General features: G+C 69.8%; 56 protein-coding genes and 1 pseudogene (1 of these 57 cut by a window edge). 18 read left to right on the top strand and 39 right to left on the bottom strand.

The window, feature by feature from the left end:
* The 4 genes from AB0E69_RS05315 to AB0E69_RS05300 all read right to left on the bottom strand — a co-directional run.
* Positions 1 to 233, bottom strand: partial view of a VIT1/CCC1 transporter family protein gene (locus AB0E69_RS05315; protein WP_360139841.1) — the 5' end (the start) only. 487 nt of this gene lie to the left of the window's left edge; 233 of the gene's 720 nt are visible here — the first part of the coding sequence; its start codon is at positions 231 to 233; its stop codon lies beyond the left edge, outside the window.
* Positions 234 to 326: 93 nt separating this feature from the next.
* Positions 327 to 2102: an aldehyde dehydrogenase family protein gene (locus AB0E69_RS05310; protein ID WP_360139838.1), complete on the bottom strand. Its 1776-nt coding sequence runs from the start codon at positions 2100 to 2102 to the stop codon at positions 327 to 329.
* Positions 2099 to 4576, bottom strand: a complete 2478-nt coding sequence (acnA, locus tag AB0E69_RS05305) for an aconitate hydratase AcnA (protein ID WP_360139835.1) — start codon at positions 4574 to 4576, stop codon at positions 2099 to 2101. Before acnA ends, AB0E69_RS05310 begins: the two co-directional genes overlap by 4 nt.
* Entirely contained in the window at positions 4573 to 5622 is a 1050-nt protein-coding gene (locus AB0E69_RS05300) for an isocitrate/isopropylmalate dehydrogenase family protein (protein ID WP_360139832.1), read from the bottom strand. Before AB0E69_RS05300 ends, acnA begins: the two co-directional genes overlap by 4 nt.
* 103 nt (positions 5623 to 5725) lie before the next feature.
* On the opposite strand from AB0E69_RS05300, the gene AB0E69_RS05295 reads away from it, so the two are divergent.
* Together AB0E69_RS05295 and AB0E69_RS05290 are read left to right on the top strand one after the other, a co-directional pair.
* The gene (locus AB0E69_RS05295; RefSeq protein ID WP_360139829.1) at positions 5726 to 6421 is read left to right on the top strand and encodes a GntR family transcriptional regulator; all 696 of its coding nucleotides are present in this window, start codon (positions 5726 to 5728) and stop codon (positions 6419 to 6421) included.
* The gene (locus AB0E69_RS05290; RefSeq protein ID WP_360139826.1) at positions 6418 to 7407 is read left to right on the top strand and encodes a GDSL-type esterase/lipase family protein; all 990 of its coding nucleotides are present in this window, start codon (positions 6418 to 6420) and stop codon (positions 7405 to 7407) included. Before AB0E69_RS05295 ends, AB0E69_RS05290 begins: the two co-directional genes overlap by 4 nt.
* Here AB0E69_RS05290 and AB0E69_RS05285 read toward each other — a convergent pair.
* On the bottom strand, positions 7391 to 10378 hold the full coding sequence (locus AB0E69_RS05285; RefSeq protein WP_360140417.1) for a glycine--tRNA ligase: 2988 nt from the start codon (positions 10376 to 10378) through the stop codon (positions 7391 to 7393). The two genes, AB0E69_RS05290 and AB0E69_RS05285, sit on opposite strands and share 17 nt — an antisense overlap.
* 265 nt (positions 10379 to 10643) lie before the next feature.
* Here AB0E69_RS05285 and AB0E69_RS05280 point away from each other — a divergent pair, with 265 nt between their 5' ends.
* Both AB0E69_RS05280 and AB0E69_RS05275 read left to right on the top strand, forming a co-directional pair.
* Positions 10644 to 11624, top strand: a complete 981-nt coding sequence (locus AB0E69_RS05280; RefSeq protein WP_360139823.1) for a methyltransferase — start codon at positions 10644 to 10646, stop codon at positions 11622 to 11624.
* 15 nt (positions 11625 to 11639) lie between these two features.
* A complete protein-coding gene (locus AB0E69_RS05275) occupies positions 11640 to 12896 on the top strand; it encodes an RNA polymerase sigma factor (protein WP_360139820.1) in 1257 nt (418 codons plus the stop codon).
* Between the two features lie 14 nt (positions 12897 to 12910).
* On the opposite strand, the gene AB0E69_RS05270 is transcribed toward AB0E69_RS05275, so the two are convergent.
* The gene (locus AB0E69_RS05270) at positions 12911 to 13312 is read right to left on the bottom strand and encodes a DUF3618 domain-containing protein (protein WP_360139818.1); all 402 of its coding nucleotides are present in this window, start codon (positions 13310 to 13312) and stop codon (positions 12911 to 12913) included.
* Entirely contained in the window at positions 13309 to 13752 is a 444-nt protein-coding gene (locus AB0E69_RS05265; protein WP_360139815.1) for a phage holin family protein, read from the bottom strand. The genes AB0E69_RS05270 and AB0E69_RS05265 overlap by 4 nt, the downstream gene beginning before the upstream one ends.
* A 182-nt stretch (positions 13753 to 13934) precedes the next feature.
* On the opposite strand from AB0E69_RS05265, the gene AB0E69_RS05260 reads away from it, so the two are divergent.
* Positions 13935 to 14729: an alpha/beta hydrolase gene (locus AB0E69_RS05260; protein WP_360139812.1), complete on the top strand. Its 795-nt coding sequence runs from the start codon at positions 13935 to 13937 to the stop codon at positions 14727 to 14729.
* Between the two features lie 51 nt (positions 14730 to 14780).
* On the opposite strand, the gene AB0E69_RS05255 is transcribed toward AB0E69_RS05260, so the two are convergent.
* From AB0E69_RS05255 to AB0E69_RS05235, 5 genes are all read right to left on the bottom strand, one after another.
* Positions 14781 to 15395, bottom strand: coding sequence for a superoxide dismutase (locus AB0E69_RS05255; RefSeq protein ID WP_360139809.1), 615 nt, complete (start codon positions 15393 to 15395; stop codon positions 14781 to 14783).
* Positions 15396 to 15608: 213 nt separating this feature from the next.
* The gene (locus tag AB0E69_RS05250; protein WP_360139806.1) at positions 15609 to 16424 is read right to left on the bottom strand and encodes an alpha/beta hydrolase; all 816 of its coding nucleotides are present in this window, start codon (positions 16422 to 16424) and stop codon (positions 15609 to 15611) included.
* A 37-nt stretch (positions 16425 to 16461) separates the two neighbouring features.
* Positions 16462 to 16839, bottom strand: coding sequence for a YciI family protein (locus tag AB0E69_RS05245; protein WP_360139803.1), 378 nt, complete (start codon positions 16837 to 16839; stop codon positions 16462 to 16464).
* Positions 16840 to 16917: 78 nt separating this feature from the next.
* Positions 16918 to 18450 (bottom strand): LCP family protein, encoded by a 1533-nt coding sequence (locus tag AB0E69_RS05240; RefSeq protein ID WP_360139800.1) that lies wholly within the window; start codon positions 18448 to 18450, stop codon positions 16918 to 16920.
* An 81-nt stretch (positions 18451 to 18531) separates the two neighbouring features.
* Complete coding sequence (locus AB0E69_RS05235) at positions 18532 to 19206, bottom strand: SDR family oxidoreductase (protein ID WP_360139797.1); 675 nt, start codon at positions 19204 to 19206, stop codon at positions 18532 to 18534.
* A gap of 56 nt (positions 19207 to 19262) precedes the next feature.
* Here AB0E69_RS05235 and AB0E69_RS05230 point away from each other — a divergent pair, with 56 nt between their 5' ends.
* Complete coding sequence (locus tag AB0E69_RS05230; RefSeq protein ID WP_360139794.1) at positions 19263 to 20210, top strand: NAD-dependent epimerase/dehydratase family protein; 948 nt, start codon at positions 19263 to 19265, stop codon at positions 20208 to 20210.
* Here the strand turns inward: AB0E69_RS05230 and AB0E69_RS05225 are convergent.
* Complete coding sequence (locus AB0E69_RS05225) at positions 20193 to 21068, bottom strand: hypothetical protein (RefSeq protein ID WP_360139791.1); 876 nt, start codon at positions 21066 to 21068, stop codon at positions 20193 to 20195. The genes AB0E69_RS05230 and AB0E69_RS05225 overlap by 18 nt on opposite strands.
* 27 nt (positions 21069 to 21095) lie before the next feature.
* Entirely contained in the window at positions 21096 to 22010 is a 915-nt protein-coding gene (locus AB0E69_RS05220; RefSeq protein WP_360139788.1) for a GntR family transcriptional regulator, read from the bottom strand.
* 75 nt (positions 22011 to 22085) lie between these two features.
* On the opposite strand from AB0E69_RS05220, the gene AB0E69_RS05215 reads away from it, so the two are divergent.
* Together AB0E69_RS05215 and AB0E69_RS05210 are read left to right on the top strand one after the other, a co-directional pair.
* The gene (locus tag AB0E69_RS05215) at positions 22086 to 22676 is read left to right on the top strand and encodes an HhH-GPD-type base excision DNA repair protein (protein ID WP_360139785.1); all 591 of its coding nucleotides are present in this window, start codon (positions 22086 to 22088) and stop codon (positions 22674 to 22676) included.
* 150 nt (positions 22677 to 22826) lie between these two features.
* Positions 22827 to 23417, top strand: coding sequence for a TIGR03086 family metal-binding protein (locus tag AB0E69_RS05210; protein WP_360139782.1), 591 nt, complete (start codon positions 22827 to 22829; stop codon positions 23415 to 23417).
* Here the strand turns inward: AB0E69_RS05210 and AB0E69_RS05205 are convergent.
* From AB0E69_RS05205 to AB0E69_RS05175, 7 genes are all read right to left on the bottom strand, one after another.
* Positions 23367 to 24596 carry an FAD-dependent monooxygenase gene (locus AB0E69_RS05205; RefSeq protein WP_360139779.1) on the bottom strand — a complete coding sequence of 410 codons (1230 nt, stop codon included), beginning with the start codon at positions 24594 to 24596 and terminating at the stop codon, positions 23367 to 23369. The two genes, AB0E69_RS05210 and AB0E69_RS05205, sit on opposite strands and share 51 nt — an antisense overlap.
* A gap of 90 nt (positions 24597 to 24686) precedes the next feature.
* Positions 24687 to 26702, bottom strand: coding sequence for an NADPH-dependent 2,4-dienoyl-CoA reductase (locus AB0E69_RS05200; protein ID WP_360139776.1), 2016 nt, complete (start codon positions 26700 to 26702; stop codon positions 24687 to 24689).
* Positions 26699 to 27241, bottom strand: a complete 543-nt coding sequence (locus AB0E69_RS05195) for a PadR family transcriptional regulator (protein WP_360139773.1) — start codon at positions 27239 to 27241, stop codon at positions 26699 to 26701. Before AB0E69_RS05195 ends, AB0E69_RS05200 begins: the two co-directional genes overlap by 4 nt.
* 313 nt (positions 27242 to 27554) lie before the next feature.
* Positions 27555 to 28145: a YdeI/OmpD-associated family protein gene (locus tag AB0E69_RS05190; RefSeq protein WP_360139770.1), complete on the bottom strand. Its 591-nt coding sequence runs from the start codon at positions 28143 to 28145 to the stop codon at positions 27555 to 27557.
* Positions 28146 to 28156: 11 nt separating this feature from the next.
* Complete coding sequence (locus tag AB0E69_RS05185) at positions 28157 to 28642, bottom strand: methylated-DNA--[protein]-cysteine S-methyltransferase (protein WP_360139767.1); 486 nt, start codon at positions 28640 to 28642, stop codon at positions 28157 to 28159.
* Positions 28639 to 29187 carry a GNAT family N-acetyltransferase gene (locus AB0E69_RS05180; RefSeq protein WP_360139764.1) on the bottom strand — a complete coding sequence of 183 codons (549 nt, stop codon included), beginning with the start codon at positions 29185 to 29187 and terminating at the stop codon, positions 28639 to 28641. The genes AB0E69_RS05185 and AB0E69_RS05180 overlap by 4 nt, the downstream gene beginning before the upstream one ends.
* Positions 29188 to 29189: 2 nt before the next feature.
* A complete protein-coding gene (locus AB0E69_RS05175; protein WP_360139761.1) occupies positions 29190 to 30686 on the bottom strand; it encodes an AlkA N-terminal domain-containing protein in 1497 nt (498 codons plus the stop codon).
* A 120-nt stretch (positions 30687 to 30806) separates the two neighbouring features.
* Between AB0E69_RS05175 and AB0E69_RS05170 the strand changes: the two genes are divergently transcribed.
* The 4 genes from AB0E69_RS05170 (at position 30807) to AB0E69_RS05155 (ending at position 36176) form a co-directional block, all read left to right on the top strand.
* Positions 30807 to 31547, top strand: a complete 741-nt coding sequence (locus AB0E69_RS05170) for an SDR family oxidoreductase (RefSeq protein ID WP_360139758.1) — start codon at positions 30807 to 30809, stop codon at positions 31545 to 31547.
* Positions 31548 to 31577: 30 nt separating this feature from the next.
* Positions 31578 to 32354 carry an LLM class flavin-dependent oxidoreductase gene (locus AB0E69_RS05165; protein WP_360139755.1) on the top strand — a complete coding sequence of 259 codons (777 nt, stop codon included), beginning with the start codon at positions 31578 to 31580 and terminating at the stop codon, positions 32352 to 32354.
* Positions 32355 to 32429: 75 nt separating this feature from the next.
* Positions 32430 to 33431: a LacI family DNA-binding transcriptional regulator gene (locus tag AB0E69_RS05160; RefSeq protein ID WP_360139752.1), complete on the top strand. Its 1002-nt coding sequence runs from the start codon at positions 32430 to 32432 to the stop codon at positions 33429 to 33431.
* A 30-nt stretch (positions 33432 to 33461) separates the two neighbouring features.
* Complete coding sequence (locus tag AB0E69_RS05155; RefSeq protein ID WP_360139749.1) at positions 33462 to 36176, top strand: glycogen debranching protein; 2715 nt, start codon at positions 33462 to 33464, stop codon at positions 36174 to 36176.
* Between the two features lie 429 nt (positions 36177 to 36605).
* Here AB0E69_RS05155 and AB0E69_RS05150 read toward each other — a convergent pair whose 3' ends face one another.
* The 10 genes from AB0E69_RS05150 to AB0E69_RS05105 all read right to left on the bottom strand — a co-directional run bounded on the left by AB0E69_RS05150 (position 36606) and on the right by AB0E69_RS05105 (position 44779).
* The gene (locus AB0E69_RS05150; RefSeq protein WP_360139746.1) at positions 36606 to 37373 is read right to left on the bottom strand and encodes a hypothetical protein; all 768 of its coding nucleotides are present in this window, start codon (positions 37371 to 37373) and stop codon (positions 36606 to 36608) included.
* Positions 37370 to 38269 carry an ABC transporter ATP-binding protein gene (locus tag AB0E69_RS05145; RefSeq protein WP_360139743.1) on the bottom strand — a complete coding sequence of 300 codons (900 nt, stop codon included), beginning with the start codon at positions 38267 to 38269 and terminating at the stop codon, positions 37370 to 37372. The genes AB0E69_RS05150 and AB0E69_RS05145 overlap by 4 nt, the downstream gene beginning before the upstream one ends.
* Complete coding sequence (locus AB0E69_RS05140; RefSeq protein ID WP_360139740.1) at positions 38269 to 38628, bottom strand: GntR family transcriptional regulator; 360 nt, start codon at positions 38626 to 38628, stop codon at positions 38269 to 38271. The genes AB0E69_RS05145 and AB0E69_RS05140 overlap by 1 nt, the downstream gene beginning before the upstream one ends.
* A gap of 58 nt (positions 38629 to 38686) precedes the next feature.
* Positions 38687 to 39376: a GPP34 family phosphoprotein gene (locus tag AB0E69_RS05135; protein WP_360139737.1), complete on the bottom strand. Its 690-nt coding sequence runs from the start codon at positions 39374 to 39376 to the stop codon at positions 38687 to 38689.
* Complete coding sequence (locus tag AB0E69_RS05130) at positions 39369 to 39578, bottom strand: hypothetical protein (protein WP_360139734.1); 210 nt, start codon at positions 39576 to 39578, stop codon at positions 39369 to 39371. Before AB0E69_RS05130 ends, AB0E69_RS05135 begins: the two co-directional genes overlap by 8 nt.
* A gap of 12 nt (positions 39579 to 39590) precedes the next feature.
* Complete coding sequence (locus AB0E69_RS05125; RefSeq protein WP_360139731.1) at positions 39591 to 40496, bottom strand: SPFH domain-containing protein; 906 nt, start codon at positions 40494 to 40496, stop codon at positions 39591 to 39593.
* A 611-nt stretch (positions 40497 to 41107) separates the two neighbouring features.
* Positions 41108 to 41806, bottom strand: a complete 699-nt coding sequence (locus AB0E69_RS05120; RefSeq protein WP_360139728.1) for an aminotransferase class IV — start codon at positions 41804 to 41806, stop codon at positions 41108 to 41110.
* Positions 41803 to 43176, bottom strand: a complete 1374-nt coding sequence (pabB, locus tag AB0E69_RS05115; RefSeq protein ID WP_360139725.1) for an aminodeoxychorismate synthase component I — start codon at positions 43174 to 43176, stop codon at positions 41803 to 41805. The genes AB0E69_RS05120 and pabB overlap by 4 nt, the downstream gene beginning before the upstream one ends.
* 43 nt (positions 43177 to 43219) lie before the next feature.
* The gene (locus AB0E69_RS05110) at positions 43220 to 43999 is read right to left on the bottom strand and encodes a methyltransferase domain-containing protein (RefSeq protein ID WP_360139722.1); all 780 of its coding nucleotides are present in this window, start codon (positions 43997 to 43999) and stop codon (positions 43220 to 43222) included.
* 75 nt (positions 44000 to 44074) lie between these two features.
* The gene (locus tag AB0E69_RS05105; protein ID WP_360139719.1) at positions 44075 to 44779 is read right to left on the bottom strand and encodes a metal-dependent transcriptional regulator; all 705 of its coding nucleotides are present in this window, start codon (positions 44777 to 44779) and stop codon (positions 44075 to 44077) included.
* 83 nt (positions 44780 to 44862) lie between these two features.
* Between AB0E69_RS05105 and AB0E69_RS05100 the strand changes: the two are divergent.
* The 5 genes and pseudogenes from AB0E69_RS05100 to AB0E69_RS05080 form a co-directional block, all read left to right on the top strand.
* Positions 44863 to 45117, top strand: a pseudogene (locus AB0E69_RS05100) (deoxyribodipyrimidine photo-lyase); the annotation flags it as partial.
* Positions 45118 to 45250: 133 nt separating this feature from the next.
* Positions 45251 to 45613, top strand: a complete 363-nt coding sequence (locus AB0E69_RS05095; protein ID WP_360140414.1) for an FAD-binding domain-containing protein — start codon at positions 45251 to 45253, stop codon at positions 45611 to 45613.
* Positions 45614 to 45684: 71 nt separating this feature from the next.
* Positions 45685 to 46080 (top strand): GntR family transcriptional regulator, encoded by a 396-nt coding sequence (locus AB0E69_RS05090; RefSeq protein ID WP_360139716.1) that lies wholly within the window; start codon positions 45685 to 45687, stop codon positions 46078 to 46080.
* Positions 46077 to 46955, top strand: coding sequence for an ABC transporter ATP-binding protein (locus AB0E69_RS05085; protein ID WP_360139713.1), 879 nt, complete (start codon positions 46077 to 46079; stop codon positions 46953 to 46955). Before AB0E69_RS05090 ends, AB0E69_RS05085 begins: the two co-directional genes overlap by 4 nt.
* Positions 46952 to 48010, top strand: a complete 1059-nt coding sequence (locus AB0E69_RS05080; RefSeq protein WP_360139710.1) for an ABC transporter permease — start codon at positions 46952 to 46954, stop codon at positions 48008 to 48010. The genes AB0E69_RS05085 and AB0E69_RS05080 overlap by 4 nt, the downstream gene beginning before the upstream one ends.
* Here AB0E69_RS05080 and AB0E69_RS05075 read toward each other — a convergent pair.
* The 3 genes from AB0E69_RS05075 to AB0E69_RS05065 all read right to left on the bottom strand — a co-directional run bounded on the left by AB0E69_RS05075 (position 47976) and on the right by AB0E69_RS05065 (position 50474).
* Positions 47976 to 49319: an APC family permease gene (locus AB0E69_RS05075; RefSeq protein WP_360139707.1), complete on the bottom strand. Its 1344-nt coding sequence runs from the start codon at positions 49317 to 49319 to the stop codon at positions 47976 to 47978. The genes AB0E69_RS05080 and AB0E69_RS05075 overlap by 35 nt on opposite strands.
* A 1-nt stretch (position 49320) precedes the next feature.
* Entirely contained in the window at positions 49321 to 49842 is a 522-nt protein-coding gene (locus tag AB0E69_RS05070) for a hypothetical protein (protein ID WP_360139704.1), read from the bottom strand.
* Positions 49843 to 49916: 74 nt separating this feature from the next.
* Entirely contained in the window at positions 49917 to 50474 is a 558-nt protein-coding gene (locus tag AB0E69_RS05065) for a hypothetical protein (RefSeq protein WP_360139701.1), read from the bottom strand.
* An 83-nt stretch (positions 50475 to 50557) separates the two neighbouring features.
* Between AB0E69_RS05065 and AB0E69_RS05060 the strand changes: the two genes are divergently transcribed.
* Positions 50558 to 50812, top strand: a complete 255-nt coding sequence (locus AB0E69_RS05060; protein ID WP_360139698.1) for a hypothetical protein — start codon at positions 50558 to 50560, stop codon at positions 50810 to 50812.
* On the opposite strand, the gene AB0E69_RS05055 is transcribed toward AB0E69_RS05060, so the two are convergent.
* The 5 genes from AB0E69_RS05055 to AB0E69_RS05035 form a co-directional block, all read right to left on the bottom strand.
* Complete coding sequence (locus tag AB0E69_RS05055) at positions 50809 to 51645, bottom strand: class II fructose-bisphosphate aldolase (protein ID WP_360139695.1); 837 nt, start codon at positions 51643 to 51645, stop codon at positions 50809 to 50811. The two genes, AB0E69_RS05060 and AB0E69_RS05055, sit on opposite strands and share 4 nt — an antisense overlap.
* A gap of 12 nt (positions 51646 to 51657) precedes the next feature.
* Positions 51658 to 52572 carry a hexose kinase gene (locus AB0E69_RS05050; protein ID WP_360139692.1) on the bottom strand — a complete coding sequence of 305 codons (915 nt, stop codon included), beginning with the start codon at positions 52570 to 52572 and terminating at the stop codon, positions 51658 to 51660.
* Complete coding sequence (gene nagA, locus AB0E69_RS05045; protein ID WP_360139689.1) at positions 52560 to 53690, bottom strand: N-acetylglucosamine-6-phosphate deacetylase; 1131 nt, start codon at positions 53688 to 53690, stop codon at positions 52560 to 52562. The genes AB0E69_RS05050 and nagA overlap by 13 nt, the downstream gene beginning before the upstream one ends.
* The gene (locus AB0E69_RS05040) at positions 53687 to 54658 is read right to left on the bottom strand and encodes an ROK family protein (protein WP_360139686.1); all 972 of its coding nucleotides are present in this window, start codon (positions 54656 to 54658) and stop codon (positions 53687 to 53689) included. Before AB0E69_RS05040 ends, nagA begins: the two co-directional genes overlap by 4 nt.
* 167 nt (positions 54659 to 54825) lie before the next feature.
* Complete coding sequence (locus AB0E69_RS05035; RefSeq protein ID WP_360139683.1) at positions 54826 to 55452, bottom strand: TetR family transcriptional regulator; 627 nt, start codon at positions 55450 to 55452, stop codon at positions 54826 to 54828.
* Between the last annotated feature and the right edge of the window lie 166 nt (positions 55453 to 55618).

Genomic DNA, 55618 nt, shown 5'->3' with positions numbered 1-55618 from the left:
ACCGAGGTGAACTCACCCGAGGCCATCGAGCAGGCCCCGGCGACCAGGCCGGCCAGCCCGGTCATGATCACGACCTTGCCGGTCGCACCGCCACCGACCACACCGGCGACGAGCGCGAAGTTCGACACCAGGCCGTCCATCACCCCGAAGGTCGCCGGCCGCAGCCAGCCACCGGTGACATCGCGGTGCGAGTGGTGGAGCTCGGCCGGTGTTTCCGCAACGTCCGCGGTCATCTGCATCCGTCCTTCCGACTGAGGTGAGCCTTGCCGCACTGAGGTTTGCGTAACCTCAGTTAATCTGCATCACCTGTTACATCAGTATATTCGTTACTTTCCAGGTGCCGCAACGGCGCCCCGGTCCGCGGCCGAGAGATGCGCCACGGTGACACCGGTGGCGGTCATCGTCCGGGTCACCGCGTGGCCGCCGTACACCCAGTAGATGGTCAGCTCGCCGTCGCCGCGGTTGATGAACTGGTGCGGTACGCCGGCCGGCACCCAGGTCGCGTCGCCGGCCTCCAGGTCGACCCGCTCGTCGCCGATCACCGCGGTCGCCTGGCCGGAGAAGATCAGCACCGACTCCTCGACGTTGTGCGAGTGCACCGGGATCTCCGTACCAGGTGCGAAGACCGTCGTCCCGGTGGTGATCCGGCTCGCGTCGGTGTTCCAGGCGCCGACGTACGGAACCGTCCGGACGCCGCTGCCCCGGTCGAACACCTCGACCTCGCCGGGCCGGATCACCAACCGCGGCGCCGGGTCGTCGGACCAGACGGTCTTCACGTTCATGAACTCGCGCATCCCGTGCGCGGCCAGTTCGCGCCCGTACCCGGACCGCTTGATCCCGCCGAACGGCAACCGCGGGTCCGAGGCAACCATCGCGTTCACGAACACCGCCCCGGCATCGAGCCGGCGGACCAACTCGGACGCCCGGTCCGAAGCCGTCCACAACGACGCCCCGAGCCCGAACTCGGTCTGGTTGGCGAGCCGGATCGCCTCGTCGGCGTCCCGGGCCCGAGTCACCGCCGTGACCGGCCCGAACGTCTCCTCGTCGAACGCCGCCATCCCCGGCAGCACGTGGTCGAGAATCGTCGGCTGGTAGTAGAACCCGTCCCGATCCGCCGCCGCGCCACCGCACACGAGTGTGGCGCCGGCTTCGACGGTACGGCGTACCTGGTCGTCCAACGTGTCGCGCAGACCGGCCCGCGCCAACGGACCAACGGTCGTGCCGTCCTCGGCAGGATCGCCGACGACCAGCCGGCCGACCGCCTTGGTGAAGAGTTCGACGAACCGGTCGGCGACGGAGTCCTCGACGATGAAGCGCTTCGCGTTGACGCAGCTCTGTCCGGTGTTGAGGAAGCGCGCCGTTGCCGCTGTTGTCGCGGCGGTCTCCAGGTCGGCGTCGGCGAGCACGATGAACGGGTCCGAGCCGCCGAGCTCGAGCACCTGCTTCTTCAGCGCTCGACCAGCTTGCTCCGCGATGATGCGCCCGACCTGGGTCGAGCCGGTGAAGGTCACCGCCGCGATCCGGTCGTCCGCGATCAGCCCGGCGACCTGTTCGGTCTCGACCAGGACGACGCCGACCAGCCCGTCCGGCACGCCAGCGTCGCGCAGTACCGACTCGATCGCGAGCGCACAGCGCGGGACCGAGTTGGCGGGCTTCAGGATCGCGCCGTTGCCCGCCGCGAGGGCCGAGGCGAGGAAGCGGAAGAACTGCCAGAACGGGTAGTTCCACGGCATCACCGCGAGCACAACGCCGAGCGGGTCGACCTCGACCCGGCCTTGAGCGGTGATCGTCTCCGCGGCCAGGAACCCGGGCGCGTTCGTCGCGTAGTACTCGCAGTTGACCGCGCACTTCTCGATCTCGGCGACGGACTCGGCGAGCGGCTTGCCCATCTCGCTGGTGATCAGCGCGGCGAGCTCGGCCTTGCGGCCCCGCAGCGTGCCGGCGAGGGCGGTGAGCAGGTCGGTACGCCGACCAGTGCTGGACCAACGCCAGTTGCTCTGGGCAACCACTGCGGCGGCGAGCAGCCGGTCGACCCGGTCGTCGTCGTACGGGTCGAAGGTGGCGAGGTGTTCGCCGGTGGCGGGGTTGATCGACGCGATCACTTCGGTGGCCCTTCGCTGAGGTGGTGCAGCAGGTACGGCAGCACGCCGCCGTGCTGGTAGTAGTCGTGCTCCCGAGGCGTGTCGAGCCGGATCCGCAGCCGATAGCTCTTGCCGGCCGAGGACGCGGTAGCGAAGCCGTCGTCGCCGAGCCGAATGTCGATCGGCGCCTCGCCGGTCAGGTCGCCGCCCTCGCCGGGCAGGAACTCGAGCGGCAGGATGCCGAGACCGACCAGGTTCGACCGGTGGATACGCTCGAAGGACTGCGCCAGGACCGCGCGTACGTCGAGCAACGCCGGCCCCTTCGCCGCCCAGTCCCGCGACGACCCGGTGCCGTACTCCTTGCCCGCGACAACGACCAGCGGTACACCGGCCGCCCGATACGCGTCGGCCGCCGCGTAGATCGAGGTCAGCACCCCATCCGGGCCTCGCGTCACTCCCCCTTCGGCACCGTGCGCCAACTGGTTGCGTAGGCGGACGTTGGCGAAGGTCCCGCGCATCATCACCAGGTGGTTGCCGCGCCGCGACGCGTAGGTGTTGAGCTGGCCGCGCGGCACTCCCTGGTTGATCAGGTACCGCCCGGCGACGCTCTCCGGCGGGATCGCACCGGCAGGCGAAACGTGGTCGGTGGTGACCGAGTCCCCGAGCCGCACCAGCGCCCGCGCCCCGATCAGATCACCGGGACGCGCCGGCTGACCGAAGTACGGCGGTGGCTGCAGGTACGTCGACTCGTCCCAGGCGTAGGTCTCGCCGTCCGGTGCATCCAGGTCCTGCCACCGCGCGTCGCCGGCGAACAGGTCGTCGTACGTGTGGTCGAAGAGCTCGGGCGTGAGCGTCGAACCGATCACCGCCTCGATGTCGCCGGGCTGTGGCCAGAGATCGGCGAGGTAGACGGGCCGGCCGTCGGAGCCGGTGCCGAGCGGCTCGGTGAGCAGGTCGATGTCCATCCGGCCGGCCAGCGCGTAGGCGATCACGAGCGGCGGCGACGCGAGGTAGTTCAGCCGGACGTCGGACTGGATCCGCCCCTCGAAGTTGCGGTTCCCTGAGAGCACCGCCGCGACGGTGAGGTCCTGAGCACGAACCACCTCACCGACCTCGTCGATCAACGCACCCGAGGCTCCGATACAGGTCATGCAACCGAACCCGGCCAGATGGAACCCGAGCTTGTCCAGGTACGCCGTCAGTCCCGCCGCACCGAGGTAGTCCATCACCACGCGCGAACCGGGCGACAGCGTCGTCTTCACCCACGGCCGGCTGGTGAGCCCACGCTCGACCGCGTTCCGCGCCAGCAACCCGGCGGCGACCATCACCGAAGGGTTCGAGGTGTTCGTGCACGAGGTGATCGCGGCAACCACGACAGCACCGTGCCCCGGCAGGTCGGCGGTGCGAGGACCCGTCGGCAGTTCGGATTCCGCGGCCTGCTTGGCGGCGGTCAGCGTGACCCGCTGCTGCGGGCGACGCGGTCCGGCGATCGACGGGACCACGGCGCCGAGGTCGAGCTCGACGTACTCGTCGTACCGAAGCTCCGTCGTCGGGTCGTGCCACAGACCCTGGCTCCTGGCGTAGGTCTCGATCAGGGCGACCTTCGCCGGTGGGCGGCCGGTGAAGCGCAGGTAGTCCAGAGTCCGGTCGTCGATCGGGAAGTACGCCGCGGTCGAGCCGAACTCCGGGCTCATGTTCGCGATCGTCGCTCGGTCCGGCACCGGCAGCGTGGCCAGCGCGGGACCGCCGAACTCGACCAGCTTGCCCACCACCCCGTGCGCGCGCAGCGTCTCGGTGATCGTCAGCACCAGGTCGGTCGCGGTCGTGCCGACCGGCAACGCGCCGGACAGTCGGACGCCGACGACCGGCGGCAGCAGCATCGACACCGGCTGCCCGAGCATCGCCGCCTCGGCCTCGATGCCGCCGATCCCCCAGCCCAGAACTCCGAGCCCGTTCACCATCGTGGTGTGCGAGTCCGTGCCGAGGCACAGATCGGGAAAGACCCAGCCGCCCCGTTCCTCCACCACCCGGGCAAGGTGCTCGAGGTTGAGCTGGTGCATGATCCCCGACCCCGGCGGCACCACCTTCAGCTGCCGGAAGGTGCGCTGTCCCCAGCGCAGGAAGCGGTACCGCTCGGCGTTCCGCGCGTACTCCAGCTCGACGTTGCGCTGCAGCGCGTCCGGCCGGCCGAAGACGTCGGCGATGACCGAGTGGTCGACGACCAGCTCGGCCGGAACCAGTGGGTCGACCAACGCCGGATCCTTGCCTAACGCAACCATTGCGTCGCGCATCGCGGCCAGGTCGGCGAGCACCGGTACGCCGTTCGTGTCGTGCAGAAACACCCGGGACGGGAAGACCTCCAGCTCGCCGGTCGCGCCTGGCTCCCAGTTCCGAAGTACGTCGCTCGCCGTCCCGTGGCGCAGGGCGTTCTCGAGCAGGATACGCAGCGTTCGTGGCAGGTGAGCCGGCGCTTCGTTCAGGGATTGGAGCTTCATGCGTGTTGTCTGATCGAATCGACGACCGCCGACGTGAACTCCGTGGTGCCTGCGCAGCCGCCGAGGTCGGGAGTCCGGATGCCCTGGGCAACCGTGGCGCGGAGCGCGCGGTCGATGACGTCCGCAGCGTCGGTGACGCCCAGCCAGTCCAGCAGCATCGCGCCGGAGGCGATCATCGCGGTCGGGTTGGCGAGGCCGCGGCCCGCGATGTCGGGTGCCGAGCCGTGCGCGGCCTGGGCCATCGCCCGGTCGTTCGACGCGTTGATGGACGGCGCGATACCGAGCGAGCCGGCCAGCTCGCCGGCCAGGTCGGACAGGATGTCGCCGAACATGTTCTCGGTCACCAGGACGTCGAAGTCGGCGCCGTGCCGGACCAGGTGCACGGTCATCGCGTCGATATGGAAGTCGTCCACCTCGACGTCGGGAAAGCCGGCCGCGAGCTGCCGGCAGATTTCCAGGAAGAAGCCGGTGCTGGTGCGCAGCACGTTGGCCTTGTGCACGATGGTCAGGTGCCTGCGGCGGCGGCGCGCCAGCTCGAGTGCATGGAGGGCGATCCGCTCGATCGCGGTCCGAGTGAAGATCCCCATCGCGATCGCCACGTCGGCGGTCGGCATGAACTCGCCGGTGCCGCGGTACGTACTGCGGTCCGCGTAGAAGCCCTCGGTGTTCTCCCGGACAACGACCAGGTCGAGGCCCGGCACCAGCGCCGGCGCGCCCTCGAACGCCCTGGCCGGCCGGATGTTCGCGAACAGGTCGAAGTGCTTGCGCAGAAACCCACTCGGGTTGAGCCGCGCGCGGTGCTCAGCGGGGTACGCCGCGCTGTCGTGCGGGCCGAGCAACCAGCCGTCGAGCTTCGCGAGCGTCTCCACGGTGACGTCGGGGAGCGCGCTGCCGTGCGTCTCGATCGCCGCCGCTCCGACCGGGAGCGGCACCCACTCGACCGGCTCCGCGCCGGCCACAGCCAGCGCCGCGTCGAGCACCCGAACGGCGGCCGGAACGATCTCGGGCCCGATGCCGTCACCTTCGAGGACTCCCAGCTGCGTCATATCTGGAGTTTGAGTCGTTATAACGACTCACGTCAAGAGTCGCGGCAAGTCGTCTCGGGCCTTGATATGCTGCGATCCAGGGTTATAACCGAGGGGAGCTCCGGTGACGAAGGCGGAGAGTGCCTACGAGCTGGTCCGGGCGCGGCTGCTGAGCGGCGACCTGTTACCGGGCGCCGTCATCCCCCAGGCGGCGCTGGCCCGCGAGCTCGGCGTGAGTACGACGCCATTGCGCGAGGCGCTGCGCCGGTTGATGACCGAGGGCCTGGTCGAACTCGACGCCCACCGGGACGCCCGGGTCACCCGGCTGACCGCTGAGGAGGCGCGCGATCTGGTCGAGATCCGGCGTTCGCTGGACCCGCTGGCGGCCGGGCTCGCGGCGGAACGCCGGACCCGCGACGATCTCGCACGGATCCGGCAGGCGGCCGACGAGTTACAGCCGCTCCACACCGACCCAGGGCCGGCCGAACTGCTCACGCACCGGCGCTTTCACGTCGCGATCTACACCGCCTCGCACAACCAGTTGCTCGTGCAGACCTTGGACGGGCTGTGGGACAAGGCGGACCGCTACCGCCGACTCGCCCTCGAGGACGGGCGGAGCGACGAGGATCTGGAGCGCACCCACGCCGAGCATCTCGCGCTGGTCGATGCGATCGCCGTCGGCGACACCGCCACGGCCGCGGCGGTCATGCTCGCGCACGTCGACGCCAGCCTCGGTGCGCGTGCGGTCGCCCGCCTGACCGCGGCCGCCACCCAACCGGTGGCCCGATCGTTGCGCGGCATCCGGGGAGGGCGGGGATGACAGCGGGCGCGTGGACCGGCTTCCAGTACCGCGAGGTCGACGCGGACGGCTGGACGACGTACTGGCGTCTCGATCCGAGTGGCCAGGACTTCGGCCTGTACGACTGGACGGACCCGGAACGCCCCGGCCACCGCTTGTGGGAGCGGGCGGCGACACCTGCGGGCGTCCGAGCGTCCTGGCGTACGGCGGCCCGCTCGGTCGAGGTGGAGATCCGTGCGCAGCTCGGCATCTACAGCAGGATCGCGCCGCTGGACCTGCTCGTCGACGGGAAACTGTACGAGCGGTGCGAGCTGCAAGCCCGGGAGCAACGCATGATCACCAGCCTGCCCGGCCACGAGGTCGAGCTGGAGATCTGGCTCCCGCAGGCGGGCGTCATCTCGGTCCGGGGCCCCCGCTTCGACGGCGCGGCCGAGCCGCTCGCACCGACCGGTCCGCGGTGGGTCACCTACGGCAGCTCGATCACGCAGTGCAGCGGTGCCTACGGACCGTCGGAGACCTGGCCGGCGCTGGTCGCGCGTCAGCACGGCTGGGAGTGCGTCAATCTCGGCTTCGCCGGCGAGTGCCATCTCGATCCGGTCGCGGCCCGGACGATCCGGGACCTGCCGGCCCGGCTGATCTCGCTGTGTCTCGGCATCAACATCCACGGCGGCGCGACCTTCAGCGGACGGACGCTGCCCGGCCAGGTCGAGGCGTTCGTCCGTACTGTCCGCGAGGGGCATCCGCAGACACCCATCGTCGTGATCACTCCGTTGCTCGCTCCGAACCGTGAAGGCTCGGTGAACGCGGTCGGCCTCACGCTGGACGACGTCCGCGGGTGTGTCGAGCTGGGTGCTCGGACCGATCCTGACATCGAGGTCATCGACGGCCGCACGATCCTCAGCCTGGAGGAAGCCCGGGCCCTGTATGCCGATGACGTGCATCCAGGGCCCGACGGCTACCGGCTGATCGGCGAGCGGCTCGCCGGCCGGCTCACTCTGCCGATGTAAGGCTGGTGCCGAGCGCCTGCCAGTCGAGGACCGGCGCGGCCAGCTTGCTGATCGTGGCGAGCAGGCCAAGGCGGGCGGCCCGGACCTCCGGGTCCTCGGCCATCACCAGGATCTCGTCGAAGAAGGTGTTGGTCGGCTCGACCAGCACCGACGTCGCCGCGACGAACTCGCCCAGCGCGGTCGGCGCCTCGCCGATCTTCTGCACCGCCTCGTGCAGCACGACCTCGGCCGGCTCGGTCAGCTTGCTCGAGTCGTACGCCGCCTCGGTGCCCTCCGGCACGATCCGCCGGACCCGCTGCAGGACCGCGACCAGGCCGGCGAAGTCGCTGTGACCGACCAGACCCTGCAGGGTCTTCAGCGTCTCGTCCGCGACCGCCGGAGCCGTTGCCAACGGCAACACTGCGGCCACCTGGAGGTGATCGTCACCGCGGTCGATCAGCTGCTGCTCGTAACGCCGGAGGGTGAACTCGGCGACCTCGTCCAGCGATTCCGCCGGTACGTCGATGCCCTGGGCCCCGATCTCGTCGGCCGCCGCCTTCAGGCCGACCGGCAAGGTGATCGCGCGCAGCTCCGGGTGCTCGCGCAGGATCGCCACCACTCCGGCCGCGGCGCGGCGCAGCGCGAACGGGTCGGAGCTCCCGGTCGGCTTCGCGCCGATCCCGAACAGGCCGGCCAGCAGGTCGAGCCGGTCCGCCAGCGCGAGCAGCGCGCCCGGAGTCGTCGACGGCACCGGGTCGCCGGCGGACCGCGGCAGCTCCATGTCGTAAAGGGCCTGCGCGACCGCCTCGATCTCGCCGGCGCGGCGCGCGTACTCGCGGGCCATCGTGCCGGCCAGGCTGGTCAGCTCGACGACCATCTGCGAACCGAGGTCGAACTTGGCCAGCTCGGCGGCCCGCTTCAGCGTCGCGAGGTCGTCGCCGTCCAGGTCCACCACGTCCGCGAGGGTGAGTGCGATCCGGCCGATCCGGCCGGCGCGGTCGGCCATCGAGCCGAGCTTCTCCTCGAACGCGAGCTTGTCCAGCTCGGCCTTCATCGACTCCAGCGAGGTGTCGAGGTCCGCCCGCCAGAAGAAGGCGGCGTCCTCGTAGCGGGCCCGCAGTACGCCTTCGTTGCCGGCCCGGACGACGTCCTCGTCGACCGAACCGTTGGCAACGGCAACGAAGTGGGCGAGCAGCTTGCCGTCGTTGTCGCGCACCGGCAGGTAGCGCTGGTGCTTGCGCATGACGGTGGTGAGGATCTCGCTCGGCAGGTCCAGGTAGTCGGCGGAGAAGCCGCCCAGGATCGGCGTCGGCTCCTCGATCAGGTTCACGACCTGGTCGATCAGCGCCGCCTCGCCCTCCACGTCGATGGTGCCGCCAACGGTCTTGGCCAGCGCGCTCGCGGCCTCGACGATGGTCGCCCGCCGGCGCTCCGGGTCGGCCTCGATGCCGTGGATCCGGAGCAGGTCCAGGTAGCCCTCGGCGGACGCGATCTCGACCTGCGGCTGGGCCGCGGTCCGGAGTACGCGGGTGATCCGGCCGGCGGCGAGGCTGGACACCGAGACCGGAATGACCGCGTCGCCGAGGAGCGCGACCAGCCAGCGGATCGGGCGGGTGAAGGACAGATTGGCGTCGTTCCAGCGCATGTTCTTGTCCGAGCGGAGGCCGCGGACGATCTCGCTCAGGACGCCGCTCAGGACCTCCGCCGCCCCGCGACCGGGATCCGGCTTGGTGACCGCGACGTACTCGACGCCGTCGACGTCCAGGTCGTGCAACTCGCTCACGTCGACGCCCTGGCCGCGGGCAAACCCGGCGGCGGCCTTGGTGACGTTGCCGTCGGCGTCGTACGCCGCGACCTTCTTGGGGCCGCGCACGACCCGCTCGGCGTCCGGCTCACCGGCCTGGACCTCGGCGACGAACGCGACCACCCGCCGGGGCGTCGCGTACGTCGTGATCTTGCCGTGCCCGAGCCTGGTCGCGCCGAGCTTCTCCTCGAGGGCGGCCTGCACGGCAGCCGCCGTCTTGGTGACCTCCGACGGCGGCATCTCCTCGGTGCCGATCTCGAACGTCAGCTGCCGGGTCCCGGTGCTCTTCGGGAACTCTGTCGGCTCCGGAGCGGCCGCCGGGAGCTCCGCGCGACCCAGCGGGTACTCCAGCTCCTCGCGACGCTCTGCCCACAGCCGCGAAACCTCGCGCGCGAGCGTGCGCATCCGGCCGAACGCCTTCGCGCGCTCCGTCGTGCTGACCGCGCCGCGCGCGTCCAGGACGTTGAAGGTGTGCGAGCACCGCAGTACCTGGATGTGCGCGGGCACCGGGAGGCGGTCGTCGATCATCCGCCGGGCCTCGGCGGCGTACTCCTCGAACAGGCGCTTCTGCGACTCGACGTCGGCGTCGTCCAGGTAGTAGCGGCTCATCTCGTACTCCGCCTGGCCGAACGCCTCGCCGTACGAGATGCCCGGCGCGTAGGCGATGTCCTTGAAGTGCGAGACGCCCTGCAGCGCCATCATGATCCGCTCGATGCCGTAGGTGATCTCCACCGACACCGGGTCCAGCGTCATGCCGCCGGCCTGCTGGAAGTACGTGAACTGGGTGATCTCCAGCCCGTCCAGCCAGACCTCCCAGCCGAGACCCCAGGACCCGGTCGCCGGGTTGGCCCAGTTGTCCTCGACGAACCGCACGTCGTGCGCGTCGATGTCGATACCGAGCGCGGTCAGGCTCTGTAGGAACAGCTCCTGCGGGTTGCCCGGGTCCGGCTTCAGCACGACCTGGAACTGGGTATGGGTCTGCAGGCGGTTCGGGTTCTCGCCGTACCGGCTGTCGTCCGGGCGCACGCTCGGCTCGACGTACGCGACCCGCCACGGCTCGGGACCGAGCACCCGCAGGATCGTCGCCGGGTTCAGCGTCCCGGCTCCGACCTCGGTGTTGAACGGCTGCACCACCATGCAGCCCCGGTCGGTCCAGTACTTCGTCAGCGCCAGCAGCGCGTCCTGCATGGTGAGCACAACAAGACCTCAAGCGTTCTTCCGGGGGGTATCGGTGAGGAGTCTATTCGCCCCGGACCGCCGCGACGTCCCCGAGGACCAGGTCGGGCCCTTCGGTACCTCCCCACCTGGTTCGGGACCACCTGTCTACACTCGTTCGGTGACCTCGCCCAGACACGCAGCGGTTCTCCGCTAGTCACGTCGTCCGCTCCCCCGGGTGCTCTCCCGGGGTCGAGCCGTGCTGCCCATCTTCGCCATCTCACGGCTGGGACGACTCATGCCTTTTCTCACGGTCGACGACCGCATGACCGCCGATCGGGCGCTACGCCTGATCCGCCGCGGACACACCCTGCTCTGGACAGGAGACTTCCAGAACGCCAGACAAATCCTCGCCGCCCTCGGCCGCCGCGTCCCGGCACCGCGCGACGGCTCCTTCGCGGACCAGCGCCGGCGCCAGGCCGAGCGGGTCCGGATCCTCAGCTCGTTGTTCGTACCAATGACCGGGCACCGCGTCACGCTCCGCCGATCCCCCGACCTCCGGACCGCCTGCCGCGAGGCCGGTGTGCCGCACGACGCCGGACCGGTCCCGCTGCGCGAGCTCCTTGGCGTCATCGGCGCCCACCAGCTTCGCCGACGCGGCGTTCACGTCCCCGCGCTCAACGACCGCATCCACCCGCACTACGGCGTCTTCGCCCCCACCCGCTCGGAGTACGCCGACCTCGTCGCCCAGCAACCCTTGCCGGCGGGAGCTGGTACGGCGTTCGACATCGGAACCGGTACTGGGCTCCTGGCCGCGATCCTCGCCAGGCGTGGCATTCGCCGGCTGGTTGCTACCGACAACAACCCGCGGGCGGTCGCGTGCGCCCGGGAGAACCTCGAGCGGTTGGCGGTGAGCGCCGAGGTACTGGAGACCGATCTGTTCCCGCCAGGCCGGGCGGACCTGATCGTCTGCAACCCGCCCTGGATCCCGGCCACTCCGCTCACGGCCCTCGACCGGGCGGTGTACGACGAGGACGGGCGGATGCTCCGCGGGTTCCTGGGGACCGTTCGCGAACGCCTCGAACCGGGTGGCGAAGCGTGGCTGATCCTGTCCGACCTGGCCGAGCTGCTCGGGCTCAGGTCACGCGGTGAGTTGGTAGCAATGTTCCAGGCCGGTGGCCTCCGGGTCGCCGGCCGGACGAGCGTCGAACCGCGGCACCGGCGAGCCCGTGACGGGGAGGTGACCGACTTATGGCAGTTGCGTCCGGGCGGTTGCTGAGGTTCTATCGGCGGGGTGACGGTAACGGAGGCGCACGGGGCGGTCGACGCGGTCTGGCGGATCGAGTCGGCACGGATCATCGCGGGTGTGGCGCGGATCGTGCGGGACGTCGGGCTCGCCGAGGAGCTGGCGCAGGACGCGCTGGTGGCGGCTCTGGAGCAGTGGCCGGAGTCCGGCGTACCGAACAACCCGGGCGCCTGGCTGATGGCGATCGCCAAGCGGCGGGCGATCGACCTGATCCGGCGCAAGGAGACGTACCAGCGCAAGCTCGCCGAGATGGGCCACGAACTGGAGATCGACGGCGACAGCGTCGAGGACGACGTAGAGGCGATCCTCGAGGACCACATCGAAGACGACCTGCTCCGGCTGGTGTTCACCGCCTGTCACCCGGTGCTGACGATGGACGCCCGGGTCACGCTGACGCTCAAGCTGCTCGGCGGCCTGAAGACCGACGAGATCGCCCGCGCCTTCCTGGCCCCGGAGGCGACGATCGCGCAGCGGATCGTCCGGGCCAAGCGCAACCTGGCCAAGGCCGGCGTCGAGTTCGAGGTGCCGGCCGGCGAGGACCTCTTGAGCCGGCTCGGCGCGGTTCTCGAGGTCGTCTACCTGATCTACAACGAGGGGTACTCCGCGACCGCCGGCGACGACTGGATGCGCCCGGCGCTGTGCAACGAGGCTATGCGCCTCGGCCGGCTGCTCGCCGAGCTGATGCCGACCGAGCCCGAGGTCCACGGCCTCCTGGCGCTGATGGAGCTGCAGTCGTCCCGGGCCAACGCTCGGACCGGCCCGGACGGCGAACCCGTGCTGCTGCTCGAGCAGGACCGTCGCCGCTGGGACCGCCTGCTCATCCGCCGCGGGCTCGAAGGCCTCGACCGGGCCTGGGCGCTGGAGAAGCCGCCGGGTCCCTACCTTCTGCAGGCCGCGATCGCCGCGTGCCACGCCCGCGCGGCCGATCCGGACGACACCGACTGGGAGCGGATCGCGGGTCTCTATTCGATCCTCGCCCAGGTCACCCCGTCGCCGGTGGTCGAGCTCAACCTGGCCGTCGCGGTCTCGATGGCCTTCGGGCCGGAGCGTGGGCTGGAGGCCGTCGACGCCCTCGCCGACGACCCGTCGCTGAAGGACTACCACTTCCTACCGAGCGTGCGCGGCGACCTGCTCTTCAAGCTCGGCCGGCTGGACGAAGCCCGGACCGAGTTCGAGAAGGCGGCTGCGCTCACCCGCAACGAGCGCGAGCGCAAACTCCTCCTCGAACGCGCGGCCGCCTGCTAGCTACCGCCTGCCGACTACTTGCGACGCGACATCCAAGCGGCCGCACCGACACCGAGGGCCAGCACGCCGCCGACAGCGGCCACGACCTTGGGGTGCCGCAGGCTCAGGGCCGGCAGATCCTTCAGCACGGCCGGAACTTCCTTCACCTTCTGGCCGGCCTGCCCAGCAACTTCGGTGGCTCGGTGCCCGGCCTGGCTCGCGACCTCGGAGGCCCGGTGGCCGGCCTGGCTGGCGACCTCGGAAGCTCGGTGCCCCGCCTGGCTGGCGGTTTCCTTGACGCGGTGCGGGACGTTCAGCCGCTCGCTGAGCTGCTGGACCGTGTCGGCGAGGTGCGCGCGGGTCTGTTCCAGGTCGACCCGGAGCGTCTCGCTCTCGGTCAGCGGCTCGCGGTGGTTGGCGTTCTTGGTGGTGCTCATGATGTGGGTTTCCCTTCCGGCTGGTGGCCCTTGAGCGCTTCGAGGTCCTCGTGCACGCCGTCGACGGCACGTTGCGGGACGGGCGGAGTGGCACGCGAGACGTGCCGTTTACCGAGCAGCGCCGCGACCGCGGCGATCACGAACAGCGCGCCGGCGACGATCAGTGCCGACAGCCAGGCCGGTAGCGCGGTGGCCAACCCCAGGACCGCCGCCGCGATCAGTACGCCGAGCCCGTAGACCGCGACCGTACCGGCGCCGCCGAAGAGCCCGGCACCGACGCCGGCCTCCTTGCCTTTCACCTTCAGCTCGGCCTTGGCAAGTTGCAGCTCGTCGCGGACCAATCGGCTCAGGTCGCTGGTGAGGTCACTCACCAGCGCACCAACGTTGTCGTGACGACCATTCAGTTCGGCGCTCGGCCGGACTACTGGACGTGTCTCCATAACCGCCTCCCAGGCTCGGCTGACGACCCGGTACCCAGTCGGCGGACGGTTACGCAGAGCTTGCCGATCGAGCCTCGAAACGCACTGACTGTGCTCCAGGTGTGATCTAGGTCACATCGTGTCGACGCGGAACGGTCACGGCCGACGCAGGGGTAACGAGCGACACCACCAGGAGGACTGCGATGAACACAGTGATTTCGAAGGACGGCACGGCCATCGCCTACGACCGGCGCGGGAAAGGACCGGCGCTGGTGCTGGTCGACGGCGCACTCTGTTGCCGTGCGCAAGGACCGATGCCCGACGTCGCGGAGCAGCTCGCAGACGCCTTCACGGTCTACACGTACGACCGGCGCGGACGGGGCGAGTCCGGCGACACCTCGCCGTACGACGCCGACCGGGAGGTCGAGGACCTGGCCGCGGTGATCGAGGCGGCGGGCGGGTCGGCGTACGTCTACGGCTCGTCGTCCGGCGCGGCGCTGGCGCTGCGGGCGGCTCAGGCGGGCGTGGCGATCGAGAAGCTGGTCGCGTTCGAGCCGCCGTTCGTGGTCGACGCCAGCCGGAAGCCGGTCCCGTCGGACTGGGTGGACGAGCTGCGGTCGCGCGAGCCGGGTCCGGCGGTGAAGTACTTCATGACCAAGGGCGTCGGGCTGCCCGGCGCCATGGTCACGATGATGCAGCTGATGCCGGCCTGGAAGGGCCTGAAGGCGCTGGCGCACACGCTGCCGTACGACGCCGCGGTCGTCGGATCGAACGGGTCCGGGCAGCCGCTCGACGCGGCGCAGTGGGCGGCGATCGACGTACCGGTGCTGGTCGTGAACGGCGGGAAGAGCCCGGCCTGGATGAAGACGTCGACGCGGGAGCTGGCATCGGTGGTACCGGGGGCCGAGCACCACGAGGTGCCTGGTCAGATGCACGTGATCAAGGCGACGGCGATCGCGCCGGTGATCCGGGCCTTCTGCTCCGGGCACAGCCTGTGACGCGCGCGGGCCCGGTGAACCGGAGTCGGTTCACCGGGCCCGAAGCGGGGGTCAGACCAGGTTGCTCGCGCCGCGGGCGGCGTCGAAGCGGGCCTGGGCGTCGGCCCAGTTGACGACGTTCCACCACGCCTTGACGTAGTCCGGCTTCACGTTCTTGTACTGCAGGTAGAAGGCGTGCTCCCACATGTCCAGCATCACGATCGGGACCTGCCCGGCCGGCAGGTTGCCCTGCTGGTCGTACAGCTGGTGGACGAGCAGCCGCCCGGCCAGCGCGTCCCAGCCGAGGATGGCCCAGCCGGAGCCCTGGATCGTGGTCGCGCTCGCGGTGAAGTGCGCCTGGAAGGCGTCGAACGAGCCGAAGTACTCGTCCAGCGCCGCGCCCAGCTCGCCGTCCGGCTTGTCGCCGCCGTCCGGGGACAGGTTCTTCCAGAAGATGGAGTGGTTCACGTGCCCGCCGAGGTTGAAGGCGAGCGTCTTCTCCAGCCCGACGATCGCCCCGAAGTCACCGCTCTCGCGGGCCGCGGCCAGCTTCTCGAGCGTGTCGTTGAGGCCCTTCACGTAGGTCGCGTGGTGCTTGTCGTGGTGCAGCTCCATGATCTCGCCGGCGATGCTCGGCGCCAGTGCGCCGTAGTCGTAGGGGAGGTCGGGAAGCGTGTACGTGGTCAACTCTGCTCCTTCGTCGGGGCCCGCGGGGGCCGATATCTCCGATGTCCTCGGTCAGCGACACCAGCTTGAAACTTCAACCACGGTTGAGGTCAAGGCACCACGCGGGCGCGTGGTCCGCGGGTACCACCGACCGGTGCCCGGGACGACCAGCTGCACACCCCGGACACCCCCAGCTTCACATACTGCCCCAGCGGCCCGACGGGCGCGTCTCACCTACGACCCCGGCGGGAAACCCACCTCGATCAGCTCGGCCCGGAGCGCCTTCGCGAACGCGTCCGGTCGGCCCACGAAGCCGGTGTGGTCGCCGGGGAAGCGGACCGGGGTGATGCCGAGCCCGTCGGCGAGGGCGGTCGACGTACGGTCGCAGAGTTGGCCGGTCGAGTCCTCGCCGATGCCGATCACAACCTTGGCCTGCCGGAGCTTCGCCAGGTCGGGGAGCCAGGTGATGGTCTCGCGCATCTCGTGGTCGAACCAGAACCGGTGGTCGGCCAGCACCTGCGGGTCCTGCTCGCCGCCGAACATCATTTCCACCACTTCGTCCGGCAGCTGCAGGTTGCCGAGCTCGAAGAACTGCCGCCAGGCTCCGACTCGGTCGCCGGCCAGCCAGTCCGCCATCAGCTTCTCCGACTTCGCGAGCAACTCGTCCCCGTCCGGAACCAGGCGGTCGAGCGGCGGCTCGTGGGCGATGACGGCGTGTACGACGTCCGGACGGTCCTGCGCCAGCGCGAGTGCACTGACCGCTCCTCCGCTCGAGCCGAGGACGACGGCCGGCCCGGCGTCGACGTGCCGGATCAGCCGGGCCAGGTCGTCGGCCCGCTGGTCCGGCCGCGACGTACCGCCGGGGTTCAGCGTGCTGCGGCTGACACCGCGCGGGTCCAGGGTCAGCACGGTGTAGCTGTCGGCCATCAGGTCGGCCAGGGGTGCGAACGAGTCCGCATTCATCGGTGCGCCGACGAGGACCAGCAACGGCCCGGACCCACGCACCTCGTAGTACAACTCCGCCTCGGGAACCTTCAGTGTGTTGTTCATGCCGGTACCACGAACGGCGCCGGCCGGAATGGACACGTCAGTTCTGGTATAGGTCCGAGTTCGGGTCGAAGTCGGCTTCTTCGACGACTCGGCGGACTTCCACCTCGTCGCGGAGGGCTTCGGCGAGGCGGGCGGCCCATTCGATGGCTTCGTCGCGGTTGCGGACCTCGACGACGATGACGCCGCCGACCAGCTCCTTGGTCTCGGCGAACGGGCCGTCGGTGACCGTGCGCCGGCCGGCGTCGACCTTGACGCGGGCGCCCAGGGAGCTCCGGTGGACGCCCTCGGCGAAGAGCAGGACGCCGGCCTTGGACAGGTCCTCGACGACCTTGCCGACCGCCTCGCCCACCTCCGGCGGCGGGAACTTCCCGGCCTCGCTGTCGGCGTCCGCCTTGTTGATGATCATGAATCGCATTCCGGCTCCTTCGACGTGTAGATCCTTTGCTCTCACGTCGAGCGGCCGAATGCCAGATCGACACCCGGCCGCAGAAAGTTAGTTGGGCTGGTCGCCGTTGGGCTGGTAGGCGCAGGCGTCGGCCAGGTTCTGGGTGGGGCCGGGTGGGGTGGTGGTCGTGCCGGTCGGGCGCTGGGTCTTCGGAGCGACCGGTGTCGACGGGGTCGTCGATGGGGTGGACGGGGTCGACGGGGTGGTGGACGGGACCGGGTCGGACTCCAGAGCGTGCTCCACGGTGTCGCGGAGGGCCTGGTAGTCGGGGTGCAGGTGCTTGAGGCGGAGCTTGTCCGCGTCGAGGGTGACGTTGGAGACGGTGCCGGACTTGACCTTGAGGGCCAGTTGGACGAAGGCCGGGAGGAGCTCCTGCGGGATGTCGGTGCGGAGCAGGTGCTGGCCGGCGCGGGCGATCGCCTTGTACTTCGTGACGAGTGTGCGCGGGTTGGACGCGTCGACCATGGCCTTGATCGTGCAGCGCTGGCGGACCTGGCGCTGGTCGTCGTCGGCGCCGTACCGGCCGCGGGCGAACCAGAGCGCGTGCCGGCCGTCCAGGTGCTGGCTCGGGCCGGGCTCGATCCACTCCTTCGGCGGGATGTGCGAGCTGCTGATGCCGCCCATCGCGACCCGCTCGTTGACGTTCACCGTGATGCCACCGAGCGCGTCGACGATCTCCGGGAAGCTGGTCAGGTTGACCTGCACGTAGTAGTCCAGCTTCAGCCCGACGGCCTCGCCCACGGACTGCTTGACCACGTCCGCGCCCTCGTTGTCCGACGGCCCGAGGATGCCGGGGTGCGCGTCCGGGATGTTCTGGTACATCGCGGTCAGCATCCACTCCAGCCGCCCGTCGAGGCTGAGCCCCTCCTTGCCGAAGCCGTCCGGGTAGAACTTGTGCAGCGGCGAGTCGGCCGGGAACGGCATGAAGGTCAGGTTCCGCGGCAGCGAGATCAGCGCGACGTTGCCGGTCCTGGTGTCGATGCTCGCCACGATCACCGTGTCGGTCCGGACGCCCTCCCGGCTCGGCGCGTCGTCGCCGCCGAGCAGCAGGATGTTGACCCGCGGCTTGTCCTCCCACGGGTCCTTGACGTTGACCGTCGTCGGCCGGGTCGCGCTCTTGCTCTCGCCCTGCGCCTGGAACACGTCCTGCACCAGCGTCCGCTGCGCGAGCACGCTCTGTACGCCGATCGCCGCCGGCGCCGCGATCGCGAAGCACAGGATGCCGACGAACGCCGCCCCGAGCGCCCGGCCGCCCGTCCCGCCGGTTGCCGGACGCAACGACCGGTGCGACGCGACGATGACGACGATCCAGAGCAGCGCGAGCACGCCGATCGCCACCGACGTCATCAGCAGCCGGCTCGGTACGACGGCCGCCGCGAGCACCTCGTCGCGCCGGGTGAGACCGACGTACACCCCGAGGCCGACCAGGCCGAGGAAGAGCGTGAGCACGAACGCACCGATCCGCCGGCGGCCGCCGGCGATCAGTCCGGTCCCTGGGAGCAGTGCGCCCAGCAGGGTCAGACCCAGCAACTTCGGCACCGACCGTGGCCGGCTCGCTGCCGCGCGCGCACGACTACCCATTGGCTCTCCCGTCCCCGATTCAAGTGTGCGACACCGGCGCACCCTCTACCTCTTCAGACGTGTTACAGGAGCAATCGGTTGTCAAACATTCAGGTGCCCACCGCTGAACCCGTCGGTTTCCACCAGCGTCCGGACCACGGTCGCGATCCGGGCCGGTGGGGTCCAGGTGCTGGTGTCGGCGTCCGGCATCGCGGCGCGGTTGGCCGGGGTGTCGATGGTGCCCGGGATGATCGTGTTCACCCGGATGCCGCGCTTCGCGTACTCCGCGTGCAGCGCGTCGGCGAAGGCGAGCACCCCGGCCTTCGCCGTGATGTACCCGGCCGCCCCGGCGAACGGGCGCTGCGCCGCGCGGCTCGACGTACACACGATCGCGCCGCCGCCGGCCGCGAGCAGGTGCGGAAGGACGGCCTGGGTGATCAGGTACGTCGGTCGCAGGTTGAGCCGGAGCTGTTCCTCGAAGTCGTCGATCGGCGTCTCGTGCACCCGGCCGCCGCTGGCGAATCCGCCGACGAGATTGACCAGTGCGGTCAGTGGTGCGCTCTCGTCGGAGGTGGCGAGCGCGACGACGTCCGCCGTACCCGCGGGGTCGAGCGGGTCGGCGAGGACCGGGTTGAGCGCCGGGTCGGTGCCGAGGCGGGCGAGTGACTCCTCGGAGCGGCCGGGTACGACGACCCGCCAGCCGGCCCGCAGGAACTCGGCGGTCACCGCCTGGCCGAGCGCACCGGTGCCACCGGCAACAACCACTGTCTTGGTCATGCCGACGAGCTTAATCGGCTCGCCGCGGGGTCGGGGTGGGACTAGGTTGGGCGGTTGTGCGGATCTTGGTGCTCGGTGGGAACGGGTTTGTCGGGCGTGCGGTCGTCGCGGACGCGCTGAAGCACGGCGCGGAGGTGACGTCGTTCAGCCGTGGGATCAGTGGTACGCCGCTGCCGTCCGAAGTCACACAGCTGGTCGGGGATCGGGACACCGGTGAGTACTCGGCGCTGCGGACCGGCGCGTGGGACGCGGTCGTCGATCTAAGCGGCTTCCGGACGCGGGACATCGATCAGGCGATGGACGCGCTCGGTGATCGCGTCGGGCGGTACGTGTTCGTCTCGAGCCACGCGGTCTACGTGCGCGACCTGCCCGCTGGGACGGACGAGACCGCGCCGCGGCGGGAGCCGATGCGCGACGCCGAGGTGCTGACGAACGCGACGTACGGGCCCTGCAAGGTGGCGTGCGAGGACGATGTCTGGGAGCGGTACGGCGACCGCGCGACCATCGTTCGACCTGGACGCGTCACCGGGCCCGGTGACGCGTCCGGCACCGCTTTGTACTGGATCCGTCGCGGCGCCCGCGGTGGGCGTGTGGCCCTGCCGACCAAGCCGGAGGCCCCACTCCAACTCATCGACAGCCGGGACGTGGGCCGTCTCATCGTCCAGCTGATCGCCGACGGTCGCCCCGGCGCCTACAACGCGATCGGCCCGGACTCCACGATCGCCGAGCTGATCGAACTGGCCGCCGACCTGGCCGGGACCACCGTCGAGCTCGTCCAGGTCCCGTTCGACGCGGTCCCACCCCGCTTCCCCCTGATGGACCCCGAGGCCGAGTGGGGCGAACGCCGCCGCAACCCAGCCAAGGCGCTGGCAGCCGGCATGTCCCACACCCCACTCCGCCAGACCGTTGCCGACACGCTCGCCTGGGACGCGGCCCGCGGCACGCCCGACCTGTCGGTCGGCCTGACGCCGGAGCAGGAGCTGGAACTACTCCGGAAGAGCTAACGTTCGGCCGGCGTCCCGGGCGGCGTTGATGGTTCGGGTGAGGGTGTCTTTCAGGGCGGTGGCTTCGTCGGTGAAGCCTTCGACGATCGAGGTGTCGCCGACGGGTTCGGTGCGGGCCAGGAGTTCGATGTAGCGGTCGCCGTCGGCCAGGGCTGCTTCGGCGCGGAGGGCGGCGTCGGCGGAGCGGACCCGGTCGGCGTACCGGTCGAGCAGGTCGACCTTGCGCTTGATGGCGTCCACCGAGAGCGCGAGCGCCTGGCGCTGCGGGCCCAGTACGGCGTCCAGCTCGGCGGTCGCCATCCCGCGCGCCACATCCTGCTGGCGGGCTCGCAGTACCGTCTGCTCCCGCAGTACCTGCGCGATGTCCCACAGCTGCTCCGGCAGCACCAACTCGTTCTTCACATCATCGAGCAGGCCCTGCTTGGTGACTGTTGCCTCAAGCACCGTTCTGACCGCGCGCTGGGCCCGCCCGAGCAACCGCCCGGCCGGCTCGTCGAAGTCCTCCGGCAGCAGGTACTTCCCGTGCTCCAGCCGGACCGCCTTGTGCCCGCGGTCCTCGGCCAGCGACTTGACCACGATCCCGCCGGTCGCGAGGACGGCGAGCCCCGCGAGCACGAGCGCCGACCACGCCGCGGCCGCCGTCGGCAGCATCCCGGCGAGGATGATCAGCGCCAGGATCCATCCGCCGACGCACACCGCCATCCACACCAGCAGCGTGCCGAACGTGTTCCCCGGCGCCACCGACCACGACGTCTGCCGCTTCGGCTTCGGAGCGTCGGCCGCCACGAACAACTCCGGCCGCTGCTCGTACAACCGCCGCACACGCGCCGGCACATCCGGCGCGAACACAGGCTCCATCGGCACCTCCGGAGAAGACGTCAGCACTCAGCGTAGCCGCGCGCCGATCCCATCAAGCATGACCGCGAGGCCGAATTCGAAGAGGTGGTCGAGGTCGTAGTCGTACGTAAACCCGTCCGCAAAGAACTCGCGGAACTCGGACAGGTTTCCGGCCGCGATCATCGTCGCGAGCTGGCCGCCTTGCCGGTCCATCCACTCGTCCGCGGTCAGCCCGGTGTCCTGCTCGGCCTGCGCCTCGGCCTCCATCACCAGCGCGATCCCGCGCACGTACGCGAACGTGCTGATCATCGCCGACAGCGCGTCGACCTTCGAGAAACCCCGAAGCGCCCGCAGTACGGCGTTGCTGTGCGGCAGCAGGCCCGGCACCAACTGCGGCCGGCTGAGACTGATCGCGCTCGCCATCCACAGGTGCCGGCGGTAAGCCTTCCAGTGCACCCGCGCGACGAACGCGATCTGCTCCCGCCAGTCCGCCAGCGGCTCCCCCAGCGGAAACTCCTGGATCGCGGCATCGACCATCTGCATCACCAGCGCGTCCTTGCCCCCGACGTACCGGTAGAGCGCCATCGTCGACACCCCGAGCTCCGCCGCCAGCCGCCGCATCGACAACGCCGGCAACCCGTCGGCGTCCGCGATCGCGATCGCCATCCGCACGACCTCGTCCCGGTTGAGATCGCCGTCGACCACGACCCGCCGCTCGGCGGCCACCGCCTCGGTACGGCGCGGACGCGGCGGCGGCCCCACCACCGTCCCGACTCCCGGACTCGGATGCACGAGCCGCTCCTGCTGCAGCACCTGCAGCGCCTTCGTCGCGGTCGCCATCGCCACCCCGAAGTCGCGCACGAGCGCCCGCGTCGACGGCACCCGGTCCCCCGGCCGCAGCTCCCCCGCCTCGATCCGCCGCCGGAGCTCACCCGCGATCTGCTGGTACGGCGCCTCGCTCATCCAAGCCTCCCTAGTACGCATACATCGTACGTGCACTAGCCCGACGTGGGCTGTGGTCGTGTCAAGATGGGCGGCATGCTGCGCGAACTGCACCTCACCGGCAACCCGGATGCCGACAAGCTGCTCAACGACGACCCGTTCGCCCTGCTGGTCGGGATGCTGCTGGACCAGCAGTACCCGATGGAGCACGCGTTCTCCGGTCCGTTCAAGCTCGCGAACCGGATGGACGGGTTCGACCTGCACAAGATCGCCGCGACCGACCTCGACGCCTTCGTCGAGCTGGCCGTGACCCCGCCGGCGATCCATCGGTACGGCGGTTCGATGGGCCGGCGGGTGCACGCGCTGGCGCAGCACATCATCGAGAACTACGACGGCGAGACCGCGAACATCTGGCTGGCCGGCCGCCCGAAGCCGGACGGCGCCGAGGTGCTCAGGCGGCTGAAGGCGCTGCCCGGGTTCGGTGAGCAGAAGGCGAAGATCTTCCTCGCGCTGCTCGGCAAGCAGCGCGGCGTCCAGCCGAAGGGCTGGCGCGAGGCCGCCGGCCACTACGGCGACCGCGGCTCGCGCCGGTCGATCGCCGACGTCACCGATGCCGCGTCGCTGGGCGAGGTCCGCAACTTCAAGAAGGCCGCGAAGGCCTCGGCCAAGGAGGTCGCCGGCGCCTGACCCCGGCGCGCGACCGGCGCGACACTGACGCCGTACTTGTTGCAGGTAAGGCGGTTTGCGTGCGGGTTGTCCCTTGTGAACCGCGCGGTTTTCTGCGGCCGGCGACGGACCCGCCTATGCTCGGCTGGGGAACCCGACCGAGGAGCGCGGATGGACATCCGGGATCTGGATCGTAGGGCCGGTGCGGTGCTGGGCGAGGTCGTGATGCAGGTGCGGCCCGAGCAGTTGTGGTTCCCGACACCGTGCCCGGACTGGACGGTCCGGGGGCTGCTCCGGCACATCGTCAGCGAGAACGAGGGGTTCGCCGCCGCGGCCCTGAACGGCACCGCGCCGGTGCAGACCTGGAACGGCGGCCGCCTCGGCGACAACCCGGCCGGCGCCTACCGCCGGTCGAACGTCCGGGTCGCCGACGCGTTCGCCGACGGCGGGGCCCTGGACCGGCTGATGGAGGTGCGCGAGTTCGGCTCGTTCCCGCGCCGGGTCGCGCTGACCTTCCACCAGCTCGACTGCGTCGTGCACGCCTGGGACCTGGCCCGCGCGATCGACGCCCCGTACAACCCGCCGCCGGACATGGTGGAGATGGCGCTCACCCTGGCCCGCCGGATCCCCGACACCGACGCCTCGCGTGGCCCTGGTGCGGCCTTCGAGCGCAGCGTCAAGGTCTCCGGCACCGCCTCCAACTTCGACCAGCTACTCGGCCTCCTCGGCCGGAACCCGGACTGGGTCTCCCCGCTCGACTGAGTACTCCGGCAGGTCGATCGCGTCCGGCTTCGCCACGGTCATCTTGGCGAGTACACCGATCAGCGGCCGGGACGTCATCACCCGCAGCATCAGGTTGCGGTACCCGATCCCGAACGCGGTCATCGGCATCGCCAGCTTGATCCCGCCCGGCGGCAGCTCCATCCGCTGCTTGACGTAAGCCTGCATCCGGGCTTGGTACGCCGGGAACGCGCGGCCGTGATCGCCCTGCGCAGCGGCCAGCTCCCCCGCCAGTACATACGCCCCGACGAGCGAGAGCGCCGTACCGTGGCCGGCCATCGGCGAACCGCAGTACCCGGCGTCGCCGACGAGCGCGACCCGGCCGCGCGACCACTGCGGCACCACGACACGGCTGATGGTGTCGAGGTAGAAGTCGTCCGCCTCGCGCAACCCTTCCAGGATGTGCGCGGTGTGCCAGCCGAGTCCGGCGAACCGCTGCCGCACGAGCTCCTTCTGCGCGTCGACATCGCGCCGGTCGTAGGACAGCACCGGCGACCGGAAGCTCAGCAGCGCCTTCGCGTACCGCGGATCGTGGTCCGGTCGCAGCCCGACCCACAGCCCGCGCGGCGCGGAGTACAGCTTCATCCAGTCGTTCAGCGGCGCCGGCGTCTCGACGGTGAAGTACGACGTGTAGCCGCCGAGGTGTTGCACGAACTCCGGCTCCGGCCCGAACGCCAGCCGCCGCACCCGCGAGTGCACACCGTCCGCGCCGATCACCAGATCGAACCGCTCCGTCGTCCCACTCGCGAAGGTCACCGAGACCCCCGACGCGTCCTGGTCGAGCTCGACGATCGAGTCGTCGTACCGGTACTCGACGTCCTCGGTCACCCCGGCCAGGATCGCGGCCAGGTCGCCGCGCAGGATCTCGATCTCCGCGACCGGTCCCGCCCCGCCGAGAGCCTCCATCGACATCGCCGCCGCTCGCGAGCCGTCGGCCCGCACGTACTCCAGCCCCCGCTCCGGCAACTGCCTCGCCGCGACCTCCGGCATGATCCCCATTCGCTCGGCCACCGTGGGCGACACCCCGCGCAGGTCCACCGTCTGCCCACCAGGCCGTGGCCCCGGCGCGATCTCCACCACCGTCGGCTCGAACCCGAACCGCCGCAGCCAGAACGCCACCGCCGGACCGGCAATCCCGCCACCCGAAATCAATACCTTCATTGGCCTTCCCTCCACTAGTGCGCGTACGCCGTAACGGTGCACTACGCCCAGGTCGGAAGGCCAGCGCGTACTAGAGCGCCCTAGTGCACCTCAAAGGGTCAGGGCGAGTCGGGTGGCCTGGTCGATCGCGCGTTTGGCGTCGAGCTCGGCGGCCACGTCGGCGCCGCCGATCACGTGCACCGATCGACCGGCCAGGCCGTCGACGAGATCCCGCAGCGACTCCTGTCCGGCACAGACCACGATGTTGTCCACCGCAAGCACCCGCGGCTTCTCGCGCTTCGGCCCGAAAGTGACGTGCAGCCCTTCGTCGTCGATCCGCTCGTAGTTCACCCCGCGCAACTGCTCGACCTGCTTGGTCTTCAGCGCGGCCCGGTGCACCCAGCCGGTGGTCTTGCCGAGGCCCGCGCCGATCTTCCCCGCCTTGCGCTGCAGCAGATACACCTTCCTCGGCGAGGGTTCCGGCTGCGGTACGCCGAGGCCGCCGGCGACCGCAGTCGGATCGGCGACACCCCACTCCGCCTTCCACGCCGCCAGGTCCAGTGCCGGGGAGGCCGTGGTGGTGAGGAATTCGCTGACGTCCACCCCGATCCCGCCCGCACCGATCACGGCGACCGTGCCCCCGACGGGTTGCCCGTCGCGCACGACCTCGACGTACGAGAGCACCTTCGGGTGGTCGATCCCGGGGATGTCCGGGATCCGCGGTACGACGCCGGTCGCGAGCACGATCTCGTCGTACCCCGTCAGGTCGTCGGCCGTGGCCCGTCGCCCGAGGTGGACCTTGACGCCGGTGAGCTCGAGGCGCCGGCGGTAGTACCGGATCGTCTCGGCGAACTCCTCCTTGCCGGGGATCCGTTGCGCGATCCCGAACTGCCCGCCGAGCTCATCCCTCGCCTCGAACAGCTCGACCCGGTGCCCGCGCTCCGCTGCGGTCACGGCCGCCGCCAGCCCGGCCGGTCCCGCGCCCACCACCGCGATGCTCTTGGTACGACGGGTCGGCAGCAGCTGCAGCTCGGTCTCGCGGGCGGCCCGCGGGTTGACCATGCAGCTCGCCTTCCGTTTGGCGAACACGTGATCCAGACACGCCTGGTTGCAGGCGATGCACACGTTGATCTCGTCCGCCCGGTCGGTTGTTGCCTTCAGCACCCACTCCGGATCCGCCAGGAACGGCCGGGCCATGCTGACCAGGTCGGCGTCGCCGCGCGCCAGCACCTCCTCGGCGACCTGCGGGAGGTTGATCCGGTTCGAGGTGACGACCGGGATGCTGACATGCGGCTTGAAGGCCGCGGTGACGCTCGTGAAGGCAGCGCGGGGCACTGAGGTCACGATGGTCGGGACGCGCGCCTCGTGCCAGCCGATGCCGGTGTTGATGATCGACGCACCGGCCGCCTCGATCTCTTTGCCCAGAGCAACCACTTCGTCCCAGGTCTGGCCGCCCTCGACCAGGTCGGCCATCGACAGCCGGTAGATGATCAGGAAGTCGTCACCGACCCGCTCGCGCGTCTGCCGGACGATCTCGACCGCCAGCCGGCGCCGGTTCTCCGGGCTGCCGCCCCAGCGGTCGGTCCGCCGGTTCGTCCGCTCGGCCAGGAACTGGTTGATGAAGTACCCCTCGGAGCCCATGATCTCGACCCCGTCGTACCCGGCCGCACGGGCGAGCGCCGCGCACTCGACGTACGCCCGGATCTGCCTGACCACGCCGCGATCGGACAGGGCTCTTGGCTTGAAGGGGTTGATCGGTGCCTTGAGCGCTGAGGCCGAGACGCTGAACGGGTGGTACGAGTAGCGGCCGGCGTGCAGGATCTGCAACGCGATCCGGCCACCCTCCGCGTGCACCGCGTCGGTCAGGATCCGGTACTTGCGGGCCTGACGACGGCTCGTGAGTGTCGACCCGAAGGGCGTCAGCCAGCCGGTCCGGTTCGGCGCGTAGCCACCGGTCACCATCAGGCCGACGCCGCCGCGCGCCCGCTCGGCGAAGTACGCCGCCAGCTTGGGCAGGTCGCGCAGCCGGTCCTCGAGCCCGGTGTGCATCGACCCCATGATCACCCGGTTGGGCAGGGTGACGTGACCGAGGTCGAGCGGCTCGAGCAGGTGCGGGTACGCGGTCATGGCTTGTCCTTCCGGAGGGCGTCGATCACTTCGTCGCACCACGCCACGAACGACTCCTCGGCGCGGATCCCGCCCCGGAGGACGAGGTACTGATGCAGGTCGCGGTCGTGGAGCTTGGCCGGCTTCGGGAAGTCCCGCCGCTGGATCCCGCAGTACACCTCGAGCCGCGTCGCGTGCTCGGCCCGGTGCCGCTCGACTTCCCTGAGCACCACGCCTGGCTTGGCCAGCGAGGCACCGCGAAGCTTCACCCCGAGCGCATCCCGCAGTACGGCGGGATCCTCGGGCTCGGCCAGCCAGCGCGACAGCTCGGCCCGACCCGCGGCGGAGACCCGGTAAACCTTCTTGTCCGGACGGCCCTCCTGGGCGATCTCGGTATGACGAACCCAGCCCGCCTCGTCCATCCGGCGCAGCACGCGGTAGATCTGCTGATGCGTGGCCGGCCAGAAGTACCCAATCGACCGATCGAACCGCCGAGCCAACTCATACCCGGACCCGTCCCGCTCAGTCAACGCAACCAGAATCGCATGCTCCAACGCCATACCCCGCACCCTACCTATGCAACTCGTTGCACTGCACCCGATTGCATCCAAGCTCACAGTCCTTGTCCGGACATGCCTGGCGGGGTTCGGGAGAACAGCAAAGAGGAAGAGCCTTAGAGTGCTGGCCGGCTCGGCGGTCAACCGGAGGTTTTTCTGTCCGCGTCTTCGAGGGAAGAAAGGAAAGAAAGACCAGAGAAAGAAGATTTAGAGCGCGAGTGCACGTTCTGACACGCGAATGTTGCCACGGGCAATCTCCGGCCGACCACCGAAGCGAGCCACCACCCTAAATCTCTCTTCTTTCTCTCATCTTTCTCTAAGATTGGAGGCGTTTGTTGAGTGCGGCTGCGGTGACGGTTTCGGCGATGCGGCGGGCTCTTGTTTCCGGGCGTTTCGCGAGGGTGATCCAGGTGAGGATTGCGCGGCGGGCCGACGGGGGGAAAGCGCGGAAGTGGCGGTCTGCGGTGGGATCGGCTGTGAGGGCGGTCTGGAGGTCTGGCGGGACGATCAGGTTCTCGGCGTCGGCGAGTAGGTCCCAGGTGCCAGTGCGTTGGGCGAGCTCGACGAGCCCCAGACCGGCCGGATCCATCAGTCCGGCGGCGGTGAGCTGCTCGACCCGCTCCCGGTTGCGCTTGCTCCAGGTGCTGCGTGGGTTCCGCGGGGTGAAGCACTGGTACGTCGTCCGGTCGTCCCGGCGGACCGTCTTGCTGTCGATCCAGCCGAAGCACAGCGCGTGGTCAACCGCCGCGACGAGATTCAGCCCCTCCGCCTCGCGATGCACCACCAGCCACACGGATCGCTCACTCCGCCCGTGGTCCGCCAGCCACGCGCGCCACTCGGCCACGCCGTCACAGCTCAACGCCTCGTTGTCGTCCATGGCACCAGCATCCGCCAGATAAGTGCTCACCGAATGAGCACTTAGAACAGCACATCTCCCCGCTCATGATCCAGCAGCGCCTGCTTGCGCTCGAGCCCACCGCCGTACCCGGTCAGGCTGCCGGTCGAGCCGACCACGCGGTGACACGGGACGATAATGCTGATCGGGTTCTTCCCATTCGCCAGACCGACCGCGCGCGACGCTCCCGGCACCAGCCCGAGCGAGCGGCCGAGCTCGCCGTACGTCGTGATCTCGCCGTACGGGATGTCCTGCAATGCAGTCCAGACCCGCTGCTGGAACGGCGTGCCGGCCAGGTGCAGCGGCAGGTCGAACGTCTTCCGGTCGTGCTCGAAGTACTCCGCAAGCTGCTCGACGACCGCAGGTAGCACGGTGTCGTCGCGGTGGCCGAAGGACTCCAGCGCCGGACGGTGCCTGTGCTCGACCATGTAAAGCCCAGCCAGCTCGTCGTCATCCGTCGCCACCAGCGTCAGCGGGCCGACCGGGCTGTCGATCACGGCGTACGTCATTGCGATGCTTCCCACTGCGCCCGGTTGATCCGGTAGAGCACGTGCCGCTGCAGCCGGTGGCCGTCCGGGAGGCGCGGGTGGTCGAACTCGCCGTCCTGGACCATCCCGATCCGCTGCATCACCCGCTGCGAGGGCACGTTCGGGATCGCGGTGAACGAGACGATCTCGTCCAGGCCGCCCGGCCCGAACCCGTGCGCGAGCGCCGCGCGGGCCGCCTCGCTCGCATAACCGTTGCCCCAGGCATCTTTCGTGAGCCGCCAGCCGATCTCGACCGCGGGCATGAAATGCGCGTCGAAGCTCGGCACCGAGAGCCCGGTGAACCCGATGAACTCCCCGGTCTCCCGCACCTCCATCGCCCACAGTCCCCAGCCGCGCTCCTCGATCAACGGCAGGTTGCGGTCGATCAACGCGTCGCTCTGCTCGCGCGTCTGCACCGACGGGAAGTGCTCCATCACGGCCGGGTCCGCGTTCAGCGCGGCGAACGGCTCGCGGTCGGACTCGCGCCAGTTGCGCAGCAGGAGGCGGTCGGTGGTCAGGTCGGTCATCGTCACTCCGCGGGGATCTTGTTGATCGCGTGGTCACCGGTGGCCCACAGGTACTGCACGGCGTACGCGCGCCAAGGCCGCCATGCCCTGGCATGGTCCGTGAGTGGTTTGGGGGCCTCCGGCAAGCCTAGGTGACGGGCGGCGTAACGGATACCGAGATCGCTGGCCACGAACGCGTCCGGGTCACCGAGCGCGCGCATCGCGATCGACTCGACCGTCCACGGCCCGATCCCCGGCAGCGCGGCGAGCTGCTCGCGGGCGCGGTCCCAGTCGGCGCCAGCGCCGAGGTCGATCTCTCCGTCGGCCAACGTGCCGACCAGCGTGGTCAGCGTCGTACGGCGGGACTTCGGAAACGCGAGCGTTTCGGGATCGAGCCCGGCGAGCGCCTGCGTGGTCGGGAAGAGATGGGTCAGCCCGCCGGTCGCGTCCTCGATCGGTTCGCCGTGCTGCAGCACCAGCCGGTGCGCGTGGGTCCGAGCGGCCGCGGTCGACACCTGCTGGCCGAGCACCGCGCGGACGGCGAACTCCTCGCCGTCGACCGTGTGCGGCACCCGCCGGCCGGGTGCCTTCTTGATCAGCGCCGCGAGGACCGGATCCTCGCTGAGCAGGTCGTCGACGGCGACCGGGTCGGCGTCCAGGTCGAGCATCCGGCGGCAGCGGCTGATCGCGATCGCGAGGTCGCGCTGGTCGGTCAGCGAGAGCTGGCAGGCGATGTGGTCCGGCATCGGCTTCAGCGCGACCACGCCGTGGCCGTGCGGGAGCCGGAGCGTGCGGCGGTAGTGGCCGTCGCGCCACTCCTCGACCCCCGGTACGCCGGTGGCGATCAGGTGGCCGAACAGGTTGTCCGGGGTGAGCGGCGCGCGGAACGGCAGCCGGAGCGAGATCGTGCCGGGCGCGGAGAACGCCGTACCGCGACGAGCGCGGCGGCGGAGCTCGGTCGGGGCGAGGGCGAAGACCTCCTGCACGGTTTCGTTGAAGGTCCGCACGCTGGAGAAGCCGGCCGCGAAGGCGACGTCGGCCATCTGCAGGCTGCTCGTCTCGATCAGCAGGCGCGCGGTCTGGGCGCGTTGTGCGCGAGCGAGAGCGAGTGGGCCGGCGCCGAGCTCGGCGAGGAGTTGACGCTGGACCTGTCGGACGCTGTAGCCGAGCTGAGCGGCCAGTCCCGGTACGCCGTCGCGGTCGACGACGCCATCCGCGATCAGACGCATCGCGCGGGCGACCAGATCCGCCCGGTCGTTCCACTCCGGGGAGCCCGGACTCGCGTCCGGCCGGCATCGCTTGCACGCCCGGAAGCCGGCCTGCTGCGCGGCCGCGGCGCTCGGGTAGAACACCATGTTCTCGACCTTCGGCGGCACCACCGGACAGCTCGGCCGGCAGTAGATCCCGGTCGTCAGCACAGCAGTGAAGAACCACCCGTCGAACCGCGCGTCCTTCGACTGGACCGCGCGAACACACCGCTCCCTGCACTCGTACACGTCCCCCAGCATCCCTGCCCGCACCGACAGTTCTCTAGCGGTTTTGCGACGTGGAGATGGGCGGGGTCGGCGGAAATGCGACGCCACGGCCTCGGGGCGGATTCCTGCCAGCTTCCCTGTCCGCGCTCGGGTGGACTCGAAGGCATGGATGAACTGATGGGCAAGAAGGTACTCGTGACCGGCGGCAGCCGCGGGATCGGCGCCGCGACCGCGGTGGCGCTGGCGGCGCGGGGAGCCGATGTCGCGATCACATACAACGCGTCTGCTGACGCCGCGGCGACAGTGGTGAAGGAGATCGAAGCGCTTGGGAGGCGCGGGTATGCCGTGCCGGCGGATGCGGCTGATGCGGTGGCTGTCGGTGATGCGGTACGACGGGCCGCGGAGTTGCTGGGTGGATTGGACGTCCTGGTGAACAACGCCGGCGTGGGCGCGATCGGGCCGATCGGGGACCTGACGCTGGACGACGTCAACCAGGTGCTGGCGGTCAACGTGCGGGGCGCGTACGCCGCCGCGCAGGCCGCCGTACCGCTGCTGTCCGACGGCGCCCGTCTGATCCACATCGGAAGCTGCGCAGCCGACCGGGTGACGAGCCCCGGGATGACGCTGTACGCGATGAGCAAGTCGGCCCTGATCGGCCTGAGCAAGGCCCTGTCCCGCGAACTAGGCGCCCGCAACATCACCTCCAACGTGGTCCACCCCGGCCCGATCAACACCGCCATGAACCCCGCCAACGGCCCCTACGCCGAACCCCAGCTCGCCAACCTGTCCCTTCCCCGCTTCGGCACCCCCGAGGAGATCGCCGCAGCAGTCGCCTACCTAGCCGGCCCCCACGCCTCCTACATCACCGGCACCGAACTCTCCATAGACGGCGGCCACGCAGCCTGAACTGTCGGTCGCCGGGGCTAGCGTCACCCCATGAAATTCTCCGTGACGGTTGGGGCGTTCGGTGATGGTCGGGATCCGCGGGGGCTTGGTGAGTTGGCTCGGGTTGCGGAGGAGTCAGGGTGGGACGGGGTGTTTCTGGAGGACTATCTGGTTTATCAGGGGGACTCGTCTCAGGCGACGTATGAGCCGTGGGTTTGTTTGGCGGGGATGGCTGTTGCTACCTCGCGGATCCGGATCGGGATGACCGTCACGCCGTTGCCGCGGCGGCATCCGTGGCAGGTGGCGGCTGAGGCGGTGGCGATTGATCAGCTGTCCGGCGGGCGGATGATTCTGGGGGTGGGGATCGGGGATCCGGGGGATCCGTTCGTGCCGCGGGGCGAGCCTCGGGTGCTGGCGGAGATGCTGGACGAGGGGTTGGAGTTGATCGACCGGCTGTGGAGCGGGCAGCCGGTCACGTTCAGCGGGAAGCACTACACGGTGGAGGGAGCGCAGCTGACCGCGCGGCCGGTGCAGCGGCCGCGGATTCCGATCTGGGTTGGGGGCAACTTCTTGGTACCGGGGGTGCGGCGCCGGATCCTCCGGTGGGACGGATCGTGTGCGTATAAGGGCAGTACGGACGCACCGCAACAGGTCACCCCGGATGATGTCCTTCGACTGCTTGGAGACGGAGTTGCCGACGTCAAGGTGAGTGGTGGGGATCCAGCCGCGTTCGCGCGAGCGGGCGCTACCTGGTGGGGTCGGTGGATCGCGCCGATGTCGTTCGCGGACACCGTCGCGATCGTGCGGCAGGGGCCGCCGCGGATCTGAACCGTTGACACGGTCAGGAGTCCGGGGAGAGACTGCGGATGTTTTTAACGTTCAAAACGTCTGTGGGAGGCTGCGATGGCTACGTTGAAGCAGGTCGCCGCCCACGCCGAGGTGTCCGTACAGACGGTGTCGAACGCACTGAATGCACCACACCGCCTGCGCCCGGACACACTCGACCGGGTCAACCGGTCGATCGAACTGCTCAACTATCGCCCCAATCGTAACGCCCGCAGCCTGCGCACCAGCGCGGTCGAGCTGATCGGGTACTGCGTCCCGAGCTGGCCGAACCAGACGCATCTCGTGATGGACCAGTTCCTGCACGCGCTCTGCGCCGCCGCCGAGCGGACCGGGCGGCACATCCTGCTCTTCACCGCGGAGCCGGGGGTCGGCGGCATGCCGACGTACGACGATCTGCACGCGCGGCGGCTGGTGGACGGCTTCGTGCTGTCGCAGACCGAGACGCACGACCCGCGGCACGGGTGGCTGAAGGAGCAGGGCATCCCGTTCGTCAGCTTCGGGCGGGTGTGGAAGCAGACCACTCAACCCGGGCCGTGGGTCGATGTCGACGGCGCGGGCGGGTCGGCACTCGCGGTGCGGCACCTGTACGACACCGGGCGCCGGCGGATCGCGTTCATCGGGTGGCCGAAGTCGTCCGGACTCGGCGAGGACCGCAGCGGCGGCTGGCGCAGCGCGTGCAAGGAACTCGGGCTGCCGGCCGACGGCCTGTTCATCCGCTGCCGCGAGGACAGCATCGAAGAGGGCGCGCTGGCGACCGCGGCCCTGCTCGACTCCGAACGTCCGCCGGACGGAATCGTTGCCCTGAGCGACGTTCTCGCACTCGGCGCACTCCGCGAGCTGACCCGCCGCGGTCTCGCCGCCGGTCGCGACGTCGGCGTCACCGGCTTCGACGACTCCCCGCTCGCGGAAGTCGTCTCCCCCGGCCTGACCAGCCTGCGCCAGCCCATGGACCAGATCGCCGAGGAACTGATCGCCATCCTCACCGGTACCGACGACACCCGCACCGAACGACTTCTGCACCCCGAACTGGTCATCAGGGGCAGCACAGCCCCCGGCTAACCGGCAGTCCCGCGAGAAGGAGGACCCGCCATGACTCCCTATCCAACCAACAGAAGTACTGCGCCACCTGGCCGCCCGTTCCGCCGCACGGCCGGCATCGCCCTGCTGGCGGCGGGAACCGTCCTGGCCGGTCCTACCGCAGCGCTCGGCACGAATGCCCCGCCCGGCTCCCCGACCCCGAACGCCCAGTCCCGATCCGCGGAAGCGGATTCGTCCCGAGCTGCCTCCACCGGCGCGGCGGCAGGCTCCCCGGTCGGCTTCGGTGCCTCCTCGGAGCTCTCCACCAGCACCCGGCTCCAGGATCGCCGCTCCCTGGTCGTCGGGGACCGCGCGTACGCCATGGGCGACGAGTCCGGTCTCTACCCGGCCGCCGGCTGGCACGTGCGTGGCGAGATGGGCGGGTTCTGGAGCCAGCCGATCAAGCTGCTGGACGGGATCTGGTTCGGGCTGGACGGCAACTGGCTCGGCAAGGAGATCGCGGCGCAGAAGTACACGAGCGGCCACGGCTACAGCCGGATCGACTACGGCGGCGACGTGAAGGTCCGGCGTACCGACTTCGTACCCGACGGCGTGCGGGCCACCCTGGTCGGCCTCACGCTCAGCTCAACGACGGCGAAGACCGTCACGCTCGACGTCGACGCGCACTCCGAGCTGATGCAGTCCTACCCGTGGGACTGGACCACCCCGAGCGCCAAGGACGCGAACCTTCCGGACACCGGTGACTACACCGCCGGCGCGCTCCGGTTCCGCGAGCAAGGCACACCGAAGTACCCGAACGCGCCCGCCCACGACTACGCCGCCTTCGTCGGATCGTCCCTGCGTCCGACGGACCACCAGTTGGGATCGGACCACCGCGGCCCGCAGGACCCCGCGGTCATCTGCCCGAAGGACGGTACGACGCCCGCCCGCTGCGACGACTCGCTCACCGGCAACGGCACCGGCGGCCGGCTGACGTACCACGTCAAGCTCGCCCCCGGCCAGGGCACGACGATCTGGTTCGCCGTGGCCGGCTCCGACAAGGGCAGCCCGGACGCGCAACGCGAGTACGGCAAGGCCCTCAGCGACCCGGACAAGTTGTTCAAGGCAAAGACCGCGGAACGGCAGCAGATCGACAGCCAGTCCGCAGTGGACCTTCCTGGCGACCGTCTACTGCAGCAGAGCGTCGAGTGGAGCAAGCAGAACCTGGCCGACTCCGTCCAGCAGGCGAACAACCTGCAGATCCGCGACGTCAACGAGGGCAAGGACTTCCCGGCCCCGGCCGGGACGGTCAAGACCGCGCGCTGGATCGGCGCCGGCTTCCCGGACTACCCGTGGCTGTTCGCGACCGACGGCGAGTACACGGCGTACGCCGCTGTGGCCGCCGGCCAGTTCGACATCGTGAAGGAACACCTCAAGGCACTCCGCGACGTCAGCGACATCCTCAACCAGCGCAGCGGCAAGGTCGCACACGAGGTGACTCCGACCGGCTCCGTGTACTTCGGCTCGAACCAGAGCGCCGGGAACACCGACGAGACCGTCAAGTTCCCGAGCACCGTCGCCCTCCTCTGGCGCTGGACCGGTGACAACAAGTTCCGCGACGAGATGTACGACTTCAGCGTCCGCAACCTGCAGTACGTCTACCGCGAGCTGGACAAGGACGGTGACGGCTGGCCCGAGGGTCTGGCCAATGTCGAGCGCGCCGGCATGGGCGTGGAGAAGCTCGACAGCACCGTCTATCTCGCCCGTGGGCTGCGTGACCTGGCCGACCTGGCCGCGTCCAAGCACGACACCAAGACGCAGCAGTGGGCGACCGGCAAGGCCAACGACCTCGAGTCCCGCTTCGAGGCCCAGTGGTGGGTCCCGCAGGCGATGGGGTACGCCGACTCCGTCGACCTCGCCACCGACCCGACGAATGACAACACCCCGATCTTCCAGCGGCACTGGATCGGTGTCACGCCGATGGAAGCGGTCCTCACGAAGCCGAACGGATCGGCGCCACTCGCCTCCGCAGAGCACGCAAACATCGCGCTCGACCAGCGCGAAAAGCCTTGCTACACAGGCGAGTTCGGCCTGTTCCACACCGGGACCGGGCCGACGTCCGACCCGGCCGGCAACCCCGGCCCCTCCTGCGATCCGATCGTTTCCCAGGTGAAGAGCGAGCGGAGCATCTTCGGCCTGAACACGTCGATCATGGCGGTTGCCGAGGGCAACTTCGGTCGGCTGGGCCCGAAGCAGCAGCAGGTGTACACCACCGGCAACGCCCAGATCCAGCTCGACCCGAGTGTCTGGGAGTTGCCCGGCGCGATGCCCGAGATCGCCCCGTCGCCGGACTCCCCGGCGAACATCGGCCGGGCGTTCTACGACCGCTCGATGGCGCTCCAGGCGTGGGGTGCGTACGGCATTCTCTGGCCGGTGATCCACCAGCAGCTCGGCGTCGACCCGGATCTCGGCCACGGCCGGGTCAGCGTCGTACCGCAGGTTCCGGGTGGTCAGCAGAAGGTGGCCGGGAGCAACATCCGGGTCGGTCACGGATCGCTCGATGTGACGGCACGCCTTACTGGTAAGGCATTGCGGACCGAGGTGACCGCTCACGGGGTCGGGGCGGCCGTCACGGTCGGCGCCGTCGTACCGGCCGGATCGACAGTTCGGAGCGTGTTCGTCAACGGGCACCAGGCACAGTACGAGCTCGTCACGACGACGCGTGGGACGGAGGTGCGGGTCCAGGCGCGCGGTGCGCAGACGGACCTGACCGTTACTCTCCGCTGAGACACCCTGCAACCTGCCGGCCGGTGCACAGCCGTTCTGTGCACCGGCCGGCTGCTGCTGTCTTGACGTCTGTCCAGTTATGACACCGGCCGGTGCAGTTTGCGGACAAAGAAGGCGAGCCCCTCCGAGTATGAGTCGGAGGGGCCCGCACCAGCTGAAGGAAGGTGACGTCTCCAGCTTCCCGAAACGGCCCGTTGAGGCCGGCAGACCCCGTCACCGGTCTACCTCGGTGGGGATCCCCACCGCGAGGGCTCTCGGTTTCCGTTCGACCCGCCGCTCCCGTCAGAAGCAGCGTGTCGACATTTGTACCGCCGCGAGCAGGGGTCGCACAACCCTTTCCTGACAACAGTTTCGACCGTCCACAGTGTCCACGCTGATCATCCACAGAAACTCATCAACTTATGCACACCCCCTGTGCATAAGTTGCCGTCATCCCTTGGCCGGTTTGAGCGCCATCGGTCGCAGGATGAGATAACCGACGTACACACCGAGAGCACTGACCACGAGGACGGACGGTGCGCCCACGGCGAGTGGCGGACGGTGATAGCCATTGTTTTTCAATGCCTCTGCGAACCACTGCGCGACCACCAGCAACTCCCCCGCCACGGCCGGGACGAACGACAGCGGCAGCAGCAGGACTCCGCGCCAGAACCCGAGGCGGAAGAACGTGATGCCGAGCAGCCACCCGGTTGCCTCGTGCGACAGGATCTGCAGGAAGAACTCGGCGAAGATGAGACCGACCTGCGTCGGGCTGGTGAACACGTGCGGGTTGCTGAGCGTTTGACTCCACCCCTGCGACCGGTAGAGCAAGTGCTCGAACTGATAGACCAGAACCCAGAGCAGCGCGGTGCTTGCCGCGGAGCCGGTCAGGTAGATGCCAGCGGCAACGGAAATCATCCGCCGGGTGACGCCTTGGGCGACGAGCAAGGCGACGTACGCCGGACCGAGCGTGACGCCGAGCGCCAACGAGAAGTACTTCGGTGACGCGGAGCCGTAGTCCCACATGCTGTGGTCGACGCCGCTCGTCGCGAGCTGGATGGCGATCCCGCCGAACAGGAACGCGGCGATCATCACGACCCAGTAGCCGACGAGCATCTGGCGCAGGCCGACCACCATCGCCAGCAGCACCTGCCGCAGCCGGTGCCAGTCCGTGACACCGCCCGGCATCGAACGCTTGCTCTCCACGACAACGGTCATGAGCGCGCTCCTGTCGGGGCAGTGAGATGGACGAAGAGATCCTGGAGACCGACCGGACCGATCTCGAGGCCGGCCGCGGCGGCGTCGGCGACCAGGGCCGGGTCGAGGTCGCCGAGGACCGTAGTCGACTTGGTGCCACCGAGGCGCTCCTCCGCGAGCACGGTGAAGCCCTTGGTGAACCTGTCGACGGTCGCGGCCGGTCCGACGATCGACGCACCGCGGCCGCGCAGGGCGTCCACCGGGGACTGCGTGACCAGGCGGCCGTTGTCGAGGATGACCACTTCCTCGAGCATCGCGCTGACCTCGCTGACCAGGTGCGTGGACAGCACGATCGTGCGCGGTACTTCGGCGTAGTCGGCGAGCAGTACGTCGTAGAACAGGTTGCGGGACGGGACGTCCATCCCGAGGTAGCTCTCGTCGAAGATCGTCAGCGGCGCGCGGCTCGCCAGCCCGAGGACGACCCCGAGCGCGGACTTCTTGCCGCGGGAGAGTTTCTGGACCTTCTTCCCGACCGGGACCTCGAAGCGGTCCAGGAGGTCCGCCGCGAGGTCCGCGTCCCAGTACGGGCGGAGCGCGGCGGCCAGCCCCAGGATGTGCTTGACCAGCGCCGAGTCGTGCACGTCGCCGGACTCGCGGATCAGGCAGACCCGGCTCGTCACGATCGCGTTCTCGAACGGCTCGGCCGCCGCACCGAGGTCGCCGCCCTCGATCAGCACGCGGCCTTCGTCCGGTCGCCGGAACCCGGCCAGCGTCGCCGCGAGCGTGCTCTTGCCGGACCCGTTGCGACCCAGCAACCCGTGGATCTTTCCCGGCGCGAGTCGCAGGTCCAGCCGGTCCAGCGCGGGCACGCCGCCAAACCGAACAGACAGGTTTTCGGTGTGGACTGTCAGAGCCATCAGGCCTCACCCCAGGTGCGAATGTGCTGGATCACGTCTTTGAGCGGTACGCCGATCGCCTTGGCCTCGCGGATCATCGGGTCGACGACGTCGGCGATGAACGAGTCCCGCCGGCCGGTGCGGAGCAGGTCGCGGGCGTTCGGGGCGACGAACATGCCGATGCCGCGCTTCTTGTACAGCACGCCCTCGTCGACCAGTTGCGCGAAGCCCTTGGCGGCGGTGGCCGGGTTGATCCGGTAGAAGGCGGCGTACTGGTTGGTCGACATGACCTGCTCGTCCTCCGCGAGCGCACCGGTGACGATGTCGTTCTTGATCTGCTCGGCGATCTGCAGATAGATCGGACTCCGGTCGTCGAACACCACTACCCCCCTTCCTCGGTTCATTACCTGAGTAACGAACCGTAGCGCCTGAACCGGGTCACCCGGCCGACTGCGACTGCAGCGCCTTCTTCAGAGCCGGTACGACGGGCCCGATCCGTACGGCGAGCTGCGCGAGGCGGTCCTTGTGGCGGTTGCGCCGCTCGCGCGTGACGACCGTCCGCAGGTCAGCCGTCGCCGCGAGTACGACGATCGACGCATCGCGGAGGTCCACCCGTGACACGAGCCGGGACGGGCGCAAGGTGTCGTGGGCGGCCTGCAGGATCTGCCGCCGTACCAGCGGCTGGCGGAGGCTGATGCGATCCGGGAGGATCCGCCGCGGCTCCACCTTGATCAGCCGCGCCCGCTCCAGCTCGTCCCGCACCTGACGCACGAGCAGACCCGGCCGCCTATCGATCCAATGCCGCCACCTCCGCGGCCCCACCGCCCGAATCTCCGCCAAGAACCCGGCCAGCACCGGATCCGTCGGTTCCGCGCCGGTCAGCACCCGCACCCGCCCGTTGTCATCAGCAACCTTGCCGGTCAGCTGAAGGTCGGTCAGCGCCGCGGCCCGCAGGAGCTTGCCGAGCTTCTGACGACTCGTCAGCCTGCCACGCGTCGGATCGTAAGCCAGCAGGAAAAGCCGAGCCGGCAGCGACTCCGGGGCCCGCATGTTGCTGTATGCAACAACCTTGCGCGACTGCCGGGAGCGCTCCGGCCGGCGCAGCGGCATGACCACAGTTCTACTCATCGTCGTCCTCCTTGGGCGGGCGGCCCGGGCGGCGTTGCTTGCCTACACCTTTGGGCAGGCGGCCGGCCTCGGACAGCGCGCGACGGAGCAGGTACTCGATTTGGGCATTGGTGCTCCGAAGATCGTCACTGGCCCAGCGGGCCAGGGCGTCGTGCACCACGGGATCCAGGCGGAGCAGGATCTTCTTGCGTTCGACAGCCACCGGATCGGCCGCTCACTGGTAGAGCGAGCCGGTGTTGACCACCGGTTGGGCGTCCCGGTCGCCGCACAGCACCACCATCAGGTTGCTCACCATCGCCGCCTTCCGCTCCTCGTCCAGCTCGACCACCTGGTGCTCCGACAGCCGGTCCAGCGCGAGCTCGACCATGCCGACCGCGCCTTCGACGATCCGCTGCCGGGCCGCGACGACCGCACCGGCCTGCTGTCGGCGCAGCATCGCCTGCGCGATCTCCGGTGCGTACGCGAGGTGCGTGATCCGCGACTCGATCACCCGCACGCCGGCCGCGTGCACGCGCGCACCGATCTCGGCCGACAGCTTCTCGGTGATCTCGTCGGTACTGTCCCGCAGCGAGAGCGCGCCGTCGTCGGTGTGCACGTCGTACGGGTAGCTGTTCGCGATGTGCCGGACCGCGGTCTCGGTCTGGATCGCGACGAACTCGACGAAGTCGTCCACCTCGAACATCGCCTGCGCGGTGTCCTCGACCTGCCAGACCACCACCGCGGCGATCTCGATCGGGTTCCCGTCGAGATCGTTGACCTTGGCAACAGCCGTCTCGTGGTTGCGGATCCGGGTCGACACCTCACGGCGGGAGGAGATCGGGTTCACCCAGCGCAGCCCGTCGGTGCGGATCGTCCCGGCGTACCGCCCGAGAATCTGCAGCACCCGAGCCCGCCCCGGCGACACCGCGGTCAGCCCCGCGGCGACAATCACCCCCACGACGAACAGCCCGATCCCGAGCCAGACCATGCCCGAGCTTCCGTGGTTCACCCCGACGGAGAACTGCACGACAGCCGCCACCAACACAAGCAACACCACCAGCGCCACCGGCCACCCGTTGATGTTCCACCCGGCCCGCTCACTCACCTTCGGCTTGGGCATCTCCACCACACCATCCACCATCACAAACTCCTCCCTCGAATAGCTCAAAGGTAGCAAAGTGATATCACATTTACAACCCCGCTCCGCCCCTCCTCACGACCCACCCCTCCCCACAACCCAGCGCGTTCCCCACCCCGCCCCGCAGACGCACCCCCGCCCGCCCCGCACCCCGCCCCGCAGACGCACCCCCGCCCGCCCCGCACCCCGCCCCGCTCCGCACCCCGGCTCCACGGGCGAGCCCCGCCGGCCTCAGCTCGAGGGGATATCCCCTCGAGTTGAGGGTTCTCCGCTGGTATGCGAAGGGTGAAGCCTCAAGCCGAGGAGATAACCCCTCGAACGCGGCACGGGCGCCAAGGAAGCGCGGGGCCGGGCGCGATGGGACCCGGGGGGCCGGCGCGGTTGGACCGGGGTGGGGAGGCCGGGATGGGGCGGGCGGGATGGGGCCGGGGTGGGGGCCGGGGCGCGGTGGGACCGGGGCGGTGGGCCGGAGTTGGGGGGCCGGAGTTGGGCGGGCCGGAGTTGGGGGGCCGGAGTTGGGCGGGCCGGAGTTGGGCGGGCCGGAGTTGGGCGGGCCGGAGTTGGGCGGGCCGGAGTTGGGCGGGCGGGAGTGAGGGGTTCGAGGTGGGGGTTGGTCAGGGGAGGCGGGTGGTGAGGGATTCTAGGTGGGACTGCCAGGGGGTGGAGTGGGAGTTGGGGAGGGGGTCTATGGGGGAGTCCTGCCAGGCGTGGATGGGGCGGATGCCGTGGAGGGCGTTGATCAGCCAGGCTTCGGTGGTGTTCTGGAGGGCCTCGGGGGTGATGGGGTGTTCTTCGACGGGGACGCCTTGGGTGCGGGCGATCTGGCGGAGGAGCTGGGCGGTGACCGAGGGCAGGAGTGGGCGGTCACTCGGCGGGAAGCAGAGGGTGTCGTCCTCCCACCAGGCCAGGGCCGCGTACGCCGCCTCCAGGACGGTCCCGTCCGCGTCGAGGAGCAGGATCTCGTCGGCGCGGTACGGCGCGGACTCGCGGAGCTTGCCGAGCAGCTCGAGGTCGGGCCCCTTCACCCGCGGCATCGTCCGTGGGTCAGCGCCCTCGTGGACGGCGACCCGTACCCGCCCGCCCGTGGTCGGCGCCGGGCGCAGCTGTACGGCGAGCTCGCCGGAGTCGCGCAGCTCGAAGCGCGGGAACCACCGACCGAAGCCGGGCAGCCGTCCCACCTGCTCGTCCCAGAAGCGCTCCGCCGGGACCCCGGCGTCCGCGCACGACCGGACGAAACGCTCCCGGTGCAGGTCCAGCCCCCGAACCTTGCCATTGGCCACCAGGAACGAATCCGCCACCCGCAAACCACTCATCTCCCCCACCCTTCGGCCGCGGCGTCCCCGCCCACGGCTGCCGTTGCCTTCAGCACCATCTCGTCGTACTCCGCGACCGGCTCCGAGTCGAGCACGATCGCACCCCCGGCCCCGATCACGGTCTGATCGGGTGTCAGTACCGCGGTCCGGATCACCACACTCAGGTCGGCCCGCCCGTCCACGGTCAGGTACCCGAGCGCACCGGAGTACACCCCACGCGCGCTCAGCTCCAGCTCGTCGAGGATCTCCATCGTCCGGATCTTCGGCGCACCCGTCATCGACCCCGGCGGGAAGCACGCCCGGACCGCGTCGACGGCGCTCACCCCGGACCGCAACCGCCCGCGGACCGTGGTCACCAGCTGGTGCACGCTCCGGTACGTCTCGACCTGCATCAGCTGCGGCACCTGCACGGTCCCGGGCTCGCTCACCCGGGAGAGGTCGTTGCGGATCAGGTCGACGATCATCAGGTTCTCGGCGCGGGTCTTCTCGTCCTCGGCCAGCGCCTTCGCGGCGAGCTCGTCCTGCGCCGCGTCGAGCTCCCGTGGCGCGGTCCCCTTGATCGGCCGGCACTCGGCCCACCCGTCCGCGTCGACGGTGAGGAACCGCTCCGGCGACGAGCTCGCCACCGCGAGATCGCCGTACCGGAGGAAGGCGGCGTACGGCGCCGGGTTCGCGGACCGCTGCCAGCGGAAGAACTCGAACGGATCGGGGACGGCCGGCAGCCGGACCCGGTTCGTCAGGCAGATCTCGTACGACTCCCCCGCCTCGAGCGCGGCCATGCAGCGCGCGATCCCGGCCAGGTACGCCGACCGGTGCTGCTCGAGGTGCGCCTCGAGGTCCAGGCGGGCGACAGCAGGTACGTCGACGCTCGCCATCCACCAGTCCGCCGCCGCCTTCTCGGCCCGGTCCAACCATCCCTCGCCCGCCCCGGGCGCATCGACCGCCACCAGGTACGTGCGATCGCGATCGTGGTCGATGACCACGAACCGGTTCGCCCAGATCCACAGTGCGTCCGGCGTCGGCGACTCGTGCGCGGCCGCTCCCCCGGTGAGCGCCTTCAGCTCGTACCCGAAGTACCCGACGTATCCACCGCAGAACAGGCCCGTGAGCTCAGTAGGCGGCTCGGTCGACCGGGCCGCGAGCAACGCGTCCAACTCGGCGAAGACGTCCCCGTCGGCAACGTCCCGTACGACGACCTCCGCGCTGTCGCCCAGCGTCGTACCCAGGACGGAGACGCGATGCGGCAACCGGTCGGTCAGGCTACCGTCGAGCCAGAACGCGACCTGTTCGCCGGCCAGCAGCTCGCGGTAGACCGTCTCACCGTCGAGCGCCCGGCCGAGCGTCCGAACGGACCAGCTCAGCGCACTCACCAGCACACGGTACCTACCCGTGGGCCTCAGCTGGGCGCTGTGATCAGGAGACGGTCAGGGCGAGCTTGGTGCGCATCGCGGTGATCCGGCGGATCGGGATCGCGACCTCGAGGCCGTCCTTGGACTCGGCGCGGTCGGCGAGCCAGCCGGCGGCGGTGTCCCGGCGGACGTCCGGCGTGCCCGGGAGATAGAGCGCGTTGACCAGCCGGTGAGCGTCGTCGCGGCTCCGGATCGTGTACACGTACCGCTCGCGCTGGCTCTCCATCACGTCGAACCCGGCGTGCTTGAGTTGGTCCTTCAGCTCGGTGATCTCACCGCCGGCCGGGAACTGCGGGGTCGACCGCAGCCGCGTGGTCAGGCCGCTCAGGGTGCGGATGTCACCGCGGCGCAGCGGCCGTACGGCGGGCACGATCGCGGCGAGCACGCCCCCGCGGCGCAGTACCCGAGCGGCCTCGGACAGGACGTCCGGCAGCGGCTGGAGCACCGCGAGGCCCATCGAGCAGGTGACGACGTCGAAGACCTCGTTCGCGAACGGCAGGTGCAGTGCGTCCGCCTGCACCTTCGGCCCCGGCGCACCCTCGAGCTGGGCCGGGTTGTTGTCGACCCCGACGACCCAGCGCCCGTAGAGCTCGCGGGCGACCGGCCCGTTGCCACAGGCCAGGTCGAGCACCCGCTTGGCCTCGCCGGAAACGGCACGGACGAGCCAGCGGTACGGCGTATGGTCACCGGCCACCGCCCGGGACAGCAGCGCTTCGGTGCTGCCCGGGGCGGCGGTGTGGAATTCCCGCAGGTACTGCGGCCAATCGATCACGTTCTCAGACATCGCGCCACGACGGTACCGGCCAGGCACCCGATGTACCGCATCGGGTGCGCAGCGTTAACCGTCCTTTGACCTACTTCAGACGCGGCTGACGAAGATGTGGCCGGCGGTTTCGTCGCTGATCACGCCGCCGGCCTCGCGGCTGCCGACCAGGACGCCGTCGGCGTCGAGGGTGGAGTCGACCTCGCGGCCGGGCAGCGCGCCGGCCTTGCGGAGCACGGCCATCGCGCCGTCGTCGGTCTGCACCGGCTCGGCGATCCGGCGGACGAGCACCCGCACGCTCTCGCCGGTCGCCTGGTCGAGGACCTGGTCCAGCGGCTCGACCCCGATCCGGAAGTCCCCGATCGCACTGGCCTGGCTGCTGGTCTGCAGCTCCTCCAGGCCCGGGATCGGGTTGCCGTACGGCGACTCGGTCGGGTTGCCGAGGAGCTTGAGCAGCCGCAGCTCGACCGCGTCGCTCATCACGTGCTCCCAGCGGCAGGCCTCGGTGTGCACGTCCTCCCACTCGAGCCCGATCACGTCGACCAGCAGCCGCTCGGCCAGGCGGTGCTTGCGCATCACCCGGACCGCCTGCTTCCGGCCGACGTCGGTGAGCTCCAGGTGCCGGTCGCCCTCGACCTTGATCAGGCCGTCGCGCTCCATCCGCGCCACCGTCTGACTGACCGTCGGCCCGGACTGGTGCAGGCGCTCCGCGATCCGGGCGCGCAGCGGCACAATGCCTTCTTCTTCGAGCTCGTACACGGTCCGCAGGTACATCTCGGTGGTATCGATGAGATCGCTCACGACACCCATTCTCGCCTACTGAGGCAAGCCTTACCCAATCGTCCTGGGTACCGGGACAGAATGAGCCCGATGACGGCGGTGATGTGGTTCCGGCGCTGTCGGCGTCGACGGGCGGGAAGCTGGTCGTGCGGACGGGAGACCCGGTCGAGGTGATCCCGGCGATCGCCAAGGAGTGCGAGGCGGTGAGCGTGCATCTCAGCGCCGACTACGGCGCGTACGGACAACGACGCGATCAAGAGGTTGCAGCCGCCTTGAGGTGTCCGTTGGTGGCCACCGGGTCGCCGTACGCCGTGGCGCCAGGGCGCGTGCTGAACCAGCAAGGCCGGCCGTACCAGGTGTTCACGCCGTACTTCAAAGCCTGGCTCGAGCACGGCTGGCGGAAGCCGGTCGAGGCGCCGGCGAACGTGCGCTGGGTGCAGGCCGACAGCGAGGACCTGCCCGCCGGCGACACCGACGGTGCGGGTGAGCAGGATGGTCGTCGCGTCGTTCCTGGTCAAGGACCTGCACGTGCACTGGAGGCACGGCGCCCGCTGGTTCATGCAGACGTTGCGCGACGGCGACCTGGCGTCGAACTCGCTGAACTGGCAGTGGGTGGCGGGCTGCGGGGCCGACGCCTCGCCGTACTTCCGGATCTTCAACCCGGTCGGCCAAGGCCTGAAGTTCGACCCGGACGGCGAGTACGTCCGGCGCTGGGTCCCCGAACTGCGGGACCTCGCCGGGAAGACCGCGCACGAGCCGTGGAAGTACGGCGGCGCCGACGGCTACCCGGCGCAGCTCATCGACCACGGCGACGCCCGTCGCGAGTCGCTCCGCCGGTACGCAGCGATTCGCTGAGCCTCCAGGTCTTGACCGAGCCCTGAGCCATACCCCTATAGTGCTAGTTACCTAGATGAATGGGGTTATGGATGATCGAGTTCCATCTGGACGGGCGGTCGGGGGTCTCGCCGTACCAGCAGATCGTTCAGCAGGTCCGGAACGCGTTGCGGCTCGGACTGCTGCGGGAGGGGGACCAGCTGCCGACCGTCAAGGACGTGGTTGCGACGCTGGCGATCAACCCGAACACCGTGCTCAAGGCGTACCGCGAGCTCGAGCACGAGGGCCTGGTGCAGGCCCGGCCCGGCCGCGGCACGTTCGTCACCCGCACGCTCACCGACAACTCGCTGGCCGCCCACGGCCCGCTGCGGCAGGACCTCCGCCGCTGGCTGGCCAAGGCGCGCAAAGCAGGCCTCGACGACGACAGCATCGAGGCACTGTTCCTCAACACCTTTCGGTCCGCCGCTCAGCAGGAGGACATAGCATGAGTGCCGTTTTGGACGCCCAGGGTCTGGGCAAGAAGTACGGCCGGCGGTGGGCGCTGACCGACTGCGACCTCGAGATCCCGTCCGGGCACGTGGTCGGCCTGGTCGGCCCGAACGGCGCCGGCAAGAGCACGCTGCTGAACCTTGCGGTCGGGCTGCTGGCGCCGACGGCCGGCGCCGTGCAGGTCCTCGGAGCACCTGCGGGGACACAGCAGACAAAGGTCGGGTACGTGGCTCAGGACACCCCGACCTACGCCCGGTTGAGCATCGCGGACCACCTTCGGCTCGGCGCGCGACTCAACCCGAACTGGGACGATTCCCTTGCCCAGCAACGGATCCATCACCTCAAGCTCGATCCGAAACAACGCGCCGGCAAGCTGTCCGGCGGTCAGCGTGCGCAGCTCGCACTCACCCTGGGCCTGGCCAAGCAGCCGGAGCTGCTGGTGCTGGACGAGCCGGTGGCCTCGCTCGACCCGCTGGCGCGACGGGAGTTCCTGCAGGACCTGATGGAGGCGGTGGCCGAGCAGGAGCTGAGCGTCCTGCTGTCCTCGCACCTCGTCTCGGACATCGAGCGGGCCTGCGACTACGTGATCGTGCTGGTCGACTCGCGGGTCCAGGTGAGCGGCGAGATCGACACCCTACTGGGCACGCACTACCGGCTCACCGGGCCGCGCCGCGAGCCGAAGGACCTGCCGCGCGACCAGTACGTCGTGACCGAGAGCCACACCGATCGGCAGTCGACGTACCTGATCCGGACCGAGCAGCCGATCCATGATCCGGCCTGGTCGGTCTCCCAACTCACGCTCGAGGACCTGGTACTGGCCTACATGGGCCGCGACGTCCAGCCGGAGCGTCCGGTGCTGGAGGTGCAACGATGATCTGGCTGACCTGGCGGCAGTTCCGCGTCCAGTTCCTGGTGATCGCGACGGTGGTCGTGGCGGCCGGGGTCGCGCTGGCCACGACCGGACCGGGCTTGCTCGACCAGTACCACAAGCTGGCCGAGAACTTCCTCCAGAGCCTCGCGCTCGACCACGGGATGACGACGCTGTACCGGGTCGGCGCAGTGCTGATGTACGCACTGCCGCCGGTAATCGGTGCGTTCTGGGGAGCGCCGCTGGTCGCCCGCGAGCTGGAGACCGGCACGCACCGGCTGGTGTGGACGCAGAGCATCTCGCGGTGGCACTGGCTTGCGGTCAAGGTGGGCTTCACCGGTCTGGCGGCGGTCGGGGTCACCGGGCTGCTGAGCTGGGCCGTGACGTGGTGGTCGGCTCCGATCGACCGCGCGGTGAACGCGGGCCAGGACTCGAACTACTTCCTGCCCAGGATGTTCCCTGCGTCCTTCTCGGCCCACGCGCTGGTCCCGGTCGGGTATGCGGCCTTCGCTTTCGCTCTCGGGGTCGCGGTGGGGCTGGCGGTACGGCGTACGGTCGTCGCGCTCGCGGTGACGCTGACGGCGGTGATCCTGGTGATGGCGCTGACGCCGAGCTTCGTCCGGCCGCACCTGATGGCGCCGACGGACAAGTTGGTGACGATCACCGAGGACGGGATCCGGGGGTTCATGCTCAGCGGGGACGGGCCGACCCCGCAGATCGCTGGGATCGAGGTCGCGATGGGGGCCGTGGGCGGGTGGAAGGTGTACGACCACACCGTGGACAAGGCGGGCAACGTCGTGGACACGTTGCCGAGCTGGGCCATCGACTGCGCGCCGGGCCCGCCGCCCGTCAAACAGGGCGAGGGAACCGAGCGGACTGATCCCGCGGCTCGCGCCGCATGCTTCCAGCGGCTCGCGGACGAGGGGTACCGGCAGCACCTCAAGTTCTTCACGGCCGACAAGTTCTGGCCGCTGCAGTGGCGGGAGTTCGGCCTGTTCTTCGGGCTGGCCGTGCTGTTGATGGGGTTCAGCTTCTGGCGGATCCGGCGCGACCTGTCGTGAGCCGCCGGACCAGGAGGGCCACCGCGAGCAGCGCGGCGGCCACGACCGCGGACGTCCACGGCAGGGTGACCGCGAGGACGACGCAGCCGATCAGGCCGAGCACGTTGACGGCCCGGGGCCAGCGGCGTTGCTCGGCCGGCTGGGTGAACGCGGAGGCGTTCGCGATCGCGTAGTACAGCAGGACGCCGAACGAGGAGAAGCCGATCACGCCGCGCAGATCGGTGGTGAGGACGAGCACGCCGACGACCGCGGCGAGCGCGAGCTCGGCGTGGTGTGGGACCTGGTACTTCGGGTGGACCGCGGCCAGCCAGGTCGGGAGGTCCCGGTTGCGGGCCATCGCGAGACTGGTCCGCCCGATGCCGGCAATCAGGGCGAGCAGCGCGCCGAGGCTGGCAAGGGCGGCGCCGACCCGCACGATCGGGGACGCCCAGGCCGCACCGACAGCGTCGACCGCCGCCGCCAGGGGTGCGGCGGTCGACGCGGGGTGCCGCAGCCAGGCCAGGGCGACGAGCAGGTAGAGGCTGACGGCAATGAGCAGCGCGAGGCTGATCGCTCTGGGGATGGTCTTGGCCGGCTCGCGCACTTCCTCACCCATCGTCGCGATCCGGGCGTATCCCGCGAACGCGAAGAAGAGCAGGCCTGCGGACTGGAGTACTCCGTACGCGGACGCTTCCGCCAGCTGGTGATGTTGTGGATGGGCTGCGAACAACAGAACCAGGATCAGCGCCAGCACTGCCAGTGTGCAGGTCACCAGAACCTTGGTGAGGCGGGCTGTTCTGGTCACACCGCGGTAGTTGACTGTTGCCAATGCGATGACTGCTACCAACGCAATCACCCGGCGCAACCAGCCGACGTCGGTGACATAGGTCGCGAAGGTCAACGCCATGGCGGCACACGACGCCGTTTTCCCAAGAATGAAAGCCGAACCGGCCGTGAAGCCCCACCAGTTGCCGAGGCGCTCACGTCCGTAGATGTAGGTACCGCCGGAGACCGGGTAGACGGCCGCCAGCTGAGCCGACGACGCCGCGTTGCAGTAGGCAACCACTGCGGCGATCAGCAGCCCGATGAGCAGGCCGTTGCCCGCCGCGTGAGCCGCCGGCGTCCACACCGCAAACACCCCAGCCCCCACCATCGACCCCACACCAATGACAACAGCATCCGACAGCCCAAGCCGCCGAGCCAGCCCCGCCGGCACCGACCCGCCCGCCGGCACCCGCTGATCCGACGGCTTCGGCCGGTCCGACGGCGCGGGCTGGTCGGCGGACCCCGGCTGGGCTCCGGGGTCGGATGCCGGCGTGGGCGATTTCATCTCAGTCGCCTGCTGCCATGGCTGCCGCGATCTTTTCTTCGGCATCGGCGACGATCTCCTGAGGGGGTTCGGGGAGCAGGTCTGCCCAGAGGGCCAGCATCTCCCGCTTAGCTTCGAGCATGCCCAGTGGACGGGGGTAGAACCACACGTGAAAGTGTGCCGAACCATCACCCCAGCGGTAGATGTGCACCCGCGCGATGTCGCCGAGCGCGAGGATCGCCCGCTCGACCCGGGCCACGACCGGCCCGTAGCTGGTCGCGTGTGAATCGGGGAGATCGGAGAAGCTGTCGTAGTGGCCGCGGCTGGCCAGCCAGACCACGCCGGGGATCGTCACCCCGCTGGCCCGGCAGAGAGCCCAGTTGTCGTCGCTCCACAGCGGCGGCTCGTGCTCCGGCCGCTCGCCGGCCAGCCAGTCGCACAGCCCACACGGGGCGCCGCCCTCCTCACCCACGCGCGGCGGCTCCGGGATCACCCGCGGCCCGAGCTCCCGGCGGGTCAGCGGTTCGACGTACGGAAGTGTCATGACGGTCCTCCCAGGACGATTTGAGAGCACCAGTGAAACATGGCTGTTGCGTAAAGTGCAACAGTCATGTTGCATCAGGGCGAGACCACCCCACGCAGCACCAGATCGAGCGTGAGCCGGCGACCACGGGCGCGGGACCAGTGGTGCCGGCCGCGCATGTGCACGTAGGTGAACGCGGCCGAGACCATCAGTACTTCGGCGACGTCGCTGACCCGGCCGTGCGGGTGCAGGGTCCCGTCCGCCTCGCCCTCGCGCAGGAACCGCTCGAACGGGTCGAGGAAGGAGACCGGGCCGTTCCGGGCCTGCTCCTGGTGGAAGATCAGGTCCGACGAGAGCATCAGCGGCAGATTCCGGTCGATCACGTCGAACAGGGCCTCCAGCGTGCGGACCAGTCCCTCGCGACCGGTCCCCGAGCCGGCCAGCACCGGCCACATCGTGTCCCGGTAGTCGTCGGCCAGCGCATCCAGCAACGCGCTGAGCAGCGCCTCGACGGTCAGGCCCTGGCGCCACAGCGTGACCCGGGACCGGCCGACCTTCTCGGCGACCCGCTCAAGGGTGACCCCGGACCAGCCGTGCTCGCCCAGTACGGCGATGGTCGCCGTCCGCAGGGTTTCGTCCACCGCCACCGTCATCGCGATCGACTCCTCACCAGGGCCTCTTGTGCAACATGGCCGTTGCATTGCAGGATGACTGTACCAAGTCGACGAGGAGTGCCGTGGACACCAGAACCGAGCTCACGCTCCAGCTCACCGATCACGAGGGGGCCGGACTCACCGCGCTCGCCGCGGGCCTCCGCGGGGTGGCCGAGACCGACCTGTCCGAGGAGGACGCGATGGTCGCCGCGCTGGAGCTGGCGCTGACCCGGTTGATCGACGACTTCGAAGTACCGGATCCGACGGCTCGCGAGCAGGTGCAGGTCGCGCGGGACCAGCTCCGCGCCCACTGGGTGCGCGGCAGCGCCACGCTCTAAACGGCGTTCAGCACGCCCAGCAGCCGGGCCACCTCGGCGGCCACAGCGTCGCGGGCCGGCCCGAGGTACTTGCGGGTGTCGACCAGCTTCGGGTTGTCCGCGAGCACGTCGCGCACCACACCCGTGAACACGTTGTTGAGGTGCGTGGCGATGTTGACCTTGGTCATGCCGGCCGCTACTGCCCGCGTGAGGTCGGCATCTGCCACACCTGACGAACCATGCAGGACGAGGGGAACGCTGACGTGGTCGCGCAGCTGTGAGATAAGGGTGAAGTCGAGCGTTGCCGTGCGCTCGGTCATGGCGTGGGAGGAACCGACGGCGACTGCCAGCGCGTCCACGCCGGTGGCTTCAGCGAAGGCTTGGGCCTCGTCGGGGCGAGTGCGGGCGCCGGGGGCGTGGACGCCGTCCTTGCCGCCGACCTCGCCGATCTCCGCCTCGACGAAGACGCCGTGGTCATGGCAGTACTGCGTGACCTCGATCGTCGCCGCCACATTGTCGGCGTACTCCAGCTTCGACGCGTCGTACATCACCGAGGTGAAGCCGAGCGCGACTGCCTCGGTCACCAGGTCGCGGTCCATCGCGTGGTCCAGGTGGACGACCACCGGGACCGTCGAGGCCGCGGCGGCTGCGAGGGTCGCGACACCGATCGGTTTGAGCGCGCCGTGGTACTTCACCGCGTTCTCGCTGATCTGCAGGATCACCGGCGCGCCGACCTGCTCGGCCCCGGCGATCAGGGCGGTCGCGTGCTCCAGCTGAATGACGTTGAACGCGCCGACCCCGCGACCGGACTTGGCCGCCGCCAACACCACCTCGGCACCAGAAACCAACGGCATTGCGTGCTCCTTCTAGTTGACGGTGACGAGCGGTTGCCAGCGCCGGTACGCCGCCAGATCGATGTCTCCGGCAACCGGTGTCAGGACAGCGGCAGCCGACGCGGCCACAGCAGACTTGAGTACGACGGACCAGTCGGGCTCGGGTGTCTCCGCGACCGCGGCCGCGACGACCGCCGTACAAGCGTCGCCGGCGCCGGTCGGGTTGCCCGACACCTGCTCCACCGGCAGCGCCCGCCAGACCCCCCTGTTGCTTGCGGCAACCATCCCGCGCGGTCCGTCGGTGATCACCGCCGCGGTCGCACCGAGCGCCACCAGCTCGGACGCACCCTCTTCGACCTCGACATCACCGATCGCAGCTCGCAGCTCGGAGGCGTTCGCACGCACGACTGCACCCGCCTTGGCAGCGACGGTGAGCGCGACTCCGCCGGTGTCGATCACGGACAGCACATCGTGTCGCCTGGCGTTCACGGCGAGCTCGGCGTACGCATCCATCGGGAGGCCCGGCGGCAGACTGCCCGAGCAGGCGAGCACACCGAGGCGCCGCCAGGGCATCCGCTCCTGCAACGCGCGCCACTCGTCCATATCCACGGACGGCCCAGCTTCGTTGAAGATCGTCGCGTCGCCGTCCGCATCGTTGACGATGGCAACGGTACGGCGGGTCTCACCGGCGATCGGGGTGAGCAGCGCGGTCAGCCCGGCGTCGAACAGTTCCTCGGCCACCAGCTCACCGGTGACCCCACCGACGAATCCGAGCACGAGTACCTGGTGGCCGAGCGTGGCCGCGACCCGCGCGACGTTCACGCCCTTGCCACCGGCCCGCCGCCGGATCCGGTCGATCCGGTGACTACCGCCGACCACCAGCTCGTCGACCTCGTACGTGACGTCCAGCGCGAGGTTGAGAGTGACGGTTCCTATCAGTCCAGCCACGACCCCGCCCGCATCACCCTCTGCACGACGTACTCGTCGTCGAGCAGGACCAGGTCCGCACGCCGGCCGGTCTCGATCGCGCCGACGTCGTACCAGCCGAACTTCCGGGCCGGCGTCGTCGACGCCATCCGGGACGCGTCGACCAGCGACGTGCCGGCCCGCACCGCGTTGCGGTAGGCAACATCCATGGTGAGGGTGCTCCCCGCGATCGAGTGCGCGCCCTCGGCAAGCGTCACCAGACCGTTGGTCACCTCAACGGCCAGCTCGCCGATCTGGTACTTCCCGTCCGGCATCCCGGCCGCGGCCATCGCGTCGGTGATCAGCGCGATCCGGTCCACGCCGGCGGCGGCCAACGCGACCCGGACCACCTGCGGGTCCAGGTGCATACCATCGTTGATCACCTCGAGCAGCAGCCGCTCGTCGTTCAGCGCGGCGCCGACCGGCCCGGGATCGCGGTGGTGGAACGGCCGCATTCCGTTGAAGAGATGGGTCGCCACGGTCGCGCCGGCGTCCGCACCGGCGATCATCTGCTCGTACGTCGCGTCGGTGTGCCCGAGCGCGGCGACCGCGCCCGCGTCGACGACCTGGCGGATCGCCTCCAGCCCGTTCTCCAGCTCCGGCGCGATCGTCACCATCTTCACCGCGTCGCTCAGCACCTTGGCCACATCGTCCTTGAGCGGCGGCCGCAGCAACGCCGGGTCGTGCGCACCACAGCGCGCCTTCGACAGGAACGGGCCTTCGAGGTGTACACCGGCGATCACGCCGTCGGTGATCAGGTCGGCGAGACAGGCCGTCTGCGACACCAGGACGTCGAGCGGCGACGAGACCAGGCTCGCCATCGTGGTCGTCGTACCGTGCTTGGCGTGGAAGGCCGCGACCTTCTTCGCCTCCTCCGGATCGGTGGTCGAGTACGACGACCCGCCACCGCCGTGGGTGTGGATGTCGACGAACCCGGGCACGACCGTCACGTCACCGAGGTCCTCGGGCCGCTTGCCGTCGGCCGGCATGCCCTCCGACCGGCGACCGAAGGCGTGGATGTCCTCGTCGACCACCTGGATCCAGGCGCCTTCCAGCACATCGTCCGGCGTGACCACTCGGCCCACGCGGTACGTCGTCATGCAACCCCCTCCTCGTTGGCGGCAGCCTCAACTTCTACGCGGTCCCACGCCATCAGCGCGGCGCCGAGCATGCCGGCTTCCTCACCGAGCACGGCCGCGACGATCTCCGGCTCGCGCTGGAACGTCAGTCGGGCGTGCACGCCGTCGCGGAGCGGCTGCAGCAGCGTCTCGCCGGCTCCGACCAGTCCGCCGCCGATCGCGATCCTCGTCGGCGCGACCAGGGTCGTGTAGAGGACCAGGGCGTCGATGAGGACGTTCAATGCGTCCTGCCAGACCTGCTCGGCGTCGGGATCCCCGGCCGCCAGCAGCTCGAGGACCTCACGGGCACCATCGACGGTCCGGCCGGTGCGTGCGCCGTACCGGCGGGCCAGCGCGGCAGCGGAGGCGACCGTCTCGAGGCACCCCCACTGGCCGCAGGCGCACAGTTCGGCGGCGGCGCCGTAGATGAACTTCGAGTGGCCGAGCTCACCGGCGTACCCGTCGCCGCTGACCAGCGAGCCATCGACGATCATCGCGGCCGCGATCCCGGTCCCGAGCGGGAGGAACATGGAGTTCGTGGTGCCGGCCAGGGCGCCCTGGCGGAACTCCGCGTACCCGCCGGCGCGGACGTCGTGGGCGAGCACGATCGGGACGTCGCCGGCGACGACGGGGTGCAGGGCGGCCTTCAGCTCGGCGAGGACCGGCGTACCGACCCACTCCAGGTTCTCGGCGCCGACCGTACCGTTCTCGGCGTCGATGACACCGGGGACGACGACACCGATGGCACGCACCTGGTGGCCCTCGGCAGTCGTCTTCTGGCTGAGCTCGACCACAGTCTCGAGCAGCGCGTCGAGCACGGCACGACCGCCGGCCTCCCGGGGCGTGGGCCTGGTCTCACGGTGCAGCACGGCACCGTCGGCGGCGACCAGGCCGCACTTCATCCGGGTTCCACCGAGATCGACGGCAACCACGACTTCACAGGGGTCCACGGAGCGCCATTATGCAGCGTTACCCGGCAGTCCGAACATCCGTGAGCAATTTCCGGACACTGTTATCCAGACCACTTCGAGCTGTCGTCCGATCCCCTGGTTCTGCGTCGGTCCGGGAATTCGTGGGCAGGGTGCCACGAACTTCCGGGCCCAGCAGCGTCAGGACCTCACGGTCTGAGGCCATGGTCGAAGGCTGCGACCAGGAATGCGACCAGGTTCTCGGCGAGCTTGCCGGGATCCTCGGTACTGCCGACGCCAGGCGCGCGCGACAGTGCCTGTGACTGGTGCAGTGCGAGCAGGCCGAGCATGTTCACGTACCCGAAGGACACGGCTTCGGGTGACGCGTGCGGGATCGCGGCCTGCAGAGCAGCCAGGTAGCGGCTCTCGATCGGATCCGACTCGGCCGCGTACAACTCCCGGATCCGCTGGCTCGGATCGAACGCGATCCGGCCGATGAACCGCGCGACCACCGCCCCGCGCTCACCGCGGCGCAGTACCAGGTCGAGGCCGGGCTCGATGAACGCCCGGATCAGCTGTTCGGGCGTCGGTGCCCCACGGGCCTCCAGCTGGTCCAGCCGGCGCCGCCGTTCGGTGTTGACCGGCGCCATCGCGCGCGCGACCGCGGCCCGCAACAGCGCTTCCTTCGAGCCGAAGTGATAGTTGACCGCCGCGATGTTCGCGGCCGCCGCGACCGTGATGGCACGGAGCGACGTTCCCTCGTAACCCCCTTCACCGAATCGTTGCTCGGCGACGTTGAGCAATCTCTCCCGGGTCGATTCGACCGGTGTTTCCACAGAGTTCTCCTTCCCCCCAGCTACTGCTCGCTCAGGCACCCCACCTGCTCACGCGCCGTAGCCTGCAGTCAGCATAGTTCAAGCGGTCGTTTGAACTGGAGGGCTCAAGTACTTCTTTCCGAGAATTCCTCAGATTTCTCTGAAACCCTTTTCTTCCCTTCACTCC

The organism is Kribbella sp. NPDC026611 (assembly GCF_040638345.1).
Lineage (GTDB): Bacteria > Actinomycetota > Actinomycetes > Propionibacteriales > Kribbellaceae > Kribbella.
The sequence above is the reverse complement of the archived record's forward strand: the minus strand, read 5'-3'. Positions and strand labels throughout refer to the sequence as shown.

Bases quoted from the DNA above. Each gene is read 5' to 3' on its own strand.
- AB0E69_RS05155 (WP_360139749.1), top strand. From the start codon at position 33,462: ATGACTCCCTATCCAACCAACAGAAGTACTGCGCCACCTGGCCGCCCG.
- AB0E69_RS05285 (WP_360140417.1), bottom strand. From the start codon at position 10,378: ATGCAGGACGCGCTGCTGGCGCTGACGAAGTACTGGACCGACCGGGGC.
- AB0E69_RS05240 (WP_360139800.1), bottom strand. From the start codon at position 18,450: ATGGGTAGTCGTGCGCGCGCGGCAGCGAGCCGGCCACGGTCGGTGCCG.
- AB0E69_RS05185 (WP_360139767.1), bottom strand. From the start codon at position 28,642: ATGACGTACGCCGTGATCGACAGCCCGGTCGGCCCGCTGACGCTGGTG.
- AB0E69_RS05245 (WP_360139803.1), bottom strand. From the start codon at position 16,839: ATGCGATTCATGATCATCAACAAGGCGGACGCCGACAGCGAGGCCGGG.
- AB0E69_RS05205 (WP_360139779.1), bottom strand. From the start codon at position 24,596: ATGAAGGTATTGATTTCGGGTGGCGGGATTGCCGGTCCGGCGGTGGCG.
- AB0E69_RS05170 (WP_360139758.1), top strand. From the start codon at position 30,807: ATGGATGAACTGATGGGCAAGAAGGTACTCGTGACCGGCGGCAGCCGC.
- nagA (WP_360139689.1), bottom strand. From the start codon at position 53,690: ATGACGACGTACCGCGTGGGCCGAGTGGTCACGCCGGACGATGTGCTG.
- acnA (WP_360139835.1), bottom strand. From the start codon at position 4,576: ATGAAGCTCCAATCCCTGAACGAAGCGCCGGCTCACCTGCCACGAACG.
- AB0E69_RS05080 (WP_360139710.1), top strand. From the start codon at position 46,952: ATGATCTGGCTGACCTGGCGGCAGTTCCGCGTCCAGTTCCTGGTGATC.
- AB0E69_RS05220 (WP_360139788.1), bottom strand. From the start codon at position 22,010: ATGAGCGAGGCGCCGTACCAGCAGATCGCGGGTGAGCTCCGGCGGCGG.
- AB0E69_RS05055 (WP_360139695.1), bottom strand. From the start codon at position 51,645: ATGCCGTTGGTTTCTGGTGCCGAGGTGGTGTTGGCGGCGGCCAAGTCC.
- AB0E69_RS05250 (WP_360139806.1), bottom strand. From the start codon at position 16,424: ATGAACAACACACTGAAGGTTCCCGAGGCGGAGTTGTACTACGAGGTG.
- AB0E69_RS05300 (WP_360139832.1), bottom strand. From the start codon at position 5,622: ATGACGCAGCTGGGAGTCCTCGAAGGTGACGGCATCGGGCCCGAGATC.
- AB0E69_RS05200 (WP_360139776.1), bottom strand. From the start codon at position 26,702: ATGACCGCGTACCCGCACCTGCTCGAGCCGCTCGACCTCGGTCACGTC.
- AB0E69_RS05195 (WP_360139773.1), bottom strand. From the start codon at position 27,241: ATGGCGTTGGAGCATGCGATTCTGGTTGCGTTGACTGAGCGGGACGGG.
- AB0E69_RS05090 (WP_360139716.1), top strand. From the start codon at position 45,685: ATGATCGAGTTCCATCTGGACGGGCGGTCGGGGGTCTCGCCGTACCAG.
- AB0E69_RS05290 (WP_360139826.1), top strand. From the start codon at position 6,418: ATGACAGCGGGCGCGTGGACCGGCTTCCAGTACCGCGAGGTCGACGCG.
- AB0E69_RS05165 (WP_360139755.1), top strand. From the start codon at position 31,578: ATGAAATTCTCCGTGACGGTTGGGGCGTTCGGTGATGGTCGGGATCCG.
- AB0E69_RS05095 (WP_360140414.1), top strand. From the start codon at position 45,251: ATGGTCGTCGCGTCGTTCCTGGTCAAGGACCTGCACGTGCACTGGAGG.
- AB0E69_RS05070 (WP_360139704.1), bottom strand. From the start codon at position 49,842: ATGACACTTCCGTACGTCGAACCGCTGACCCGCCGGGAGCTCGGGCCG.
- AB0E69_RS05160 (WP_360139752.1), top strand. From the start codon at position 32,430: ATGGCTACGTTGAAGCAGGTCGCCGCCCACGCCGAGGTGTCCGTACAG.
- AB0E69_RS05180 (WP_360139764.1), bottom strand. From the start codon at position 29,187: ATGACCGACCTGACCACCGACCGCCTCCTGCTGCGCAACTGGCGCGAG.
- AB0E69_RS05260 (WP_360139812.1), top strand. From the start codon at position 13,935: ATGAACACAGTGATTTCGAAGGACGGCACGGCCATCGCCTACGACCGG.
- AB0E69_RS05075 (WP_360139707.1), bottom strand. From the start codon at position 49,319: ATGAAATCGCCCACGCCGGCATCCGACCCCGGAGCCCAGCCGGGGTCC.
- AB0E69_RS05065 (WP_360139701.1), bottom strand. From the start codon at position 50,474: ATGACGGTGGCGGTGGACGAAACCCTGCGGACGGCGACCATCGCCGTA.
- AB0E69_RS05145 (WP_360139743.1), bottom strand. From the start codon at position 38,269: ATGGCTCTGACAGTCCACACCGAAAACCTGTCTGTTCGGTTTGGCGGC.
- AB0E69_RS05215 (WP_360139785.1), top strand. From the start codon at position 22,086: ATGCTGCGCGAACTGCACCTCACCGGCAACCCGGATGCCGACAAGCTG.
- AB0E69_RS05125 (WP_360139731.1), bottom strand. From the start codon at position 40,496: ATGGTGGATGGTGTGGTGGAGATGCCCAAGCCGAAGGTGAGTGAGCGG.
- AB0E69_RS05265 (WP_360139815.1), bottom strand. From the start codon at position 13,752: ATGGAGACACGTCCAGTAGTCCGGCCGAGCGCCGAACTGAATGGTCGT.
- AB0E69_RS05235 (WP_360139797.1), bottom strand. From the start codon at position 19,206: ATGACCAAGACAGTGGTTGTTGCCGGTGGCACCGGTGCGCTCGGCCAG.
- AB0E69_RS05280 (WP_360139823.1), top strand. From the start codon at position 10,644: ATGCCTTTTCTCACGGTCGACGACCGCATGACCGCCGATCGGGCGCTA.
- AB0E69_RS05135 (WP_360139737.1), bottom strand. From the start codon at position 39,376: ATGAGTAGAACTGTGGTCATGCCGCTGCGCCGGCCGGAGCGCTCCCGG.
- AB0E69_RS05150 (WP_360139746.1), bottom strand. From the start codon at position 37,373: ATGACCGTTGTCGTGGAGAGCAAGCGTTCGATGCCGGGCGGTGTCACG.
- AB0E69_RS05210 (WP_360139782.1), top strand. From the start codon at position 22,827: ATGGACATCCGGGATCTGGATCGTAGGGCCGGTGCGGTGCTGGGCGAG.
- AB0E69_RS05085 (WP_360139713.1), top strand. From the start codon at position 46,077: ATGAGTGCCGTTTTGGACGCCCAGGGTCTGGGCAAGAAGTACGGCCGG.
- AB0E69_RS05110 (WP_360139722.1), bottom strand. From the start codon at position 43,999: ATGTCTGAGAACGTGATCGATTGGCCGCAGTACCTGCGGGAATTCCAC.
- AB0E69_RS05120 (WP_360139728.1), bottom strand. From the start codon at position 41,806: ATGAGTGGTTTGCGGGTGGCGGATTCGTTCCTGGTGGCCAATGGCAAG.
- AB0E69_RS05270 (WP_360139818.1), bottom strand. From the start codon at position 13,312: ATGAGCACCACCAAGAACGCCAACCACCGCGAGCCGCTGACCGAGAGC.
- AB0E69_RS05225 (WP_360139791.1), bottom strand. From the start codon at position 21,068: ATGGAGCCTGTGTTCGCGCCGGATGTGCCGGCGCGTGTGCGGCGGTTG.